Origin of the sequence: Actinacidiphila cocklensis, from assembly GCF_907177275.1 — a bacterium.
Taxonomy (GTDB): domain Bacteria; phylum Actinomycetota; class Actinomycetes; order Streptomycetales; family Streptomycetaceae; genus Actinacidiphila; species Actinacidiphila cocklensis.
The window spans coordinates 1-46,537 of record NZ_CAJSLV010000070.1; the positions used below are offsets into that span (position 1 = coordinate 1).

Sequence of the window (46,537 nt, forward strand, 5' to 3'; positions counted from 1 at the left end):
CCGCGGCACCGGTCACGCCCGCCGGGCCGTGCAGCAGCCGCGGCCTGGCCCGCGACCCGTGCCGCGCACCGCTCCGCCGTGGGGGGCGTGGGTGCGCAGCGGTGCGCGGGCTTTGGGTGGGGGGTCCGGGGGCGGCGGGTGCGGCATGGGCGAACGCGGCCGGGGCCTGCGCGGCGAACGGGCCGCCGAGGCCGACCGGCACCGGCAGCAGCGGCAGCCCGCTGAGCAGCCGGTCCATCGGCAGCAGCGCACCGCCGCGCCGGGTGCAGTCGGCGCAGCCGCGGATGTGCCGGGCGAAGCGCTTGCGCCACAGCGGGCTCGGCACCCCGTCCCAGCCGCCGGTCAGATGGCGCAGCCCGTCGCACCCGGCGCCGCCGCCGAGCGCGCGGACCACCGCCCGCGAGGTCTCCAGCTGCTCCTTCATCCGCTGCACCTTGACCGCCGCGTGCTGCCGGGTCAGGCCCAGCGCGTCGGCCAGCTCCGAGCGGCCGAGGTCGCCGGTCTCCTCCAGCCACCACAGCGCCAGCAGCGTACGGTCGTCGCCGTCCAGCCAGCGGGTGGCCTCGGCGATGTCGCGGCGCTGGTCGGTCAGGCCGAGCCGCAGGATGGTGACGGCGGCGAAGTCGGAGGCGGGGTCGGGTATCAGCTCGGCCGCGTCCAGGGCGGTCTGGTGGTGCCAGGACGCCTTGCGGGCCTGCTCGCGGTCGCGGACCTGGCGTACCGCGATGGCGACCAGCCAGGACCTGAACGCCGCCGGGTCGCGCAGGTCGGCCAGCCCCCGCACCACCCGCAGCAGGGTCTCCTGCACCACGTCGTCCACGTCGTCGTGGCCGTCCAGCGCCCGGCCCACGATGTTGTAGACCAGCGGCAGGCACTGCGCGACCAGCTGGTCGAGCGCCCGCTGATCGCCCGCACGCGCGGCGGTCACCAGCGCGGGGTCGGGTCCGACACGGTCGCCTGCGCGCATGCTGCTCCACTCTCCGTCCGTCACTGCTCCTCGGACAGGAGACGGTGCCACGCCCGGCGGATAACGGAAACCCGCCGGACGTGGCATCCCGGTCCGCGGACGGGGCGCGGTGCCGGGACTACGGGTTGGGCACGGTGTCGGTGAAGGCGGTGCCCGCCGCCCGGTAGCCGGCGACCTTCGCGCTCACCTGTGCCGGGGTGAGGACCTGGTCCTTGACGAAGACGACGTAGTCGACCTGCTCGTCGTACGACCGCGTGGTGTTGCTGGTCTGGCCCGCGAGGTCGATCAGCCAGTGGTTGAAGTCGATCCACTGCGGCGTCTCGGGCAGGTACGGCTCACCGTGGGTCGCCACGACCTGGCCGTCGATGTAGTACGTGATGCTGCTGTTGTCGATGGTGATCTGCAGGTCGTGCCAGCCGTCCAGGCTGCCGTACTGCTGGCCGTGGGTGTTGACGGCGTTCCACGGGTCGGGGTTGTAGGTCTCCCACGACGTCTCGTACATGATGTTCTGGGTCTCGCCCCAGCCGCCGTTGGGCAGGTACTCGAAGTCCTGCTCGCTGTAGTTCGGGTCCATCGGCGCGTTGAGCGGGGTGAAGGTGAAGAAGGTCTGGTTGACGTGGTCGCCGTCGGGGCCGCCGGTCGGTGTGTCGTCGAAGCGGACCCGGGCGGCGTAGGTGCCGTTCTTGAACTTGCGTGCGCTGGTCTGGAGTTCGGTCTCCTTGGTGCCGGACGCGGTGCCGTCGGTGGTGAGCCGCAGGTTCATCACCTTGTTGGAGCCGTCGGCGACGAAGGTGACGTCGCCCGGCGACCAGGTCGCACCGGCCACACCGGGGCCGCCCTGCCCGGACTTCACCGTCCAGCCGTGCTGCTGGACGGCCGGGTCGGAGCTGGTGGTGTAGGAGAAGTCGTCGAAGAGCGAGGGGGCGCTCGGGTCGCCGCTGCCGCCGGGCGAGGTCGGCGGGGTGGTCGGCGGAGTGGTGGGCGGCGTCGGGTCGTTGCCCGCGGGCGCGGTGCCGTAGACGACCGAGCCGGCGTCCTGCACGGTGAGCTTCGGCCAGTTCGCGTACGCGGTCTGGGCGCCGTTGAAGGAGTAGTCGTCGGACTGGGTGAGGGTCTGCCAGTCCGCCCGGTAGAAGCGCAGCTGCAGGTCGCCGGTGTTCTGCCCGGGTGCGAGCGAGCCGGCGCCCGCGGTGAAGCCGACCTCCAGGTAGCGGTCGGCGGTCGCGGTGGGGTTGGCCAGGGTGCCGAAGGTGCCGGTGACGTTGGCGCAGCCCTTGACCGCCCAGGAGCAGGCGAAGCGGTAGCTGACGCCGGCGCCGTCGGAGTGGAAGTAGTAGCGGACCGTGACCCGGCTGAGCGGCACGGTGGTCGACCCGGTGTTGGTGACTTCGAGCCAGGGCTCGACCTGGTCGGCGGTGGCACCGCTCGCGCTGGTGCGGTACTGCGCGGTCAGCGAGTCCTGCGCCGCCGCCGCGGGCAGCGCGGTGAGTGCGGCGCAGCCGAGGCCGGCCACTGCGCACACCGCCATCGCGGTGCGCATCCGGGCGGTGATCCGCGGCTTTCGGTCGCGCGAACTGCTTGGTGCTGTGTTTCCTGACACGGGTGATCCCTTTCCAGTGGGGTGGTGGCTGGGTCAGTGCAGGGTGGGCGTGGGAGCGGCGGGACCGCGGCGCGGGATGCGCAGCGCGTCGAGGCGGGCCTCGTGCAGCCGCAGGGCGGGGCGGAAGTCGGTGGCCCAGTCGCTCGCCGGGTTCCAGGCCCGGTCGGCGAGCGCGGCCAGCCGCGGGAAGGTGAGGTATTCGGCGTGCGCGGCGGTGCTGACGTACTCCGTCCACAGCTGCGCCTGGGTGCCGAGCACCCGGGCGGCGGCGGCCGGTTCCCAGTCGGCGGGCGCCGGTTCGTTGTCGTGGACCGCGCGCAGGTCCACCACTCCGCCGGACTGGCCGGGCGGCTCCGCCGGGTCGTCGGACTGCGGGTAGTCCAGGTACGTGGAGCGGTAGGGGGCCATCACCACGTCGTGGCCGCGCCGGGCGGCGGCGAGGCCGTGGGCGGCGTCGCGCCAGGGCATCACGGTGAAGTCGGCGGGCAGCGCCCCCGAGTCCTCCGCCCAGCACACCGGGCGCCGCCCCTGCGCCAGCAGGAAGTCGCCGATCTGCCCGAGGAACCAGCCGTGCAGCTCCTTGGGCGACCCCAGGCCCACCGACGCGGCCCGCTGCTGCGCGGCCGCACTGGTCTCCCACTCGGTGACCGGGCACTCGTCGCCGCCGACGTGCACGTACGGAGAGGGGAAGACGTCCAGCACCTCGCCGAGCACGGTCCTGCAGAAGTCCAGCACCTCGTCGTGGACGCCGAGCACGGTGTCGCACACACCCCACTCGGTCCACACCTCCAGGGCACGCGCCGGGTTGTTGCCGAGGTGCGGGTACGCCGCCAGGGCCGCGCGCGCATGTCCCGGCATCTCGATCTCGGGGACGACGGTGACCCCGCGCTCGGCGGCGTAGGCGACCAGGCCGCGCAGTTCCGCGGCGGTGTACGCGCCCGAGTGCGGCAGCGCGCCGCCGCGCACCCCGCCGATCTCGGTCAGCCGGGGGTAGGCGTCGACCGGCATCCGCCAGCCCTGGTCGTCGGTCAGGTGCAGGTGCAGCACGTTGAGCTTGTGGAAGGCCAGCAGGTCGGTGAACCGCTTGAGGAAGGACACCGGCTGGAAGTGCCGGGCCACATCCAGCATCGCGCCCCGCCAGCCGAACCGCGGCACGTCGGTGATCTGCACCCCCGGTATCTGCCACGGCACATCGGCCACCGGATGCGCCGACAGGGCCTGCGGGGGCAGCAGTTGGCGGATGGTCTGCACGCCCCGCAGCAGCCCCGCCGGGCGGGCCGCGCGCAGCAGCACCGCGTCGGGGCCGACGGTCAGGCCGTATCCCTCCTCGCCGAGCCCGCCGAGCATCGGGTCGACCATCATCACGACCGTGCCGGTGGAGGACGGCCGCAGCGGCAGCCCGGTGGCGGGGGCGAGCAGCGTGCGCAGCAGCCGGGCCGCGCCGAGCGCGTCGCCCGACGCCCGGACGGTGGTGGACTCGTCGAAGGTGAAGTGGCCGGGGATACGGGCGATATGGGTGGGGTGCGGAATGATCACAGCGGTGGCTCTCCAGGTCTCCCTGGCCCCCGGCGGGGGGCGGGAATGGGGCGGCGCGGGGCAGCACGGGGCGCGCGCTCGGCAGGAGCGCGGATCGGCGGTGGGTGTTCTGTGCGGTCAGCCCTTGACGGCGCCCGCGGTCATTCCGGACGTGACACGGTTCTGCAGCACCAGGAAGACCACCAGCACCGGCAGCATGAACAGCGACGAGGCGGCCATCGTGGCGCCCCAGTCGGTGCCGAAGACGTTGCTGAAGGACGACAGCCAGACCGGCAGGGTGCGGGCGTCCTGGTTCTTGATGATCAGCGTGTTGGCGAAGGCGAACTCGTTCCACGCGGTGATGAACCCGAACAGCGAGGTGGACAGCAGCCCCGGTGCCAGCAGCGGGAAGGTGACCCGGCGGAAGGCCTGCGCCCGGGTGCAGCCGTCGACCTGCGCCGCCTCCTCAAGCTCCACCGGGATCGCGGCCAGGAAGCCGCGCAGCGTCACGATGGTGAAGGGCAGGGTGGTCATGAAGTAGACCAGCGTCAGCATCGACAGCTTGTCCAGCATGTCGGTGTCGCGCGCGATGACGTACATCGGGATCAGCAGCGCCTCCCAGGGCGCCATCTGCGCGATGAAGACCATCAGGATGAACGCGCGCCGGCCGTGCCATCGCATCCGTCCGACGGCGAACGCCGCGAGCAGCGCCACCACCAGCGACATCAGGACCGCGCTCAGCGTCACCGTCAGGCTGTTGCGCCAGAAGGTGCCGAAGCCGGGGGAGTGCACGGCGGTGCCGAAATGCGCCATGGTCGGGTGCAGCGGAAGGAACGACGGGGTGTCCGACTGGATGTCCGCGGCCGGCTTGAAGGCCGTCACCACCATCCAGTAGACGGGGAAGACCGACACCGCCAGGGTGAACAGCGCGGCCAGGTTCAGCGGCAGCCGGCCCCACCGCAGCCGGCGCCGCGGCACCGCGTATGGCGCCTTACCAGTGGTCAGAGCGGTCACAGCGTGCCCTCCTGGCGGAACATCCGCCGCAGGTTGAACACCAGCGCGGCGAGCAGGATCAGTACGGTCAGGGTGGAGACGGCCGCGCCGAGGTCGTACTTGTGCAGCGACTGGGCGATCTGGAAGGCGTAGATCGGCAGCGTCGTCGTGGCGCCGTTCGGGCCGCCCTCGCTGATCACCCAGATCTGGGTGAACGCCTTGAAGCACCAGATCACTTCGAGCGAGGTGATCAGCGCGAACAGCGGGCGCAGCATCGGGAAGGTGACCAGCCGGAAGGACTGCCAGGCGCCGGCGCCGTCGATCCTGGCCGCCTCGTACAGCTCGACCGGGATGGTGGTGAGGCCGCCGTAGAGGGTCAGCGCGGCGAACGGCACCGACTGCCACACCACCAGCAGGACCAGGATGGCGAAGGTGGAGCCGCCGTGAGCGAACCACGAGAAGTCGCGGTAGGAGTCGAAGCCCAGCTTGACCAGTAGCCAGTTGACCACCCCGAAACGGGACTGGAACAGCCACTGGAAGATCGTGGTGGCGGCGATGACCGGGGTCGCCCAGGTCAGCACCAGCCCGCTCATCACCGCCAACCGCATCCGCCGGCCGAGTTTCACCAGCATCAGCGCGACCAGGGTGCCGAGCACCATGATCAGCACGACGTTGATCCCGGTCCACCACAGGGTGCGCCGCACCACCGTCCAGAACTCCGGATCGTCCAGCACCGTGCGGTAGTTGGCGAACCCCACCCACGTCGCCCCGCCCCGGATCAGCTCACCGAGCCCGAAGTGCTGGAAGGACATCACGGTGTTTCTGACCAGTGGATAGACCAGCAGGAACGCGGCACCGAGCACGGTGGGCGCGACCAGCAGGTACGGCCAGACCGCGCCGAGGCGGCGCCGTCGCGGCCGTGACACGGCCGGCGGCGGCTCCACGACGGCCGGCCGCGGGGCGGCGGAACGGGCGGTGAGCACGGATTCCCTCCGGGGTGGGGTGGTGGTGGGTGACGGGACCGGGCGGGTCAGGAAGCGGTGTTGAGGGCCTTGGTGATCGCCTCGGAGGCGGTCTTGCCCGCCGCGTCGGGGTCGGCGCCGGTCAGCACCTGCGTCATGTACTGCTTGATCGGGTTGTTCGCCTCGACCGCAGCCCAGTTCGGGGAGTTGGGGGTCGCGTGGCCGTTCGCCGCGCCCGCCGCCATCACCGAGGCACCCGGGTTGCCGTCGAGCACCGAGGCGAGCGAGGTGCGGTTGGGCACGTAGCTCATCTCCTTGGCCATGTCGGTCTGGAAGGCCGTGCCGGCCAGCGCCTTGACCACCTCGTAGGCGAGCGCCTGGTGCTGCGAGGCCTCGGGGATCACCAGGTCGGAGCCGCCGGTGAAGACCGCGCCCGGCTTGTCGGCGGTCTTGCCGGGGATCGGGAAGAAGCCGATCTTGTCCTTCATCGCCGGGTTGGACTTGGTGATGATCGAGGCGCCGCCCGGCACCGAGATGATCTGCGCGGTCTTGCCCTTGGCGAAGACGTCCGCCTGCAGCGGCTTGGCCTCGTCGGAGTCCTTAGGCCCCTTCCCGAGGGCCTGCAGTTGCCGGTAGAAGGCCATCCCCGCCTTGGCCTGCGGGGTGTCCAGGGTGCCCTTCCACTGGTCGCCGTCCTTGACCGCGAGGTCGCCGCCCTCGTCCCAGACGAAGCCGGCCAGCGCGTACCAGGTCTGGCCCGGCAGGTAGATCCCCTCGTTGCCACCGGAGTTGAGCTTGGTGGTGTCCTGGATCCACTCGTCGCGGGTCTTGGGCGGCGTGGTGATGCCCGCCTTCGCGAAGAGGTCCTTGTTGTAGATCACCACGCGGTTGGCGGCGTACCACGGGACGCCGTACTGCTTGCCGTCGATCTTCCCCGGGTCGGCGAGACCGGGGATCCAGTCGGAGCCCTGCAGGTCGGAGACCTTGTCCGTGAGGTCCTTCACGCCGCCGCTGGCCGCGTACTGCGCGACCTGGGTGTTGCCGACCTCCATCACGTCCGGCGCGTCCTTGCTGGCCAGCGCGCTGGTGATCTTCTGGCCTATGCCGTCCCACGGCTGGATCTGGATGTCCAGGGTGGTTCCCTTGTGCGCGGCCTCGAAGCCGGTCTTGAAGCGGCTCAGCACTCCGTCGGACATGCTGTCCTGCATGATCCACACGGTCAGCTTCGCCGGGGCCGGGGTGCTGCCCGCGGAGTCCGAGGAGGAGTCGGAGGAGTCGGACGAGCCGCAGGCGGTGAGGCCGGCGACGGCCGCCAGGGCGAGCGCGGCGGCGGCGGGGAGGAGTCTGGATCTCACGGTGATGTCACCTCGGGAAGTGCGGGCGGAATTTACCACTTGCCAACTGGTCTGGTGCTGCTCGCAGAAGGTGGCATAGACCACTGGTGACGTCAAGGCCCTACGCAATCATGGGATTCAGGTCGTATACCGTGGTGGACTGCGACGCCGTCGCCCGCAGTGGCTGGCGTGCTGGTCAACATCTGGATAACCTCAGCTGGACAACCCGCCGCAGGAAAGGACCCCCGCCATGGTCAGCGAGCCGTCGCGCTCCGCGGTGAAACGCGAACGGGTCCGCGACTACCTCATGGAACTGGTCGAGTCCTGCGCCCCCGGCGACCCGATCCCCTCCGAGCGCACCCTCTGCGAGCAACTCGGCGTTTCCCGGCCCACGCTGCGCTCCGCGGTGGACGAACTGGTCACCACCGGGCTGCTGGTGCGCGAGCACGGGCGCGGCATGTTCGTCGCCCGCGCCAAGATCACCCAGGAACTCGCCCCGGGCCCCGACGCGTACCGGCTGCCGCAGGCGTCGGGCAGCTGGGCCAGCAAGGTGCTGGAGTTCACCACGGTCCAGGCCGGCGCCAGGGTCGGCCGCCGGCTGCACATCTCGCCGGCCGCGGAGATCACGTACATCGCGCGGCTGCGGCTCGTCGACGACGAGCCGATGGCCATCGAGTACCTCCACGTGCCCGCGGCGCTCGTGCCGGGGCTGCGGCCCGAGGACATGGAGTCGGGCGACTTCTACGACTTCCTGCGGGAGCGGCACGGGGTCCGCGTGCGGGAGGCCGTGCAGTCCATCGAGCCGACCGTCACCAACGAGGAGGAGGCCCGGCTGATCGGGGTGCCCGTCCTGTCACCCGCGCTGCTCTTCGAGCGCCTGACGAAGGACTCCACCGGGCGGCCGGTGGAGTACGTCCACTCCGTCTACCGCGGTGACCGCTACCGCATCGTCTCCCGGCTGGCCCTGGGCGACACCGTCCCGGCCACCCCCCTCTCCGCGGCCCAGCACCACCCGGGCATCCCCCCGGGCGACCTGGCGTCCCGCCGCGAGGTTCTCACCACGGGGGACGTCCAGCCAGGATCTTGACCCGGGCTGGGTCCTGCCCGGGATCTTGACCCGGGCGGGGTCCTGCCCGCACCACGGTGCCGGTGAGCGGGGGCGGAACTGCTCGCCCAGCCACTGTGCAGCGGAAGGTGCGAGCCCGCGGCAAGGGGCAATCACCCAGGTGTGCGGGGAAGGTCCCGGCTGAACAGGAGGGGGTCCACCGTGACGGCGGTGGTACCGAGGGGCTCCGCGAGACGGCGGAGGGCGGATTCGGACAACCGAATCCACCCGTGGCAGGGCCCCAGCGCGGCCCGCAGCCGCTGGTCGGTGGTGAAGGCCACCGCTGTCCGCGTGCCCACGGGAGTGCGCCACAGGCGGACGACGAGCCCCGCCGGGCCGTTGCGTACCGGCACGTAGAGCGGCCGGAGCCCGGCCGCGGGCTGGGCGTTGGCGTCCATGGCAACCACCGTAACCCGCCGCGCCACGAGCGCCTTCTCGTCGGCAGCCGGATTCGGCCGGTTCGCACACCAGCCGGGAGCACGGCGGCGCAACGCGGGAGTGCGCCGGGAGCGCGGCGGCGCGTGCAGGGCCGCCATCGGGGTGAACGGGTCCGGGGCCGGCAGCCTGCCGCAACCGGGCCGGCCGCCGTCCTGGCCGGCGTCCGGACGCGGCGCCCGGGGATCCCCTTACGATCACCGGGTTGAGCTGCGCCAGCTGAGGTATTTCGTCACCGTCGCCGAGGAGTTGCACTTCGGCAGGGCGGCCGAGCGGCTGCACATCGTGCAGTCGGCGGTGAGCCAGCAGGTGCGCCGGCTGGAGCGCGACCTCGGCGCCGACCTCCTCGACCGGTCGCCGCGGCACGTGCGGCTGACGCCGGCCGGCGCGGCGTTCCTGCCGGCCGCGCGGGCCGTGCTCGCCGCCGAGGAGCAGGCCAGGGCCGCCGTCGCGGACTTCACCGCGGCCCGCGCCGCCACCCTGCGGCTGGGCACCAGCAGCGGCCTGGGAAGCCACCTGGACCGGGTGCTCGGCGCCCTCGCGGAGCTTGCCCCCGACCTCGCCGTGGACCTGGTGTCGGCTCCGGCGGGCGACCGGCTCGGCCGGGTCGCGGCCGGGGACCTGGACGCCGCCTTCCTGCGCGGCCGGCCGCCGGAGGCCGTACCTGAGGGCGTGGAGGTCGTACCGCTGTGGCCCGACCCGCTGGTGGCCGTACTGCCCGCGCGGCACCGGCTCGCCGCCGGAGCGGACGTTGTGCTGGGTGAGCTGGCGGACCTGCCGCTGCGGCTGGTGCCGCGGCGGGAGAACCCGGCGCTGGTGGACCTGGTGCTCACCGCGTGCGGGGACGCCGGGTTCGAGCCGGTGCCGGGCGGCGGGTCGGGTGGTTCGCTGCAGGACACGCTCGCCGCGATCGGGGCCGGGGGCGACCGCTGGACGGTCGTCTACGCCTCGCAGGCGGCCCGGCTGCATGCGCCCCGGGTGGCCTTCCTGCCCTTCCGCGGTACCGGCCTCGCGCTGACCACCGCCCTTGCCGTCCCCGCGGGGCGGCCGTCCGCGGCGGTGCGTCTGCTGCTGCGGGCCTGCGCGCCGGAGGAGGCGCCGGGCGGCGATCTCGATACGTGATCGCTGTGCTCGCCGACTGCTCCTTGGTCCTGCCGCCGCCCCGCGGTGCACTGGAAGCACGCAGAAAGGGCGCCGGGGAAAGCCCCGAAGACCGCCCCTCACCAGGGAGTTCAGCCATGCCGATCGTCACCGTGCAGCAGGGTCCGCGTACCGTCGAGCTCAAGCGGGACCTCGTACGCAAGATCACCGACGCCTTCGTGGACGCCTACCAGATCCCCGCCGAGACCGTGCAGGTGTGGATCCACGAGGTGCCCACCGACAGCTGGGGCGCGGCGGGCACGCTCACCGCGGACAAGTAGCGCGCAGCAGGCCGCCCCGCCGGAAGTCGCGTACGGGGGTCGCGATTTCCGGCGGGGCGGCGGTGTGCGGGGGGCCGGCGGTACCGGGTGTCCCGTCCCCACGATGACCCGGTGACCGGCCCCCGGACCCGGCGCCGTCCGCTCAGTCGGCGACGGGTGCTGAGGGGGCGTTGCGCTTACATGTGCACGGCGGCCGGGGCGCCCTGCTCGCTCGGCGCGGGGCGGCCGCTGCGGTACATGAACAGCGACAGCACACCGCCGAAGGCGAGCAGCGCGGCCGACCACCAGTACGCGGTCGAGTAGCTGTGCAGTGCCGCGTTCGGCAGCGCCGCCTTGCCCGTGTGGTGGGCCAGGTAGGACGTCGCGGCGCTCGCCGCCAGCGTGTTCAGCAGCGCGGTGCCGATCGAACCGCCCACCTGCTGCATCGTGTTGACCGCGGCCGAGGCCACGCCCGCGTCCTGCTCGCCGACCCGCTCGGTCGCCACGCTCATCGCGGCCGGTATCACCAGGCCGAGGCCGAAGCCGATCACCAGCAGCGGGGGCAGGATGTTCGCCGCGTAGGTGCTGCTGAGGTCGAGGGTGGTCAGCCAGGCCATGCCCGCCGCACCCATCACCATGCCCAGCGGCACGATCGCCCGCGGGCCGAGCTTCGGCAGCAGCGTGTTGGTGGCCAGCTGGGCCGCCACCATCAGGGCGCCGATCATCGGCAGGAAGCCGAGGCCGGTGCTGACCGGGGAGTAGTTCAGCGACTGCTGGAGGTAGTACGTCAGGAAGAGGAAGACACCGAACATTCCGGCGCCGGAGACCGCGAGGACCGTGAAGGACGCGCCGCGGTTGCGGTCCAGCAGCACGCGCATCGGCAGCAGCGGGTGCTCCGCGCGGGTCTGCCACCAGCTGAAGGCTCCCACCAGCACGGCGCCCACCACCAGGAAGCCCCAGGTCATCGGGGAGCCCCAGTGGTGCTTCTCGGCGTTCGAGAAGCCGAAGACGACGAGGAACAGGCCGACGGTGACCAGCAGGGTGCCCGGCAGGTCGAGCTTGGGCCGGTTGGCGGGGGCGCCCTTGCGCAGGAAGGCCATGCCGCCGAGGAAGGCGACGACGGCGAAGATCAGGTTCACGTACAGCGTCCAGCGCCAGCTCAGGTGCTCGGTGAGCACGCCGCCGAGCAGCAGGCCCACGCCGCCGCCCGCACCGGCGATGGCGCCGTAGATGCCGAAGGCCTTCGCGCGCTCCTTGGCGTCGGTGAAGGTCGTGTTGAGCAGCGACAGCGCCGCGGGGGCGAGCAGGGCGCCGAACAGGCCCTGGAGGGCGCGGCCGGTGACCAGGATCTCGAAGTTCTGCGCGGCGCCGGCCAGTGCGGAGGCGGCGGCGAATCCGACGACGCCGACCTGGAAGACGATCTTCCGGCCGACCAGGTCGGCCAGCCGGCCGCCGAGCAGCAGCAACGAGCCGAAGGAGAGGGAGTATGCGGTGACGATCCACTGCCGGTTGCCGTCGGAGAAGTCGAGCGCCTTCTGCGCGGAGGGCAGCGCGATGTTCACGACGGTGGCGTCGAGGACCACCATCAGCTGGGCGACGGCGATGACGGCCAGCACCCACCAGCGGTGGTTGGCCTTCTCGGTGGGCGGGCCAGGAGGGCTGTCCTGTGCGGAGGACTTGGTGAGCCGGTCGACGGGGACGTCGGCGGCGGAAGGGGAGGACATCAGGCAACGCTCCTGAGGTGGGACGAGGAGTAGGCTGTTACCGCAGGAAAGAACGAAACGGTTTCGTACTCCACTGACCGTACGTCCGCCACTATCGAAACGCAAACGTTTCGCTCCTGCCCCGCGTGTGCGCCTGATCACACGGCCCGCGGCCCGCTGTCCTACGTGTCGGCGCGGCCCGTCACCGCGACCGCCACACCCAGTCCGATCATCGCGAGCCCGCCGGTCCCGCCGACCGCCGCCATCCGCCGCGGCGAGCTGGCGAACCAGTTGCGGGCGGCCGAAGCGGTCAGCGCCCAGAGGCTGTCGCAGAGCAGCGCGATGGCGGTGAACACCAGGCCGAGCAGCAGCATCTGCTCGTGTACGCGGCCGGCGTCGCGGTTCACGAACTGCGGCAGGACGGCCGCGAAGAACACCATCGTCTTGGGGTTGGTGACCCCGACGACGAAGCCCTCCCAGAGGGTGCGCAGGTCGCCCCTGCGGGGCGGCGCCGCGCCCTTCTCGTCCTCGTCCCGCAGCGCCGCGGACAGTGCGCCGCGGTGGTGGAACGCCTTCACGCCCAGGAAGACCAGGTAGGCCGCGCCGGCCAGCTTGAGCGCCACGAAGAGCGCGACCGAGCGCGACACGATCTCGCCGAGGCCCAGCGAGACCAGGGCGATCAGGGCGTAGGCCCCGATCGCGTTGCCGACCACGCTGCCGAGGGCCGTACGCCGGCCGTGCGCGAGGGCGCGGCCCAGTACGAACAGCACGCTGGGGCCGGGGATCAGCACCAGCACCAATGACATCGCGGCGAAGCCGCCCACCCGATCGATCGTCACCCTCGGCACGCTACTCCGCCCCCTGCGCCGCCGCGCCCGGTTTTCCCGGGGCGGGACCTTGCGGACCCGCCCTACGGGAGCAGGCCCGCGCGGCGGGCGGTGGTGACGGCTTCGAGGCGGGTATGGGCGCCCAGCTTGCGCATGGCCGAGCGCAGGTAGGACTTGACGGTCTCCGGGCGGAGGCGGAGGCGGACCGCCGCGGCGGAGTTGGTCGCGCCCGAGGCGACGCTCGCGAGCACGTCCAGCTCGCGCGGGGTCAGCTGGACGACGGGCCCGGCGGGGGAGGAAGCCGGCGCCGCGGCCGAGGCCAGGCGCGCGCACGCGGTCAGCAGCTCCTGGCGGAGCCGCTGGTCGGGGATGCGCACCGCCAGCGCCCGCAGTTCGGCGTGCGCCTCGCGCACCTCCTCCCAGGCCCGCGGGTCCGCCGCGACCGGCCCCTGGCAGGACGCCAGCAGCCGCCGGGCCTCGTCCCGTACCGCGAGTGCCTGCTCCAGGTCGCGCGCCGCGTCGATCGCGGCGGCCAGCGGCCGGTCACCGAGGGCGTACGGCTGGCGCAGCGCCCCGTAGAGCACCCCGCGCACCTGCCGGTGCACCACGACCGGCACGGCGAGCACCGACCGCAGCCCCTCCCCGGCGACGGCGGCGTCGTACTCGTGGCTGATCGCGCGCGAGGAGCCGTAGTCGGTCACCGCGTAGGGCCGCCCCAGGGCGAGGGTCTTGCCGCCGAGCCCGTTCCCGGTGCGCACCGCCAGGCCGCGCAGCGAGTCCGTGTCGGCCCCCGCGAGCTCGCTGATCCGGAACTGCTGCGCGCCGGCGCTCGACACCAGCCCGCCGAAGGCCACCGGAAGCAGCCCTGACCTGCGCATCCGCAGCAGGGCAGCCCGCATGTCCATGGCCTCGCCACGACTGCCGTCCACCGCGCCACCTCCTCACCCCCGTCCGGGGGTAGTGAGACCCACGTCACTACCGCACGATGCTACCGAGGGGACATCCACGAGGAGGACACATGGCGGCATCGGACGCGACCGGGGCATTCCGGGCCGCCCGGGACTTCCTGCTGCGGCACCGCGAGGACTATACGGCGGCCCGCGACGGCTTCCGCTGGCCGACCCCGGAGCACTTCAACTGGGCACTGGACTGGTTCGACGTGATCGCCGCGGGCAACGAACGCCCGGCCCTGTGGATCGTCGAGGAGGACGGCACCGAGTCGCTGATCTCCTTCCGCGAGATGTCCGACCGCTCCGACCGGGTCGCGTCCTGGCTGCGGGCGCGCGGGGTGCGCGCCGGCGACCGGGTGCTGCTGATGCTGGGCAACCAGATCGAGCAGTGGGAGTCCGCGCTGGCGCTGATGAAGCTGCGGGCGGTGGTCATCCCGGCGACCCCGCTGCTCGGCCCCGCCGACCTGCGGGACCGTATCGGCCGCGGGCAGGCGCGGCACGCGATCGTGCGGGCCGCGGACACCGCGAAGTTCGACGAGGTCCCCGGCGACTACACCCGGATCGCGGTCGGCGGCGACGCACCGGTGCCCTGGGCGGCGTACGAGGAGGCGTACGCGACCCCGCCGGGCTTCAGCCCCGACGGGCCGACCGCCGGGTCCGACCCCCTGATGCTCTACTTCACCTCCGGTACCACCGCGCAGCCCAAGCTGGTCGAGCACACCCACATCTCGTATCCGATCGGGCACCTGGCCACGATGTACTGGATCGGGCTGCGCCCGGGCGACGTGCATCTGAACATCTCGTCACCCGGCTGGGCCAAGCACGCCTGGTCGAGTCTGTTCGCGCCGTGGAACGCCGAGGCGACGGTCTTCGTGCACAACTACACGCGGTTCGACCCGGTACGCCTGATGGCCGAGATGGACCGCTGCGGGGTGACCAGCTTCTGCGCGCCGCCCACGGTGTGGCGGATGCTGATCCAGGCCGACCTGAGCGCGCTGTCCAGCCCGCCGCGGGAGGCGGTCGCGGCCGGCGAGCCGCTCAACCCCGAGGTGATCGAGCACGTACGGCGGCTGTGGGGCGTCCTGATCAGGGACGGCTTCGGGCAGACCGAGACCGCGGTGCAGGTCGCCAACACCCCGGGGCAGCTGGTCAAGGCCGGCTCGATGGGGCGCCCGACGCCCGGCTACACGGTGACCCTGCTCGACCCGGTGACCGGCGTGCCGGCGAACGAGGGCGAGATCTGCCTCGACCTGAGCAGCCGCCCGGTCGGCCTGATGACCGGCTACGCGGGCGACCCGGAGCGCACCGAGGAGGCGATGGGCGGCGGCTACTACCGCACCGGCGACATCGGCAGCCGGGACGCCGACGGCTACATCACCTACGTCGGCCGCGCGGACGACGTCTTCAAGTCCAGCGACTACAAGATCAGCCCGTTCGAGCTGGAGAGCGCGCTGCTGGAGCACGAGGCGGTCGCCGAGGCCGCCGTGGTGCCCGCGCCCGACGACCTGCGGCTGGCGGTCCCGAAGGCGTACGTGGTGCTCGCCGAGGGCTGGGCGCCGGACGGCGGGACCGCCAAGGCGATCTTCGCGCACTCGCGCTCCGTGCTCGCGCCGTACAAGCGCATCAGGCGGCTGGAGTTCGCACCGCTGCCCAAGACCGTCTCGGGCAAGATCCGCCGGATCGAGCTGCGCGAGGCGACGATGCACGACGGCAGTGCCGAATTCCACGAGGAGGACCACCGGTGACCGCCGAGCCCTCGTACTCACACGGAACCGGGAGTACTCCATTGCTCGGCGACACGATCGGCCGCAATCTCGACCGGGCCATCACCGCCCACCCCGACCGCGAGGTGCTGGTCGACGTGCCCAGCGGCCGCCGCTGGACGTACGCCGAGTTCGGCCGCGCGGTCGACGACGTGGCCCGCGGACTGGCCGCGGGCGGAGTGCTCAAGGGCGACCGGGTCGGCATCTGGGCGGTCAACTGCCCGGAGTGGGTGCTGGTGCAGTACGCCACCGCCCGGCTCGGCGCGATCATGGTGAACATCAACCCGGCCTACCGCCTGCACGAACTGGCCTACGCCCTGCGGCAGTCCGGCGTCTCGGTGCTGATCGCCTCCACCGAGCACCGGGGCAGCGACTACCGCGTGATGTCCGCCGAGGTCCGCGTCAACTGCCCGGACCTGCGCGAGGTCGTGCACATCGGCGACCCGTCGTGGGACGCCATGGCGGCCGCGGGCGAGAGTCTCGACCAGGGCTATCTGGCCGACGTCGAGGCGACGTTGAGCTGCGACGACCCGGTCAACATCCAGTACACCTCGGGCACCACCGGCTTCCCCAAGGGCGCCACCCTCTCGCACCACAACATCCTCAACAACGGCTACTTCGTGGGCGACACGGTCGGCTACTGCGAGCAGGACCGGATCTGCCTGCCGGTGCCCTTCTACCACTGCTTCGGCATGGTGATGGGCAACCTCGGCGCCACCTCGCACGCCGCCTGCATCGTCATCCCCGCCCCGTCCTTCGACGCGGCCGCCACCCTGCGCGCGGTCCAGCAGGAGCGCTGCACCTCGCTCTACGGCGTCCCCACGATGTTCATCGCCGAGCTGGCCCTGCCGGCCTTCGCCGAATACGACCTCAGCTCGCTGCGCACCGGCATCATGGCCGGGTCGCCGTGCCCGGTCGAGGTGATGAAGCGGGTGATGGCCGAGATGCACATGGCCGAGGTGTCCATCTGCTACGGGATGACCGAGACCTCCCCGGTGTCCACCCAGACCCGGCGCGACGACACGCTGGAGCACCGCACCGCCACCGTCGGCAGGGCGCTGCCGCACATCGAGGTCAAGGTGGTGGACCCCTCGTCGGGGGTCACACTGCCGCGCGGCACTGCCGGTGAGCTGTGCACGCGCGGCTATTCGGTGATGCTGGGCTACTGGGACGAGCCGGACCGTACGGCCGAGGCGGTGGACGGCGGGCGGTGGATGCACACCGGCGACCTCGCGGTGATGCGCGACGACGGCTACGTGGCGATCGTCGGCCGTATCAAGGACATGATCATCAGGGGCGGCGAGAACGTCTATCCGCGGGAGGTCGAGGAGTTCCTCTACGGCCATCCCAAGGTCGCCGACGTGCAGGTGGTCGGGGTGCCCGACGACACCTTCGGCGAGGAGATCCTTGCCTGCGTCATCCCCCGGGACCCTGCCGACCCGCCGAGCCTCGGCGAGATCACCGCCTACTGCGAGGGCCGGCTCGCCCACTTCAAGGTCCCCCGCCACCTGCGGGTGCTGGACGCCTTCCCGATGACGGTCAGCGGCAAGGTCAGGAAGGTGGAGCTGCGGGCGGACTTCACGCACGGGGACGGCGGCGACCTGGGGGACGCCGGGGTCACACCAGGGGCATGACGGCGGTCGGGGCGTGCCCCGGCTCGGTCGCGGAAGTCGATGCCCAGGCCGAGCTGCGCCTGCCGGAGCAGGCCCAGGTAGGCGTTGTTGACCAGCACGTGCATGTACGGGATGCGGTGCTGTGCGCCGACGGCCAGCTCCTCGATCATGAACGGGAAGTCGTAGTCGCCCGACAACGCGACCACCTGCGCGTCCGGTTCGGCCGTCGCGCAGCCAAGCGCGGCCGGCACCCGGCGAGCCGAGCGGCCCCGCCTGCCCGCAGTTGATCCAGTGCCGCGGCCGGTAGACGTGCAGCAGCTGGGCGCCGGCGATCTGCGACAGGCCGATCGTGGAGACGTAGCGGGTCCCGGGTCCGAGGGCCCGGTTCATCTCCGGGGTGCCCTCCGCGCGGAGGGTGGGCGTTTTTCAGGGGCGCTGGGGGTACCCCGAGGCGAAGCTCTGGAGGCGGAACTGCGCGCTCAGCCCCTGCCGGGGCGCGGGTCGTCTCCGTCCGAAGGGGGCTGTCCGTTCCGTGCCGGGCCACCGGCTGGTGGGTGGCTGGTCGCGCAGTTCCCCGCGCCCCGACGGGGCGCTCCGCTCAGGAGGCGCGCGGGCCGGAGCGGATGAGGGCGTCGGCCGGGTCGTTGACCGGCTGCGGCGTACCCGTGAGGTCCATGACGAAGAGCGGCACACCCAACTGGTCCGCGCGCCCGCGCGCATCGTGGGCGTACCCCGCGAGCGAGAAGAACGCCCCCACGGCGTCCTCGTTGACGCAGTTGAGCCACAGGCACTCGACGTCCCGTACGGGAGTCGGCTGGGTGCTCGGGTCGACCTGGGCGACCATGCCCTGGCCGCGCAGGTCGATGCCGTTGGCCGTACGGTCGCCGGCCAGGCGCACATCGGCGAAGCCGAGCCACTTCAGGTACTGGGCCGCCGCGGTCAGGGCGTCCCGCCCGGTGCGGATGGTGACCGGGCGGAACGGCGGCCGGTCCGTCGGCGGCGGCGGCACGTCCCCGCTCGGCGCGGGCGCGGTACCGCCCGCGTGCGGTACGGGCATCAGCCCCGGCTCGCCCGCCGCCTCGTCGTCGACCGGCAGCCGGATCAGCGCGCCGCAGGTGCAGCCGAACTCCGGCCGCGGCCAGTGGTCGGTGCGCCCGCAGTCGGGGCAGCGCAGCCGTACCCAGGAGTCGTCCCACGAGCGGTGCCTGATCTCGACCGGCAGCCCGCCGCGCAGCACCGGCAGGCAGAGCGGCGCCCCGCACGCGCAGGGGTACGTCGGCGCGGTGTACCTGTGGTCACGGCGGCAGGCCGGACAGCGCACCAGCACGCTCTCTGCCATGGGTCACAACTCCCGGTCGGTCTCGTGCCCCCATAGTGCAGGAAGTTGCGGCCGGCTGTAACCGGCGGCCGACAGCCCGTCACGTGCGCCCGCCCGGCGGTGCGTTCGGCGCGACAGGACAGTCACGCACCGCCGGACGGGGTCCTGGAGGGCGGTCAGCCGCCGGCCGGCAGCCCCGGCGGCTCCGGCAGCCGTTCGACGCCGCGCAGCAGCGCCGAGTGGTCGAGCCCGCCGTCGCCCTGCGCCCGCAGCGAGGCGACCAGGCCGGCCACCACGCAGCCCACCGGCAGCGCCGCCCCGACGGCGCGGGCCGCGTCGGTGACGATGCCCATGTCCTTGTGGTGCAGGTCGACACGGAAGCCGGGGGCGAAGGCGCGGTCAAGGAAGTTGGCCTTCTTGCGGGCCAGCACGGTGGAGCCGGCGAGCCCGCCGCCGAGCACGTCGAGGGCTGCGGACAGGTCCACGCCGGACTTCCGGAGGAAGACGACGGCCTCTGCGCATGCCTGGATGTTCACCGCGACGATCAGCTGGTTCGCCGCCTTGACCGTCTGGCCCGCGCCGTGCGGGCCGCAGCGCACGACGGCCGTGCCGAGCACGTCCAGCAGGGGGCGGGCGTCCTCGAAGTCCTCGGGGTCGCCGCCGACCATGATCGAGAGCACCGCCTCGACGGCTCCTTCCTCGCCGCCGGACACCGGTGCGTCCAGGACCGGATGCCCTTGGCCGCGGCGGCCCGGGCCGGGTCGATGGAGGTCTGCGGGGTGATCGAGGAGGTGTCGATGAGCAGCGCGCCGGCCCGCGCGTGCGCCAGGACCCCGTCCTCGCCGTATACGACCGCCTCCACCTGCGGTGAGGCCGGCACCATCGTGCAGATGACGTCGGCGTCCTCGACCGCCTCGGCGACCGAGGACGCCGCGGTGCCGCCCCTCGCCGCCAACCGGGCGAGTCCCGCCGCCTCCAGCGTGTACCCGGTGACGTCGTAACCTGCGGCGATCAGGTTCTCCGCCATCGGCGACCCCATGATCCCCAGCCCTATCCAGGCCACTTTCTGCTTCTGCCTCTGCATGTGCATCTCCTTGGACGTCGTCGGCGGCGGCACGGCGGGGTGCCTGAGGGCTACCTCGACCAGCCGAGGCCGGCCGCGCTCCCGTCAGGGGACGGCTTGTGTTCGAGTCCCACGAACCCCTCGTAACCGGCGGCGTCGAGCAGGTCGGTCAGCCGCAGCGCTCCGGTTCCCCGCGCGCCCCGGCCGGGGAAGTCGGCGATCTGCACGTGGCCGACGCGGCCGATGTGGCGGTCGATCACCGCCGCGAGGTCCGCCCCGCCCGCGGCCAGGTGGTAGAGGTCGAGCAGGAACCGGGCGTTCCCGATCCCGCTCGCCTCGTTGACCCGCCGCACCGCGGCGACGGCGGCCTCCGCGTCGACGAGCGGATACCGCGGTGACTCGGCGGCGTTGAGCGCCTCGATCAGCAGCGTCGCCCCGGCGCGGTGCGCGGCGGCCGCGGCCCGTACCAGGTTGTCGAGCGCGAGGGCGTCCTGGTCGGCGGGGTCCACCCCGTCGATGCGGTTGCCGTAGAGGGCGTTGAGCGCCGTGCAGCCCACGGATGCCGCGAAGTCCGCGGCGACCTCGATGTTGGCGCGGAAGCGCTCGGACTCGGCGCCCGGTACGGACGCCGCGCCGCGGTCGGGTCCCGGCAGTTGCCCGGCGTAGAAGTTCAGGCCGACCAGCCGGGTGCCTGCGCTCTCCAGAGCGGTCCGCAGGTCGTCGAGCGCGGTCGCGGCGGGGGTGGGGTCGTCGGGCCAGGGCCACCACAGCTCGACCGCCTCGAAACCCGCCGCGGCGGCGGCCGCCGGGCGCTCCAGCAACGGGAGTTCGGTGAAGAGCATGGAGAGGTTCACGTCGAAGCGCGCGGCGGTGAAGCTCACGAGCATCCTTTCCGCATGATGGAAATCATCTTCTGTCTTGTGGAAGCGTGAATCCGCTCCGGCATGGCTGTCAAGGGATCCCGGGTGCCGCCGTCCACCCGCTCCTGCCGCCCCGCGGAACGGACCGTCCGGTTCCGCCGCAGCTCAGCGGCCCGCCGTCGCCACCGGTGAATGCCGGCCGCCTATTCGCTCCGATCTGCACGCCGCCTAAAGCGCGGTCGACGTGCGGATGGCCCGCGTAAGGCCATCGGGTAATGGGTAGAGTTAACGTCGCTTTACATGCCGGCAATTTCTGCGGGATATGTCCGTTTACCCGCTTCCGTGGCGCTGGTGCCCTCGGTCCGGTGTGTCCAGGTTGTGCGGATCAATTCGGCTTTGCGGTGACGTTTGACATCCGGACGAAATAACTGTCTGCGGCGGCAGGATTCTCTGGACAAGGTAAAGAGGCCTGCCGTACTGTCCTCGGTGACCGCAACCAGCCAGACCGACTGGGATTTCGGCCGGGACCCGGCGTACTCCTGCCGGGTGGCGGCGGCGGTCGTGGCAGGCTTACGGGGATGGTGGGTTGGTGGTCTTGTCCAACGCGCTCGAAAACAGCTCCGGCTTATCGCCGGGAAATACCGCACCGCATCTGCACACGACGGACCATACGCGCTTCACGGTACTGGGAATGCTGGCCGTCACCGACGGCAGCGAATCAGTGGTGCTTCAGCCCTCGCGACCTGCGGCGTTGCTCGCGGCATTGCTGCTGAATGCCAACTCGGTCGTTTCCGTGGATTTCCTGCAGCGCGTCATCTGGGGTGAGGAAACCCCCGCTCAGGGCAAGTCCGCACTGCACAGCTGCGTTCTGCGGCTGCGTCGGCTGTTCGGCAAGTACGGCATCGCCGGCAATATGATCGAGGCGGTGCCCGGCGGATACCGGCTGACCGCGGACGCCGCCAGCCTCGACCTGGTCCGCTTCCGCGAACTGCTCGGCGCCGGCTATGCCACCGGGGAGCCGGAGGCCGAACTGCGGCTGCTGCGCGAGGCGCTCGCGCTGTGGCGGCCGCCGCTGCTGGCGAACGTGCCCTCCGACCTGCTGCACCGCGACGAGCTGCCGAAACTCCAGGAGGAGTGGCTGCGCGCCATCGAGCGGGTATTCGATCTCGAACTGGAGTGCGGCAGGCATCGCGAGGCGCTGGCCGACATCTGGTCCACCGCCCGTGCCTACCCGCTGCACGAGCGTTTCACCGAACAGTTGATGGAGGCGCTGGAGCGGGCAGGCCGTCGGGCGGAGGCACTTGCCGAGTACCGGCGGCTCAAGTCGTATCTCGCGCAGGCGCTCGGCGTCGACCCCGGGTCCGCGCTGCAACGGCTCGAACTCGCCATCCTGCGCGGCGAGTCGTCCGGCGGCCAGGAGGCGCCGCCGCCGCGCCGCCCGCCCCCGCCGCCGCCCGCCGCGGATCCGGCGGCCACGGATCCGGCGGGTGCCGATCCGGCGCACGGCGAACCCGTGGACGGCGGCCGCGTCCTGGACAGCCTGGTCGGCGCGGGCCTGCTCGAAGAGGGGCCGCGCGGGCTGTACCGGGTGCACGAGCTGCTGCGGGTGTTCACCCGTGCCGCGGCCGCCCGCGGCGACGGCGGCTCCGCCCCCGAGCCGTCGGCTCCCCCCATACCCCCGTCCGCGTCGGCCCGTACCGGACACCCCACCACAGAACCGCAGCGGCCCGGTGCCGCAGGACTGCACCCCACGGAGGCGTGACTGACATGGTGTCCACCTACGACGAACTCGCCGGCACCCGGCCGCGTATCCGCCGGGACGTGCTCTACACCCAGACGCCCACCGGCGTGCACTTCCACAACGCACGCGGCGGATTCAGCGTCGTCATGCCGTCCGCCTACCGCTTCGCGACGCTCATGGTCCCGCACCTGACCGGCGACCACACGGTGGCCGCGCTCTGCGAGGGCCTCGGCGACAAGCAGCGCGAGATGGTGGTCCGACTGGTCGGTACGCTCTACGCGCGTGGTTTCGCCCGGGACGCCGTCCCCGCGGACGCCGGCGCGGAGCCGCTCGACCCGGCCGTCGCCGAGCGCTTCGCCGCGCAGGTCGACTACATCGACCACTACACCGACGGGTCCCTGGCCCGCTTCCGGCGCTTCCGGCAGACCCGGGTCGCCGTCGTCGGCGACGACGCGGTCGCCCGCTGGGCCGCACTGAGCCTGATCCGCAACGGCTGCGCCGCCGTCGCCGTACCGCGCTCCATCGACCGCCCGGGCAACGGCTTCGCCGACGTCACCGCCGAGGCGGCGGCGCTGCGGGACGCCGGCTGCGCCGCCGAGGTCGCCCTGCTGGACGCCACGGCCGGCGCTGACCCCGCCGCCTACGGCTGGCCGGACCTCGACGGCTACGACATGGTGCTGGTCACCGGCGCCGACGCGCCCCGGCGGCTCGCCGCCCTCCTCGACGCCGGCATACCGGCCGGCCGGCTGCTGCTGCCCGCCTGGCCCTTCGGCGACTCCGTGGTGATCGGCCCGCTCATGTCCCGCGGCGCCGCGGGCTGCTGGACGTGCGCGGCGCTCCGCCTCGGCACGAACGGCGAGCAGGGCGCCGCCGCGGACCTGTGGAGCGCGATGGCCCCCGGCGGCCCGCGCGACGCGGCCGCCCCCGCGGTCGGCGGCCCGCTCGCCGCGATGATCGGCAACCTCCTCGGCTACGAGGTCTTCCGCCGCACGACGGGCGTCCTGCCCGCCGAGACCGAGAACCAGCTGCTCGTCCAGCACACCGACTCCCTCGACACGACCGCGCAGCCCCTGCTGCCGCACCCCCGCTGCCCGTACTGCTCCGCCGCCCCCGAGAGCCCGCAGGAGCCGGCCCTGCTGGCCGAACTGCTCCCGGCGGAACCGGCGGAAGGGGAGGTGCCGGCGCAGGACGCCGGGGCGGTGTCGCCGCTCGGCGGACCCGTCGGGGACGGGGCCGCCGAGGAGGACGCCGCGCAGGCGGCGCTCGCGGAGATCTCCGGGCGGGCGGTCCTGGTGCAGTCCATGACCGGGGTCTTCGCCGCGTACGCCGACGAGGACTGGGCGCAGACGCCGCTGAAGGTCAGCACGGTGGTGCTCGGCGTCGGGCACCGGGTGCGGCGCGAGGTGACCGCCTTCGACATCCACCACGTGGCCGGCGCGCGGCTTCGCGCGCTGCAACGCGCCGCCGAGGTCTACGCCGAGCACGTGGTGCCGGACCAGCAGGCGCTGTCCGGCGCGGAGTTGGAGGCCGCACGCGGCAAGTGGCGGGCGGTCGAGCCGTCCCGGCTGAGCATCGCGTCGGGCCTGGGCACCCCCGCGGAGCTGATCGCCCGCTGGTCTCCCGCGACCTCGCTGCTGAGCGGCGAGACGCTGCTGGTGCCCGCCGCCGCACTGCGGCCGTTCGGCGCCGACAACCAGGCCAGGGTCGTCGAGCCGACCTCCGCGGGGACCGGCGCGGGCGTGAGCCCCGCCGCCGCGGTGGCCCGCGGCCTGCGGACCGCGCTCGCCCACGACGCGCTGCGCCGGGCGCTGGGCGGCACGCTCGGCGTCGGCCTGGTCGCCCCGGACGCGCTGGACCCCGACGACGCCGAGATCACCTTCCTGCTCAGGTCCGCCGAGGGCCTCGACGCGGACCTGGAGATCCTGGAGCTGGGCGGCGGCCCGGGGGAGTGCGCCCTGCCGGTCGTGCTGGCCAGGGCCGCGGACCCCGCAACGGGCGCCCCGCACTGGGCGGTTGCCGCGGGCCTGCGCCGCCGCGACGCCGTCCTGGCCGCGGTGCGCGACCTGCTCGGCGCGGTGCAGACCGGTGCCACGCCCGACCTCGGCGACCCGCTGCTCGCCGACCTGGACCCGGCCGCCCTCGTCCCGAACGGCGAGCCGCCCGCCCCCGCCGCGGCCACCGACTGGCCGGCGGTCGCGACCGCCCTGCGTGCCGCCGGCCGCGACGTCCTGGCCGTCCCGGCGCACACGCCCGACCTGGCCGCAGGCCGCCTCCACGCCGCCCGCATCCTGCTGACCACCCCCGAGGCCCACCGGTGACCCCACCCACCCCCGGCGCCACGGTCGTGGCCGGCCCCACCGCCCGCGCCGGGTACGGCGGGCCGCTCGCCGAGGACTGCGGGCGGCTCGCGCACGACCTCGCCGCGGGGCTGCGGCAGTGGGGCGGCGGCGACGTCGTCGTCACGGCGCTCGGGGTGCGGGACGAGTTGGGGGTGGCGGGCGGCGAGGACCCCGCGGGCGCGGAGGTCGGGGTGCACCGCTACGGGCACCACCTCCTCGTCGGGCCTTTCGCGCCCGACGGCACCGCGGGCTGCCCGCGATGTCTGGCCCGGCGCTGGCAGGGCGTGCGCTCGCGGGCGTTGCGCGAGGCGCTGGAGACCGGCGCGGGGACCCGGCCCGCGGGGCAGCGCGCGGGCGACCCGGCCTTCGGCGTGGACGCCGTCGCCGCACTGATCGCAGCTCACCGGGAGCGGCCCGGCGGCGACGGCCGGCTGCCGTACGCCTTCCTCGTGGACGCCGAGACGCTCCGCGTCACCCGCTTCGGCTTCGTGCCCGACGCGGAGTGCCCGCGCTGCGGCGTACGTCCCGCGGACACGGCGGAGGCCGCGCGGATCACCTTCGCGGCGGCGCCCAAACCCGCGCCCGACGTCTTCCGGGCGCGGCCCGCGGACGACTACGACATCCCCTTCGAGGCGTTCGTCAACCCGGCGGCCGGCATGCTCGGGCCTTCCGTGGTGCCGGACCTGATCTCCGCGTCCACCTCCTCGACCGTCGGGTCGTTCCTGCTGCGCTCGGGCGACTACCTGCGCGAGTGCTTCTGGGGCGGCCACACCCCCCGCTACCGGTCCAGCGAACGGGTGGGCCTGCTCGAAGGACTTGAGCGCTTCGCCGGTATGCGGGCGCGCGGCAAGCGCACCTCGGTGTTCGCCTCGTACGACGAACTCGTGGCCGTGGAGGCCGTCTTGGACCCGCGCGCCTGCGGGCTGTACTCCGACGACTTCCACCGCGCGGAACCAGGCGTCCGCCCCTTCGACCCCGGCCTGCCGATCCCCTGGGTGTGGGGGTGGTCGCTGCGCGACCAGCAGCCGCTGCTCGTTCCGGAGATCCTGGCCTATTACCACGCACCCGGCGGCCTGGAGCACCGGTTCGTCCAGGAGAGCTCCAACGGCTGTGCGTCCGGCGGCAGTCTGGCCGAGGCCGTCTACTACGGCCTGATGGAGGTCGTCGAGCGCGACGCGTTCCTGCTGGCCTGGTACGGCAGGGCGCCGCTGCCGGAGATCGACATCGCCGGGACCAGCAGCGCGCACACCCGCGCGATGATCGACCGGCTCGCGATGTACGGCTACCGCGCCCGCTTCTTCGACACCCGCGTCAGCTTCCCGATCCCGGTGGTCACCGCCGTGGCCGAGCGGGTCGACGGCGGCCTCGGCCGGCTGTGCTTCGGTGCCGGCGCCGGACTCGACCCGGAGGCGGCGCTCGCGGCCGGGCTGTGCGAGATCGCCACCGACGCGGTCAACCTGCGCCGCAGGACCGCCCGCGACGAGGCCCGGCTGCGCTCCCTGGCCGCCGACTTCGACCAGGTGCTGGTGCTGCACGACCACCCGCTGCTGTACGGCCTGCCCGAGATGGCCGGCTACGCCGACTTCCTGCTGCGCGCCGATCGCCCGCGGGTCGCCCTCGCCGACCTCCCCGCGACGGGACCCGGCACCCTGCCGCCCGGCGACGACCTCGGCGACGACGTCGGAAGTTGCGTCGCGGCGGTAGCGAAGGCCGGCTTCGACGTCGTCGTGGTCGACCAGACCATGCCCGAGCAGCGCGAACTCGGCTTCCACACCGCCGGGGTGATCGTGCCGGGCCTGCTGCCCATCGACTTCGGCTGGCGCCGGCAGCGCGCCCGCCACCTGCCGAGAACCCGCACCGCGCTGCGCGAAGCGGGCCTGCACGACCGCGACCTGACAGCGGACGATCTCAACCAGGCCCCGCACCCATTCCCCTGAGCCGAGCCCCGGCGAGACCGCACAGAAAGGACGCACCCGTGGGATTCGCCCATGAGTACGCGACCGCCATCGTCCGGCGCGGCAGGTACCCCATGGAGCCGGCCGACTTCGTGCCCGACTGGGCCGACCGGCCGCGCAAGGGCAAGCACTTCCCCGGCGCCGGCGCCTTCCCGCTGCCGCAGGCGGCCGACCTGCCGGGCACCGGGCAGGCGACCGTGCAGCGCGGCCTGTTCGGGCCGCGCGGCACCGGCGCCTTCACGCTGCCGCTGCTCGCCGGGATGCTCCAGGAGTCCTACGGCCTGGTCGGCCGCAGGCTCGCCGTGCAGGCCAACTCCGACCTGGGCACCCTGCCGATGTACACCCAGGCCAACTGGTCGCGCGGCAGCGCGTCGGGCGGCGGCCTCTACCCGGTCGGCGTGCACTGGGTGGCGGGTCCCTCCGGCCCCCTGACGCCCGGCGTGTACTACTACTCCACGCCCCACCACGACCTGCGGCGGCTGCTGGCGGGCGACGCCACGGCCGAGGTCCGCGCGGCGGGCGGCGAGGCCCTGGCGGCGTACGACCAGTTCCTGGTCCTGGGGGTGCGCTTCTGGCAGAACGCCTTCAAGTACAACAGCTTCAGCTACCACGTCGTCACGATGGACACCGGCGCCCTGCTGCAGACCTGGCGGATCTGGGCCAGGGCGCGCGGCCTGCACATCGGCCCCGCCCTGTGGTTCGACGAGGCCAGGCTCGGCCGGCTGCTCGGCCTCGACGAGGACGAGGAGGGCGTCTTCGCGGTGGTGCCGCTCCGCTGGGAGCGCGACTCGGTGACCTCGGCTCCCGCGGCCGAGGCGCCCCGCGTGCGGTACGCCGACCAGGAGCGGTCCCGGACGACCATGACCTTCGAGACGGTGCGCCGCATGCACGCCGCGACCCTGGACGGCGCCGCCGAGCGGCCGCCCGCGGGGGTGCTGGACGGGGCGCTGGCCCTGCCGGTGCCCGCCGGCGGTGAGCGGACCGCGCTGCCCGCGCCGCGGGAGCTGGACACCCCCGTCGGCACCGCGCTGCGGGCCAGGCGCAGCAGCTTCGGCCGCTTCCAGGCGACGGCGCCGCTGCCGGCCGACGCGCTGTCGACCGTGCTGGCCGCGGTCGACGCGGCGGGCACCCTCGACAGCGACGCGGAGACCCCGGGCGGCGGACCGCTCAGCCGGGCCTACGTCTTCGTCAACCACGTGGCGGGCGTCGACCCCGGCAGCTACCTCTACGACCGCGCCGACGGCTCGCTGCGGCTGGTCGCGGCAGGGGCGCCGGGGGAGTTCCTGCAGCGCAACTACTTCCTGGCCAACTACAACCTGGAGCAGGCGGCCGCCGTCATCGTGCCCACCGCCAGGACCACCGCCGTCCTCGACGCCGTGGGCGACCGCGGGTACCGCCTGGTCAACGCGGTGATCGGCGGGATCTCGCAGGCCGTCTACACCGCCTCGGCCGCCGCCGGCCTGTCCTGCGGGGTGGCCCTGGGCTTCGACGCGATCTCCTTCACCGAGGAGCTGGCGCTCGACGCGACCGGCGAGGTGCCGCTGCTGATCATGATGATCGGCCACGAGCGCCCCCGCCCCGCCGACTTCCGCTACGACCTCGCCTGAGGGCTCAGCCCCACGGCACGGACCCAAGGACAGAAAGGAGCGGCATGAGCGTCGACGCCGCCGCGCAGGACACGGGGGACGCCCCGCACAGCTGGCTGCTGCACCGCCGCTTCATGCTGCGGGTGGCGGGTCTGCCGGTGGCGGCCGTGCACCGGCTGCGCAGCCCGGGCGCCCGGGCCTGGGCCGACCAGGTGCTGGCCGCCGAGCAGCAACTCGCCTCGATCGCAGTGGAGTTGAACGACCCGCTGACCGTGCTGGTCAAGGAGACGGAGGACGGCGCGGAGCGCAGGGCCGTCCTCGCCCTGCGCCGCCAGGTCTTCAACGACCGGCTGCCCCGCGACCCCGGAGCCGTACGCCGGCTGGCCGCCGGGCTCGGCGGCGGCACCGGGGACCTGCTCGCCGGCTGGCTCGACGCCCGGCTGCGGCTGGAGGAACTGCGGGGCGCCGGCGGTCCGTTGCTGGCCGGCGAACTCGCCGCGAGCCGGGCGGAACTGCGCGGGCTCGCGGCCGAGGACCGGCTGCGGCTGGCCCTCGCGCTGGCCTCGCCGACCCTCGACGGGCAGCTCGACGCCTTCATCGCCGACAGCGCGCCCGTACCGGACAAGCGGACCAGGAAGAAGGAGCGCTCGCTGCTGGCGTACCTCTACAGGACCGCCTGCAAGACCAGCCCGTTCAGCACCTTCACCGCGGTCGCCGAGGGCACCTTCGGCGACCCGGGCACCGAGGTCCGCACCGGCGGCGCCTGGACCAGCCACCCCCGGCTCAACGTGGTGGTGCTGGCCAGGCTCGCGGAACTGATCGCGGCCGACAGCGCCCGGCGCGACGACCTGCCGGTCACCCTGTCGGCGGGCTGGGAGCTGGACGACGACCGCATCCGCTACGTCCGCCGCTCGGTGACCGCCGGCGACGACAGCGCCGCCGTCAGCTTCGACGCCGCCCACGACCGGCTGTTCTTCCTGCGCAACAGCGGCACCCTGGAACGGCTGACCGCGCTCTTCCGCGACCGGCCGCAGCTGCGCTACGCGGAGCTGACGAGCTGGCTGACCGCCGAGACCGGGGCGACCGGCGACCAGGCCGCGCACTACGCCGCGACCCTGCTCGACCTGGAGATCCTGCAGATGACGGGGCTCGCGACCGACGTGCACACCGCGGACCCGCTGCACTCCTTCCGCGGCGCCCTGCGCGCGCTGGACCGCGGCTGGGCCGACGGCATCGCCGACCGCCTCGACGGCCCCGCCGGCTGCGTCGACGGGTTCAGGTACGCCGACGTCGCCACCCGCCGCGCGCTGCTGGACCGGTTGCGGCGCGAACTGCTCGCGCTGCAGGCCGACCTGGGCGCCGCGTCGCCGTCGCTGCCGCAGACGCTGCTCTACGAGGACGTACGCGAGGAGCAGGTCGCAGCCGACCTGGCCGAGTGGACGGAGCTGGCCGCGGCCCCGCTGCACGCGCTCACCGGGATGATGCCCGCCTTCGACGTGGCGCTGCCCCAACGGCTCACCCTCAAGGGCTTCTTCCTGGCCCGCTACGGCCGCGGCGGTCGCTGCGACGACCTGCTGCGGCTCGTGCACGACTTCCACGAGGACATCTTCACGCAGTACCTGCAGTTCACCTCGCTCAAGTCGCCCTGGGCGGCGGACGGCGGCCACGCCCCCGAGGAGAACTGGCTCGGCATGCCGGAGGTCGCCGCGCTGGACAAGGCCCGCACGGAGTTCACCGGCCGGATGCGCGACCTGTGGGCCGCCCACCCGGAGGGCGCCGCGGAACTGCGGCTCGGCGAGGACCTGGTGGCCGCGGTGAGCGGTGAACTGGCGCCGCTGGGCGACTCGTTCGCCCCGCACAGCCACTTCCTGCAGCTCGCCCGCCGCCCCGGCGACCCGCTGGTGGTGCTCAACAACTCTTACGGCGGCCTGTCCTTCCCCTTCACCCGCTTCACCCACTGCTTCGACGACATCGCCACGGCCGCAGGCCCGGACGGCGACGGCGGCCTGACCGGGCGGCTGCGCGAGACGCTGCGCGAGTGGCAGCCGCCCGGCGCGGTCTTCGCCGAGATCACCGCGGGCTCCGCCACCACCAACCTCAACCTGCACGGTCGGCTCACCGACTACGAGATCGTCTGCCCGGGGGAGAGCAGCACCGCACCCGCCGAGTCCAGGATCGACCTGGACGACCTCTACGCCGAGCACGACCAGGACGCCGACCGGCTGGTGCTGCGCTCCCGCCGGCTCGGCAGCGAGGTGATACCGCTCTACCTCGGCTACCTGGTGCCGATGGTGCTGCCCGAGGTGCCGCGCACCCTGCTGCTGCTCTCGCCGACCTCCCGCGCGTCCTTCGACGTGTGGCGCGGGGTGCCCGAGCCGCCCGGGCGCGACGGGGTCACCGCACGGCCCCGGGTCCGCTACCGCAGCGTGGTGCTGCACCGCAGGTCCTGGACGGCCGCGCCCGGCGCCCTGCCGGAACGCGAACCGGGCATGGACGACGCCGCGTTCTACCTGCGCTGGCAGCGCTGGCGTCGCGACCACGGGCTGCCGGACCGGGTGTTCGCCACCCTGCACGAGCAACGCGAGGGTGACGCGGGCGGTTTCGGTGCCGCCTTCGGCGGATCCAAGCCGCAGTACGTCGACTTCGACAGCCCGCTGTCGCTGATCGCCCTGGACGCGCTGACCGGCGGCGGCCGGACCAGGGCGGTCTTCGAGGAGATGCTGCCGGGCGAGGACGAGCTGCACGTCCGCTCCCCGCGCGGCCACCACGTCGCCGAACTGGCCGTGGAAATCGTCCCCCGCGCGGCGGCCACCGCCGCAGCGGCCCGGCCAGGAAGGCAGGACAGCGCCGTATGACCACACCAGAGGCAGCCACCGCCCCGGCCCAGGCAGCCGCCGCTCCCGCCGCCCCCGACACCGGGGGGACCCGCGGCGACTGGCAGGCCTTCCACGTCTTCTACGCCGCCAGCCCCCGCCCCTTCCTGCTGCGCTGCGTCCGCCCGCTCGTCGCGGAACTGACCGGCGAGGGCCTGCTGAGCGGCTGGTTCTTCATCAACTACTGGCTGGAGGGACCGCACATCAGGCTGCGGCTGCGCCCCTCGTCGCCGGCCGCCGCCCCCGAGGTCGCCGCCCGCGCGAGCAGCGCGATCGCGGCCTTCCTCAGGGAGCGCCCCGCGCTCTACGAGGTCAAGGGCGGCTTCCTCGCCGACCTCTACAACACCCTCTTCGAGCTGGAGTTCCCCGGCGGCGAGCGGGGCGGCCTGGTCGACGAGGACGGCCACATGAAGCTGCGGCCCAACAACACCTTCAGCCCCGAGCCCTACGAGCCCGAGTACGGCAAGTACGGCGGCCCGGCCGGGATCGAGCTGGCCGAATGGCACTTCCAGCGGTCGAGCGAGCTGGTCTCCGGGGCGCAGGGCACGATGAACCTGCACCTGCGGACCGTCCTGCTGGGCGTGGCCGCGCAGTTGATGATGACCATGTCGGGCTGCCTGTTGCGGGACGATGCGGCACTGCTGGAATTCCTGGACCGCTACCACGAGTTCTGGAACTCCGCCTTCGCCACCACCAACTACACCGCCCAGGACGGCTACGACCGCGCCTACGGCACCATGGAGGCGCTGCCCGCCCGCTTCCAGCAGATCCGCGCCGCCGTCGCCGAGCCCGCCCCCGAGCGGCTGCCCAGCTTCCTCGGCGGCTGGGCCGAGCACTGCCTCGACCTGCGCGAACGGGTCGTGGCGCTGGCCCGCGGCGGCGACCTGGTCTTCCGGTCCTGGGACGGCACGCGCGACCTGCCGGTCACCGACCCCGACCAGGCGCTGCCGATGCTGCTGTCGCCGTACATGCACATGACCAACAACCGGCTGTCAGTCACCGTCCGCGACGAGGCGTTCCTGTCGTACGTGCTGGCCCGCGCGCTGCGCGAGCCCCGGCCCACGGCGGCGCCATGACCACCGGCGGCCTGCTCGACCTGCGGCCCGCACTGCGGCCCGGCATCCTCGTCGGCCCCGCACTGACCCGCGGCCCGGCCGTGGTCCACCTGCTCAAGGACCCGGTCACCGGGGTGCGGATGGAGGTCGGCGCCAAGGAGCACTTCATCATCACCCGGCTGGACGGCAGCCGTTCGCTCGCCGAGATCGGCACCGAGTACGCCGCCAGCTTCGGCGCCCGGCTCGGCGACGCGCAGTGGCAGCAGATGCTGCGGCTGCTGTCCACCCGCCAACTCCTCGACGGCGGCCGCCCGGTGGCCGTCCCGCCTGCCGCCCCCGCCGACGTGCGGCGCAGGCCCGCCGGCTCGGGGCTGCTGAGCGGCAGCACCCGGATGGTCGCCGACGCGCCCGCCCTGATGGACCGGCTGCACGGCGCCACCGCCTTCGCCCGCAGGCCCGCCGTCCTGGTCCCGCTGCTGGTGCTGGCCGCCGCGGTGCCGGTCGCCGTCGCCGTCCGGTTCGGGGAACTGGCCGACCAGACCGGGCGGTTGTACCACCAGCCGGTCACCCTGGCCGCCGTCGGCTGCGTGCTGTGGGTCAGCCTCGGCCTGCACGAGCTGGCCCACGGCCTGGTCGCCAGGGCGTACGGGCTGCGGGTCGGCGAGATCGGCCTGCGCCGGGTGTGGGGCGTGATGACGTACCTCTACTGCGAGGTCGAGGACGTGCAGTTCCTCGACCGGCGCGGCCGGCAGGTGGCGGTCGCCGTCGCGGGCGCGGTGATGAACCTGCTCTTCCTGCTGCCCTTCTGGCCGGTGTGGGCACTGCTCCCGGACTCGGCGCAGGCGCTGCCCGCACTCGGCGGCCTGCTGCTGCTCGGCACCGCGATGGCCCTGCTCAACCTGGTGCCGCTGCCGCCGCTCGACGGCTACAAGATCCTCGGCTACGCGCTCGGCACCCTGCGGCTGGCCACCGAGAGCCGCACCTTCCTGGCCGTTGCGGCCGGTTCGCTGCGCCCGGCAAAGGGCAGCGCCCCCACCCGCGGACAGGGCGACGCTCGCGCGCGGCTGCGCCGCTACCCCGGCCGACTCCGGCTCGTCTACGGCGTCTTCGCGCTCTGCTGCGCCCTGCTGGCGCTCGCGGTGCTGGCCGGGGCGTGCCTGCTGTGCCGGGCCGCGCTGCCCGGCCGCTGGGACGCGTGGACCTGCTACCTCCCCCTCGCCCTGATCGCCGCGGCGCTGCCGCTGCGGCTGCTCGGCCTGCGCTTCGCGGCCCGCAGGGCGGCGTCGAAGCCTGCCCAGGACCCGCCGGCGCCCGAGCAGCAGGCACCACAGACCACCCCGCCCGCGCCGCAGCCGGGCACCCCACCACAGCAGCGGGAGAAAGGCGACATGAAACCACAGCCCCGTCCGGCGGGGACCGCCATCGTGCTCGACGGCGTCAGCAAGCACTACGGCGAGGTGCACGCGCTCGACGATGTGTCGCTGACCGTCGGGCAGGGCGAGTTCTTCGGTGTGCTCGGCCCCAACGGGGCAGGGAAGACCACCCTCGTGGAGATCGTCGAGGGCATGCGCAGGGCCGACTCCGGCACGGTCAGCGTGTTCGGACTGAGCCCGTGGCCGCGCAACACCGCGCTGCTGCGCAGGATCGGCGTGCAGACCCAGACCTCGGCCTTCTTCACCCGGCTCACCGCGTGGGAGCACCTGGAGACCGTCGCCGCGCTGCAGGGCGCGGACCGCACCGCGGCCCGCCACGCGCTGGACCTGGTCGGCCTCGCGGGCAAGGAGCGCAGCCGGGTGGACGACCTGTCCGGCGGCCAGCGGCAGCGGCTCGCGCTGGCGACCGCGCTGGTCCACCAGCCCGACCTGATCTTCCTCGACGAGCCGACCGCCGCACTCGACCCGGAGGCCCGCAGGTCGCTGTGGACGGTGCTGCGCGACCTGCGCGGCGAGGGCCGCACCATCGTCTACACCACCCACTACCTCGACGAGGCCGAGGCGCTGTGCGACCGGGTCGCCATCATCGCGGGCGGCCGGGTGGTGGCCCTGGACAGCCCCGGCGCGCTGATCAGGTCGATGGCCGCGCCCGCCAGGCTGCTGGTGCCCGCCGACCGGATCACCGTCGAGCAGGCCCGCGCCGTCGAGGGCGCGGAAAGGGTCCTGCTGGAGGGCGGCGAGGTCGTCATCGAGACCCGGCACGCCAACAGGGTGCTCATCGAACTGGGTGCGCTGGTCGACATGGACGCGATCCAGACCAGGACCGCGACCCTGGAGGACGCCTACCTGCGGCTCACCGCGTCCCCACCGCCCCGAGCGGCAGGCGCCGTAGCCCCCGCGGTCGGAACGGAGCGCAGCCGATGACCACGACGACCCCGCGGCCGACCGCTGTCCCCAGCGCGTACGCCACCCTTACCAGGGCCACCTTCCTGGCGTCGGTGCGCGACCGCACCACCGTCTTCTTCACGTTCGCCTTCCCGCTGGTCTTCCTGGTGGTCTTCGGGCTGCTCTTCCGCGGCCAGTCCGTCGACGGCGGCCTGCCGTACATCAACTACGTGGCGCCCGGCGTGCTGTCGTGGGGCGTCGGCAACGCGGCGCTCTTCGGCCCGGCCTTCGCGCTGATGCACTGGCGCCGCGACGACATCCTGCGGTTGATCTGGCGCACCCCCACCCCCCTTCCCACCGTGCTCGGTTCTCGTTTCCTGGTGGCCGTCGTGGTGGGCCTGTCGCAGGCGGTGCTCTTCACCGCGGTCGCGCTGCTGCCCTTCTTCGGCCTGCACCTGGACGGCAGTTGGCCGCTGGCGCTGCCGCTGCTGGTCTTCGGGGTGGCCGCCTTCCTGTCGATGGGCCTGGTCGTCGGCAGCCTCGCCGACACCCCGGAGGCGGTCGCCGCCATCGCCAACTGCGTAATGGTGCCGATGGCGTTCCTGTCCGGCTCCTTCTACCCGGCCGACCTGCTGCCGGGCTGGATACGGACCGCGTCGTGGGTGCTGCCGCTGCGCTATCTCGACGACGGCCTGACCGACGTGCTGGCCGGGCGGGCGTCGTTCGGCTCGCTGGCCCTGGACTGCGGCGGCCTGGCCGCCTTCACCGTCGTCTTCGGGCTGATCGCCGCCCGCATCTTCCGCTGGAGCAACCGGACATGACGACCGAGACCGCCGTACGCCCCGGGTCCGCACCCGGCCCGGGCGCCGCCGCACCGCTGCCGCTGGAGGCCGCGGGCCTCGACCTCGAACGCCGGCTCGCCGCGCGGGCCGCACGCGAGCGCGCTGCCGTACCCCGGGTCGCCGTCATCGGCGCGGCCGACGTGCTGCGCCGGGAGGAGCCGCAGACCGCGGCCGCCCGTGCCGCGGCCACCGTCCACCTCACCGCGGACGCCGTGCTGGTCGGCCCCTGGGGCGGCTCCGCAGACACCGCGGCCTGCGGCTGCTGCCTGGCCGTCCGCTGGCAGCGGCTGCGCACCCGTACCGAGCGCGACGCCCTGGAGACCGGCCTGTCCCGCTCCGCCGCGGGCGACTGGCCGGTGCTGCCCGAGTACACCGCGGACGCGGTGTGGTCGCTGTGCCGCCTGACGGCGGACGCCGCCGGGGGCGCGCTGCCGCAGGTCACCCGCCTCGACCTGGAGACCGGGCAGGTCAGCACGGTGCCGCTGCTCGCGGAACCGCTGTGCCCGCACGCGCCGCACACCCCGCAGGCGCAGGTCACGGTGGAGGCCGAGGGCTTCCCCGCCTCGCGGGAGAAGCCCGCCGCCGACCGCTACCGGCTGCGAACGGCCGGCGGCTACGACCTGCCGGCCGCCGCGCTGGCCAACCCGGTGTGCGGGGTCCTCGGCGCGGGCACCTGGAGCGACGTCACGTCACCGACCACCGCGCCGGTCGCGGGCAGCGTGTTCATGCGCGGCTACGCGGGCCTGACCGACGTCACCTGGAGCGGGCAGTCCCACTCCTTCGCCGCCAGCCGCGACCTGGCCTTCCTCGAAGGCCTCGAACGCTACGCGGGCACCCACCGCAGGGACCGCGGCGGCATCGTCACCGACTCCTACGACAACCTCGGCGACGCCGCCCTCGACCCGCGCGACTGCGGGCTCTACGCCCCCGAGACCTACCGCGACGACCCGATGATCGCGCCCTTCGACCCGTCGCGCCCGATCCCGTGGGTGCGGGGCTGGTCGCTGCGCGACGACCGCCCGGTGCTGGTGCCCGCCCGGCTCGTCTACTACAGCGCGGGCACGGCGGCCGACCACTTCGTCTTCGAGTGCTCCAACGGCTGCGCGACCGGCAGCTGCCTGGAGGAGGCGGTGCTCTTCGGCCTGCTGGAACTGATCGAGCGGGACGCGTTCCTGCTCGCCTGGTACGGCAACGCCCGGCTCACCGAGATCGACCTCGGCGCCTGCCGCAGCCCGGTGCTGCGCGCCATGACCGACAGGGCCGCGCTGTGCGGCTACGACGTGCACGCCTTCGACAACCGCGTCGACCTGGCCGTCCCCGTCGTCACCGGCCTCGCCGTCCGCAGGGACGGCGGCCCCGGCACGCTCGCCTTCGCCGCGGGCGCCGCCTTCGACCCGGAGACGGCGGTGGAGGCGGCGGTCTCGGAGATCCTGACCTACCTGCCGCACCTGCCGCGCCAGGTGACCGAGCGGCCCGCCGAACTCGACGCGATGGCCGAGGACTTCGGCCTGGTACGCAGGCTGCCCGACCACGCGGCGCTCTTCGGCCTGCCCAGGATGGCGCGGTACGTCGGCAGCTACCTGGAGCCGACGGCGGTCAGGCCGCCCGCGGAGGTCTACGCCGAGTGGGAGGACCGCCGCCCGCGCGGCCTCGACCTGCGCGACGACGTCCTGTGGTGCACGCAGGAGCTGGCGCGGGCGGGCTGCGACGTGATCGTGGTCGACCAGACCGCGCCCGAGCAGCGCAGGATGGGCCTGCGGACGGTGTGCACGATCGCGCCGGGACTGCTGCCGATCGACTTCGGGTGGGCGCGGCAGCGGGCGCTGACCATGCCGCGGCTGCGCACCGCGCAGCGCAGGGCCGGGATGCGCCCCGACGACCTGCGCGAGTCCGAGGTGCGCCGGGTGCCGCACCCCTTCCCGTGACCGGTGCGGGCAGGACGTCGGGCACCGCACCCGGCCCTCGGCACGACCGCTCCGCGGCCCGCACGCAGCGGGCCGCGGAGCGGCGGACGGCGGGGGAGCCGTCAGGCGGTGCAGCTGGTGGTGCTCGTCGTGCTGGAGCAGGTGCTGGTGCTGGAGCAGCTGGTCGAGGAGCCGAGCATGACCTCGCTGGCGTCCGAGTAGTCGGTGATCTCGAAGGTCTCGGACTCCAGCTCCAGGATCTCCTGGGCCAGCGACGCGAGCGGCGTGTCCTGCTTGGTGATCGCCATGGTGACTCCCTCTTGTCGGCAGGGGACGCGGCCCGGAACGGGCCGGCCGACTCTGTTCTACGCGCGTCCACTGACCGATCGCCCGTCCTCCCGCTGTCACTCCGCTGGCACGCCGACAGGAGCGCCCGATGACCCCGCAGGCCGTACCGGAAGCCGCGCCCGCACCCGTGCCCGTAACCCGCGGCGTCCTGGCCGGGGCCGCCGAGCTGTACGCAGCGGTGCACCGCGACCCCGAGCTGTCGGGCGCCGAGCAGCGCACCGCGGCCCGGCTCGCCGCCGCCCTGCGGGCCGCGGGACTGGACGTCACCACCGGCGTCGGCGGCCACGGCGTGGTCGGCGTCCTGCGCAACGGACCCGGACCGGTGGTGATGGTCCGCGCCGAACTCGACGCGCTCCCGGTGCGCGAGGACACCGGCCTGCCGTACGCCAGCACGGTCACCGCGCCGGGTCCCGACGGGACGCAGGTGCCCGTGATGCACGCCTGCGGCCATGACGCGCACCTGGCCGCGTTGTCCGGTGCCGCCGCCGCGCTCGCCGGTTCCGCGGACGGCTGGCGCGGCACCCTGGTGGCCGTCGGGCAGCCCGCGGAGGAGACGCTGAGCGGGGCCGCCGCGATGCTCGCCGACGGTCTCTACACCCGCTTCCCCGTGCCCTCGCACGTCCTGGCCCAGCACGTGGTGCCGCTGCCCGCGGGCATGGTCGCGCACGGCGAGGGGCCGCTGCTGGCGGGCAGCGCGACCCTCGAAGTGGTGCTGCACGGCCGCGGCGGGCACGCGGCGGCCCCGCACCTGGCCGCCGACCCGGTGATCACGGCGGCCGCGGTCGTCCTGCGGCTGCAGACCGTGGTGTCCCGCGAGACGGGACCGGGCGAGCCGCTGGTGGTCACGGTCGGCTCGGTCAGGGCGGGCACGCCCGGCGGCGGCAACGTCATCGCCGACCGGGCGACGCTCGAAGTGACGGTGCGCTCCTTCACCGACGCGGGCCTGGACCGCGCGGTCGCGGCCGTGCACCGCATCGTGCGCGCGGAAGCGGCCGCGGGACCCGAGCCCGCGCCGCCCGGGCCCGCCGTGCGGGTGCTGTCGCGGTCCCGGCCCACGGTGCCGGACCCGGCGGCGACCGCCGCCGTCCGCGGCGCCCACCTGGCCGCCTTCGGGCCGCACCGGGTGGCCCGCTGGCAGCCGTCGATGGCCACCGAGGACTTCGCGCTGTACGGCGACGCCGGCCGCGACCTGCACGGTGTGCCCGGCGTCCGGACCGCGTACTGGATGCTCGGCGGCACCGGGCCGCGGCAGTGGGCCGCCGCCGGCGGCCCCGCCGCGGACGCCGCGGCGCGGCTCGCGGCGCTCCCGGCGAACCACTCGCCGCTGTTCGCCCCGCACCCCAGGCTGACCCTGGAGACCGGCATCGCGGCGCTGGCGGCCGGGGTGCGGGCCGCCCTGACGATGCCGCCCGGGGTCGCATAAGGTCGGCGTCGACGCCGCGGGCAGCAGGCCGGGCACGTACCGCAGCCGCCGAAGGGTGACCTGGTGAGACTGAGGCTGGAATTCACGACCGAGCCGTTCGACCTGGACGTGCCGCCCCGCCACGCGGTGGTGGCCCGGGAGGTCGTCGAGGGCGGCACGCTCGACGCGGTCGACGTGGGGCCGTTCGGCAACACCGCCGAGGGCACCGCGGACGACGTCGTCGCGGCCGTCGCCGAGCTGCTGCGGCGCACCCTGGCCGCCGGTGCCACCCGGGTCTCGCTTCAGGTCAGCGCGCTGGGGGAGGACGGGGAGTGAGCGCAGCCGACGCGGTGCCGCACCCCTTCGCCGACGCCGTCAAGCCGCTGGTGGACGCGATGGGCGGCGAGATGGTCGCGCCCGCGCAGGCGCGCGGCGACGACGTGGTGCTCCGCTGGGAGGGCGAGCCCGTCGTCGCGGTACGGCTGCCGCACCTGGCCGACTCGCTCGACCACCTGCTGGCCGACCTGCAGCGCAGGCACGGGCCGCTGCCGGCGCTCGGCCGCAAGGAGAAGCAGCAGGTGGTGCGCATCCTGGAGGAGCGCGGCGCCTTCTCGGTGCGGCACGGCGTGGAGACCGTCGCCTCCGCGCTCGGGGTCAGCCGCTTCACCGTCTACAACTACCTGAACAGGGAGAACGCCGCCCGCGAAGGGCAGTGACCGCAACGCCCGGCGCGCCGGTTAACCAGAAGTTTTCAACAAACTGTTGACGTTGACGGGCGGCGGCTCCTAGCGTGCGACTGTGACTTCCAGCGCATCGCCGGGACTCTCCCGGCTCAACGCGGCCGCCCCGTCCGCCGCTGCCGCCCTGCTGCACGAGGTGTGCAGCAGCACGGCATGGGGTGCCGCGGTGGCCGCGCGGCGGCCCTACGGCCAGGTCGACGACCTGCTCGCGGCGAGCGACCGGGCCATGGCGGCGCTGACCCCCGCCGACCTGCGCGAGGCGATGGCCGGGCACCCGCCGATCGGCCGGCCGAAACCCGGCGACCCCGCCTCCGCCCGCGAGCAGGGCGGCGTCGAGGAGGCCGAACGCGCCGAACTGCTCACGCTGGGCCTCGCCTACCAGGACCGGCACGGCCACGTCTTCCTGATCTGCGCCACCGGCGCGACCGGCGCGCAGATCAAGGCCGCCCTCCAGGCCCGGCTCGGCAACGATGAGGACACCGAACGCGAGATCGTCCGCACCGAACTGGGAAAGATCAACCGCATCAGGCTCGGCAGGCTCGCGGCGACCGCGCAGGAGGACCCGTCATGACGTCCGTGTCCACCCACATCCTCGACACCAGCGCCGGCCGCCCGGCCGGGGGAGTCGCCGTGTCGCTGGAGGTCCGCGCGGGGACGGCCCAGCCCTGGACGCCGCACGGCGGCTCCACGACCGACACCGACGGCCGCTGCCGGGACCTGCCCGCGCTGCCGGCGGACACCACCCACGTGCGGCTGCGGTTCGACGTGGCGCCGTACCTCGCACCCCGCGCCCGCCATCCGGCCGAGGCCCAGCAGGACGCCCCCCGCACGGACCACGGTCCAAGGGACAGCGGAGCCTTCTTCCCCGAGGTCGCGGTGGTCTTCGCCGTCACCCCGGGCGAGCACTTCCACGTACCGCTGCTGCTCAACCCGTTCGGCTACTCCGTATACCGAGGGAGCTAGCGAGATGACCACGATGCTCGGCCAGAACCAGTACGGCAAGGCGGAGAACCGCGTCGTCCGGGTCACCCGCGACGGCGGCACCCACCACGTCAAGGACCTGAACGTCTCGGTCGCGCTGTCCGGCGACATGGACGACGTCCACCTGTCCGGGTCGAACGCCAACGTGCTGCCCACCGACACCACCAAGAACACCGTCTTCGCCTTCGCCAAGGAGTACGGCATCGACTCCGCCGAGGCCTTCGGCATCCACCTGGCCCGGCACTTCGTGACCAGCCAGCAGCCGATCCACCGGGCGCGGATACGGATCGAGGAGTACGCCTGGGAACGCATCCCGGTCACCGACCAGGACCGCGCCGGGCACTCCTTCGTCCGCAGGGGCCAGGAGACCCGCACCGCCGAGGTCTCCTACGACGGCGAGCACTGGCAGGTCGTCTCCGGGCTGGCCGGCCTCGTGGTGCTCAACTCCACCGACTCCGAGTTCCACGGCTTCGTCAAGGACGCCTACACCACCTTGCAGGAGACCCGCGACCGGATACTCGCCACCGAGGTCAACGCCCGCTGGCGGTTCGCCTGGACCGGCGGCGCCGGGCAGGAGCCACCGCGCTGGGAGGAGTCGTACACGGCCGTACGCGGCGACCTGCTGGGCGCGTTCGCCGAGACGTACTCGCTCTCGCTCCAGCAGAGCCTGTTCGCGATGGGTTCGCGGGTCATCGACGGCAGCGCGGCGGCCGGCGCCATAGACGAGGTGCGGCTCTCGCTGCCGAACAAGCACCACTTCCTCGCGGACCTGGCGCCCTTCGGCCTGAAGAACGACAACGAGGTCTACCTGGCCGCCGACCGCCCCTACGGGCTGATCGAGGGCACGGTGCTGCGCGACGGCGCCGAGGCCCTTATCCCGGTGACGGACTGAGAGGGAGGGGAACCGCCATGACCGAGCGCATCGTCATCGAGAACTGCGCCGTCGCCACCGTGGACGCGGCGGGCACCGAGTACGACTCGGGGCACGTCGTCGTCGCGGGCAACGTCATCGAGTCCGTCGGCGCGGGACCCGCCCCCGCCGAACTGGCGGACGTGGCCCGGCGGATCGACGGCACCGGGCACCTGGCCACCCCGGGACTGGTCAACACACACCACCACTTCTACCAGTGGCTCACCCGGGGACTGGCGCAGGACAGCAACCTCTTCGACTGGCTCGTCGAGCTGTACCCGGTGTGGGCGCGGATCGACGAGGACATCGTCCACGCGGCCGCCTCCGGGTCGCTGGCGATGATGGCCCGCGGCGGTGTCACCACCGCCATGGACCACCACTACGTCTTCCCGCGCGGCACCGGCGACCTGCTCGGCGCGGAGATCAGGGCCGCGTCCCGGGTCGGGGTGCGGTTCACCGCCGCCCGCGGCTCGATGGACCGCGGCAGGAGCGACGGCGGGCTGCCGCCGGACTTCGCCGTGGAGACCACCGAGGCCGCGCTGCTGGCGACCGAGGCCGCCATCGACGCCCACCACGACGCCTCGTTCGGCTCGATGCTGCACATCGCGGCCGCGCCCTGCTCGCCCTTCTCGGTGTCCACCGAACTGCTGCGCGAGGCCGCGGTGCTGGCCCGCGGCAAGGGCGTACGGCTGCACACCCACGGCAGCGAGACGGTGGAGGAGGAGAAGTTCTGCCACGAGCTGTTCGGCATGGGGCCCACCGACTACTTCGAGTCCACCGGCTGGCTCGGCGACGACGTGTGGATGGCGCACTGCGTCCACATGAACGACTCCGACATCGCCGCCTTCGCCCGCACCGGCACGGGCGTGGCCCACTGCCCGTCCTCCAACGCCCGGCTCGCCGCCGGAATCGCCCGGGTGCCCGACATGCTCGCCGCGGGGGTGCCGGTCGGCCTCGGCGTGGACGGCACCGCGTCCAACGAATCCGGTGAGCTGCACACCGAGTTGCGCAACGCCCTGCTCATCAACCGCCTCGGCGGCGGCGAGAAGGCGATGTCCGCCCGGCAGGCGCTGCGCCTGGGCACCTACGGCGGCGCTCAAGTCCTGGGCAGGGCCGACGAGATCGGCTCCCTGGAGCCGGGCAAGCTCGCCGACCTGGTGCTGTGGAAGCTGGACGGCCTCGGCCACGCCTCGATCGCCGACCCGGTCGCCGCTCTGGTGCTGGGCGCGGCAGCGCCGGTCACCCTGTCGCTGGTCAACGGCCGGCCGGTGGTCGAGCAGGGGCGGTTGACCGGTGTCGACGAGGACGAGATCGCCCGCCTCACCCGCACCGAGGCGCGCCGGCTGGCCGCGCTCGCGGGCCTGGCCTGACCGTTGCCCGCCGGACGGCCGGCCGGGGAGGGACGGCCCCCGGCCGGTGGCCGTACCAGGCCCCCGCACACCCCGGGACCCGGGCACGGCGCCACCGCCCCGGACCGTGCACCACGGTCCGGGGCGGTGTGGCGGCCGGCTCAGTCCGCCAGCTGCTCGTAGGCGGGCAGCGTCAGGAAGTCCACGTACTCGGCGTCCAGCGCGGTCCGCAGCAGCAGGTCGTACGCCTGACTCCACCGGCCGGCCGCGAAGGCCTCCTCGCCGACCTCGGCGCGGATCGCGGCGATCTCGTCGGCCGCGACCCGGCGCACCAGTTCCGGGGTGGCCTTCTCGCCGTTGTCGAAGACGACACCGGTGTTGGTCCACTGCCAGATCTGCGAGCGGGAGATCTCCGCGGTGGCCGCGTCCTCCATCAGGTTGAAGATCGCGACCGCGCCCGTGCCGCGCAGCCACGCCTCGATGTAGCGGACGCCGACCTGCACGGCGTTGCGCAGCCCCTCGTACGTCGGGCGGGCGTCCAGCGAGGCGATGTCGATCAGCTCCGCCGCGGTCACGTGGACGTCCTCGCGCAGCCGGTCCTTCTGGTGCGGGCGGTCGCCGAGCACCGCGTCGAAGGAGGCCCGGGCGATCGGCACCAGGTCGGGGTGCGCGACCCAGGAGCCGTCGAAGCCGTCGGACGCCTCGCGGTCCTTGTCCGCCTTGACCTTCTCGAAGGCGACCCGGTTGACCTCGGCGTCCCTGCGGGACGGGATGAAGGCCGCCATGCCGCCGATGGCGTGCGCACCGCGCTTGTGGCAGGTGCGGACCAGCAGTTCGGTGTACGCGCGCATGAACGGCGCGGTCATCGTGACCGCGTTGCGGTCCGGCAGCACGAAACGCGCCCCGCCGTCACGGAAGTTCTTCACGATCGAGAAGAGGTAGTCCCAGCGGCCCGCGTTGAGCCCCGAGGCGTGGTCGCGCAACTCGTAGAGGATCTCCTCCATCTCGTACGCGGCGGTGATCGTCTCGATCAGCACCGTCGCCCGCACCGTGCCCTGCGGGATGCGGAGCCGGTCCTGCGCGAAGACGAACACCTCGTTCCACAGTCGGGCTTCGAGGTGGGACTCGGTCTTGGGCAGGTAGAAGTACGGACCCTTGCCGAGGTCGATCAGCCGCTGCGCGTTGTGGAAGAAGTACAGCCCGAAGTCGACCAGGCCGCCGGGCACCTGCTCGCCGTCCACCGTCAGGTGCCGCTCGTTCAGGTGCCAGCCGCGCGGCCGCATCACCACGGTCGCCAGCTCGCCGGCCGGGCCGAGCGCGTAGCTCTTGCCCTCGGGGGAGGTGAAGTCGATCCGCCGCTCGTAGGCGTCGATCAGGTTCAACTGGCCGCCGATGACGTTCTCCCAGGTGGGGGCGGAGGCGTCCTCGAAGTCGGCGAGCCAGATCCGGGCGCCCGAATTCAGCGCGTTGATCGTCATCTTGCGGTCGGTGGGGCCGGTGATCTCCACCCGGCGGTCGTCCAACGCGGCCGGGGCCGGGGCCACCCGCCAGCTGTCGTCGGCGCGGATGTGCGCGGTCTCGGGGCGGAAGTCGAGGGTCGCGGTGCGGGCGATCTCCGCGCGGCGCTCGGTGCGCAGCGCCAGCAGTTCGGCGCGTCGGGGCGCGAAGCGGTGGTGCAGCTCGGCGAGGAAGTCCAGTGCCCCGGGGGTCAGCACCTCCTCCTCGCGCGGCACGTGGTGCCCGGCCGTCCCGGTGACGACTGCGGTGGACGAAGGGGTCGGTGCGGACATGCGGTCATTCCTCCAGAGCGGGTCGGCGTCCGTCGGTGCGTCGTGCGCGCCGGGCTCGCCGTCGAGCGTGCGGCCACCCGGGTCCACGGTGCGGCACGCGGTGCCCGGCCGTCGCGAGCTACGGGCGCTTCTGCAAGGTGGAGCATAGTTTTCGCAGTGCGGAAGTTCAACGTTTTGTGGCACGCGGTGCAGCCGGCGGCAGAAGCCGCAGGTCGGCCGGGGTGTCGATATCCGCCGGGTCGGCGACGTCCGAGCAGTCCACCAGGAGCGTCTGCTCCGCGTGCTCCCGCAGATACGTCCGCGCGCCCCGGTCCTCGCCCGCGCTGCCCGCGACCCCCGCCCAGCGGGCGGCGCCGATCACCACCGGGTGCCCGCGGCGCTCGCCGTACGCGGCCGACACCAGCGCCGACAGCAGGTCGTCCGAGGCCCTGGCCGCCGTCACCACCCGCGCGACCGCCGCCGCGCCCACGCCCGGCTGGTCGACCAGCGCGATCACCACCGCGGCCGGGCGCACCGCCGCGGCGGCCAGCGACGCCAGGCCCGCGCGCAGCGACGAGCCCATGCCGTCCGGCCAGTGCGGGTTGTCGACCAGGACGCAGCCGGGCAGCTCCGCGGTGGCCCGCACCTCGTCCGCCGCCGCGCCCAGCACCACGTGCACCGGGCCGCAGCCGCCCTCCCGCAGCGCGCGCGCCGCGTGCTCCACCAGCGGGCGGCCGCCGTACGGCAGCAGCGCCTTCGGCCGCCCGCCGAGCCGCCGCCCCCCGCCCGCCGCCAGCAGCAGCCCGGCCACCTCGCCCTTTGTGTCCATGCCTCCTGCTTACCGTGTGCGCGCCCGCAGCGGAACAGGCCGCGGACGGGTCGGCGTGTTCCGGTATCGTCTGGCCAGGGGGCGGGAACGGGGTGACGAGGGTGTGCCCGCGCATTCCTTCCTCCCCCGGCCGACCCGGGCAACGTGCCCGCACGGCGCGTCGGCGGGCTCGACCGCGTAGGCCCGAGGAACGGGGACTGATGGGCGCTCAGCACACCGGCGGCGAGGTCCACCCCGGGTACGCGGGGCAGGCCGGGCACCCCGGGCCGCTCTATCAGCCGCCCGCGCCCGACGACCCCGCGGTCGTCGGCGGGCACCGCATCGCGGCCAGGCTCGGCGTCGGCGCCCTCGGCCCGGTGTACCTCGCCTACGCGCCCGACGGCAGGCCCGTCGCCCTGACCGCGGTACGGCCGGAGCTGGCCGCCCGCTCGGGCTTCGCGGCCGCGTTCGAACACGACGTCCAGGCCGTACGCCGGGTGCACGGGCCGTACACCGTGCCCGTGCTCGGCAGCGGCCACGACGGCTCCCGCTACTGGCTCGCCGCGGGTTACGTACCCGCGCTCACGCTGCACGCGGCCGTCTCCGACACCGGGCGGCCGCTGCCCGTCCCCGTCGTGCTGCGCCTGGTCGCCGGCGTCGCGGAGGCGCTGCGCGCCGTGCACCACGCCGGGGTCGTCCACGCCGGGCTCGGCCCTGGCACGGTCCTGCTCGCCGCGGACGGGCCGCGCGTCACCGGTTACGGCGTCACCCGCGCCGCCGCCGACGCGCCCGGCATCCCGGCGTTCTCCTCGCCGGAGCAGGCCGCCGACCGGCCGCCGGTCCCCGCGACCGACGTCTTCGCCCTCGGGCAGCTCGCCGCCTACGCGGCCATCGGAGTGCCGCCCTTCGGCGTGCGCCCGCTGAACGAGGAGCCCGACCTTTCCGAACTGCCGGGTGAGCTGCGGGAGATCGTCACCCGCTGCCTGATCAAGGACCCGGCCCTGCGGCCGTCCCCCTCCCAGGTCATCGCGATGGTCACGCAGGCCACCCACCATCGCCCCCCCACTCCCTGGCTCCCCACCCCCCTCCAAACCCTCCTGACCCTCCCCCCACCCCTCCCCCCACTCCCCACCACCTGGCCCCAACCCACCCCGCTCATGCCTCCGGCGGTGGGCGGGGTACCGGCTGCGCCGGTGGTGGCTCCGGCAA

The 46,537-nt window shown here is 73.7% G+C and carries 37 protein-coding genes and 2 pseudogenes; 22 read left to right on the forward strand and 17 right to left on the reverse strand.

Annotation, left to right across the window (positions count from 1 at the left end):
- From NFU81_RS25085 to NFU81_RS25110, 6 genes are all read right to left on the reverse strand, one after another.
- The coding region (locus tag NFU81_RS25085) for an RNA polymerase sigma factor (RefSeq protein ID WP_422665282.1) at positions 1-991 on the reverse strand (991 nt) is incomplete at its 3' end.
- Positions 992-1,085: 94 nt separating this feature from the next.
- Positions 1,086-2,507 (reverse strand): cellulose binding domain-containing protein, encoded by a 1,422-nt coding sequence (locus NFU81_RS25090; RefSeq protein ID WP_251493919.1) that lies wholly within the window; start codon positions 2,505-2,507, stop codon positions 1,086-1,088.
- A 93-nt stretch (positions 2,508-2,600) separates the two neighbouring features.
- Entirely contained in the window at positions 2,601-4,103 is a 1,503-nt protein-coding gene (locus NFU81_RS25095; RefSeq protein WP_422665283.1) for a beta-N-acetylhexosaminidase, read from the reverse strand.
- A 117-nt stretch (positions 4,104-4,220) separates the two neighbouring features.
- Complete coding sequence (locus NFU81_RS25100; RefSeq protein WP_251494483.1) at positions 4,221-4,970, reverse strand: carbohydrate ABC transporter permease; 750 nt, start codon at positions 4,968-4,970, stop codon at positions 4,221-4,223.
- Between the two features lie 122 nt (positions 4,971-5,092).
- Positions 5,093-6,058, reverse strand: coding sequence for a carbohydrate ABC transporter permease (locus tag NFU81_RS25105; protein ID WP_422665284.1), 966 nt, complete (start codon positions 6,056-6,058; stop codon positions 5,093-5,095).
- Between the two features lie 47 nt (positions 6,059-6,105).
- The gene (locus NFU81_RS25110; protein WP_251493923.1) at positions 6,106-7,392 is read right to left on the reverse strand and encodes a sugar ABC transporter substrate-binding protein; all 1,287 of its coding nucleotides are present in this window, start codon (positions 7,390-7,392) and stop codon (positions 6,106-6,108) included.
- Positions 7,393-7,621: 229 nt separating this feature from the next.
- On the opposite strand from NFU81_RS25110, the gene NFU81_RS25115 reads away from it, so the two are divergent.
- Positions 7,622-8,458, forward strand: a complete 837-nt coding sequence (locus tag NFU81_RS25115) for a GntR family transcriptional regulator (RefSeq protein WP_251493924.1) — start codon at positions 7,622-7,624, stop codon at positions 8,456-8,458.
- Between the two features lie 131 nt (positions 8,459-8,589).
- Here the strand turns inward: NFU81_RS25115 and NFU81_RS25120 are convergent, their stop codons facing one another.
- Positions 8,590-8,874 (reverse strand): SAV_915 family protein, encoded by a 285-nt coding sequence (locus tag NFU81_RS25120; protein WP_251493926.1) that lies wholly within the window; start codon positions 8,872-8,874, stop codon positions 8,590-8,592.
- Positions 8,875-9,121: 247 nt separating this feature from the next.
- Between NFU81_RS25120 and NFU81_RS25125 the strand changes: the two genes are divergently transcribed.
- The gene (locus NFU81_RS25125; protein ID WP_251494490.1) at positions 9,122-10,033 is read left to right on the forward strand and encodes a LysR family transcriptional regulator; all 912 of its coding nucleotides are present in this window, start codon (positions 9,122-9,124) and stop codon (positions 10,031-10,033) included.
- Between the two features lie 116 nt (positions 10,034-10,149).
- A complete protein-coding gene (gene dmpI, locus NFU81_RS25130; protein ID WP_251493928.1) occupies positions 10,150-10,332 on the forward strand; it encodes a 4-oxalocrotonate tautomerase DmpI in 183 nt (60 codons plus the stop codon).
- A 176-nt stretch (positions 10,333-10,508) separates the two neighbouring features.
- Here the strand turns inward: dmpI and NFU81_RS25135 are convergent, their stop codons facing one another.
- The 3 genes from NFU81_RS25135 to NFU81_RS25145 form a co-directional block, all read right to left on the reverse strand.
- Positions 10,509-12,035, reverse strand: a complete 1,527-nt coding sequence (locus tag NFU81_RS25135) for an MFS transporter (RefSeq protein WP_251493931.1) — start codon at positions 12,033-12,035, stop codon at positions 10,509-10,511.
- A 161-nt stretch (positions 12,036-12,196) separates the two neighbouring features.
- Positions 12,197-12,820 carry a LysE family translocator gene (locus tag NFU81_RS25140; RefSeq protein ID WP_251494493.1) on the reverse strand — a complete coding sequence of 208 codons (624 nt, stop codon included), beginning with the start codon at positions 12,818-12,820 and terminating at the stop codon, positions 12,197-12,199.
- A 104-nt stretch (positions 12,821-12,924) separates the two neighbouring features.
- Entirely contained in the window at positions 12,925-13,746 is an 822-nt protein-coding gene (locus tag NFU81_RS25145) for a LuxR C-terminal-related transcriptional regulator (RefSeq protein ID WP_251494496.1), read from the reverse strand.
- 113 nt (positions 13,747-13,859) lie between these two features.
- On the opposite strand from NFU81_RS25145, the gene NFU81_RS25150 reads away from it, so the two are divergent.
- The gene (locus NFU81_RS25150) at positions 13,860-15,536 is read left to right on the forward strand and encodes an AMP-binding protein (protein ID WP_251493934.1); all 1,677 of its coding nucleotides are present in this window, start codon (positions 13,860-13,862) and stop codon (positions 15,534-15,536) included.
- Entirely contained in the window at positions 15,533-17,188 is a 1,656-nt protein-coding gene (locus NFU81_RS25155) for an AMP-binding protein (protein ID WP_251493937.1), read from the forward strand. The genes NFU81_RS25150 and NFU81_RS25155 overlap by 4 nt, the downstream gene beginning before the upstream one ends.
- Positions 17,189-17,217: 29 nt before the next feature.
- On the opposite strand, the pseudogene NFU81_RS25160 reads toward NFU81_RS25155, so the two are convergent.
- The 4 genes and pseudogenes from NFU81_RS25160 to NFU81_RS25175 form a co-directional block, all read right to left on the reverse strand.
- Positions 17,218-17,560: pseudogene (locus tag NFU81_RS25160) on the reverse strand (thiamine pyrophosphate-dependent enzyme); the annotation flags it as partial.
- Positions 17,561-17,765: 205 nt separating this feature from the next.
- The gene (locus NFU81_RS25165) at positions 17,766-18,506 is read right to left on the reverse strand and encodes a hypothetical protein (RefSeq protein WP_251493940.1); all 741 of its coding nucleotides are present in this window, start codon (positions 18,504-18,506) and stop codon (positions 17,766-17,768) included.
- Between the two features lie 155 nt (positions 18,507-18,661).
- Positions 18,662-19,569: pseudogene (locus NFU81_RS25170) on the reverse strand (2-hydroxy-3-oxopropionate reductase).
- 50 nt (positions 19,570-19,619) lie between these two features.
- The gene (locus tag NFU81_RS25175; RefSeq protein ID WP_251494499.1) at positions 19,620-20,390 is read right to left on the reverse strand and encodes a TIM barrel protein; all 771 of its coding nucleotides are present in this window, start codon (positions 20,388-20,390) and stop codon (positions 19,620-19,622) included.
- A 709-nt stretch (positions 20,391-21,099) separates the two neighbouring features.
- Between NFU81_RS25175 and NFU81_RS25180 the strand changes: the two genes are divergently transcribed.
- The 9 genes from NFU81_RS25180 (at position 21,100) to NFU81_RS25220 (ending at position 37,042) form a co-directional block, all read left to right on the forward strand.
- A complete protein-coding gene (locus tag NFU81_RS25180) occupies positions 21,100-22,170 on the forward strand; it encodes an AfsR/SARP family transcriptional regulator (RefSeq protein WP_422665285.1) in 1,071 nt (356 codons plus the stop codon).
- Between the two features lie 5 nt (positions 22,171-22,175).
- Positions 22,176-24,467 (forward strand): TOMM precursor leader peptide-binding protein, encoded by a 2,292-nt coding sequence (locus NFU81_RS25185; protein ID WP_251494501.1) that lies wholly within the window; start codon positions 22,176-22,178, stop codon positions 24,465-24,467.
- Positions 24,464-26,425, forward strand: a complete 1,962-nt coding sequence (locus NFU81_RS25190) for a TOMM precursor leader peptide-binding protein (RefSeq protein ID WP_422665286.1) — start codon at positions 24,464-24,466, stop codon at positions 26,423-26,425. The genes NFU81_RS25185 and NFU81_RS25190 overlap by 4 nt, the downstream gene beginning before the upstream one ends.
- A 38-nt stretch (positions 26,426-26,463) precedes the next feature.
- Positions 26,464-28,050: a nitroreductase family protein gene (locus NFU81_RS25195; protein ID WP_251493943.1), complete on the forward strand. Its 1,587-nt coding sequence runs from the start codon at positions 26,464-26,466 to the stop codon at positions 28,048-28,050.
- Between the two features lie 44 nt (positions 28,051-28,094).
- Positions 28,095-30,884: a lantibiotic dehydratase gene (locus NFU81_RS25200; RefSeq protein ID WP_251493947.1), complete on the forward strand. Its 2,790-nt coding sequence runs from the start codon at positions 28,095-28,097 to the stop codon at positions 30,882-30,884.
- Positions 30,881-31,978: a lantibiotic dehydratase C-terminal domain-containing protein gene (locus NFU81_RS25205; RefSeq protein WP_251493950.1), complete on the forward strand. Its 1,098-nt coding sequence runs from the start codon at positions 30,881-30,883 to the stop codon at positions 31,976-31,978. Before NFU81_RS25200 ends, NFU81_RS25205 begins: the two co-directional genes overlap by 4 nt.
- Before the next feature lie 1,367 nt (positions 31,979-33,345).
- Entirely contained in the window at positions 33,346-34,314 is a 969-nt protein-coding gene (locus NFU81_RS25210) for an ABC transporter ATP-binding protein (RefSeq protein ID WP_251494506.1), read from the forward strand.
- Positions 34,311-35,096: an ABC transporter permease gene (locus tag NFU81_RS25215; RefSeq protein ID WP_251493952.1), complete on the forward strand. Its 786-nt coding sequence runs from the start codon at positions 34,311-34,313 to the stop codon at positions 35,094-35,096. The genes NFU81_RS25210 and NFU81_RS25215 overlap by 4 nt, the downstream gene beginning before the upstream one ends.
- A complete protein-coding gene (locus NFU81_RS25220) occupies positions 35,093-37,042 on the forward strand; it encodes a TOMM precursor leader peptide-binding protein (protein WP_251493955.1) in 1,950 nt (649 codons plus the stop codon). Before NFU81_RS25215 ends, NFU81_RS25220 begins: the two co-directional genes overlap by 4 nt.
- A gap of 101 nt (positions 37,043-37,143) precedes the next feature.
- Here NFU81_RS25220 and NFU81_RS25225 read toward each other — a convergent pair whose 3' ends face one another.
- Positions 37,144-37,329 (reverse strand): thiazolylpeptide-type bacteriocin, encoded by a 186-nt coding sequence (locus tag NFU81_RS25225; RefSeq protein WP_033175763.1) that lies wholly within the window; start codon positions 37,327-37,329, stop codon positions 37,144-37,146.
- Positions 37,330-37,457: 128 nt separating this feature from the next.
- Between NFU81_RS25225 and NFU81_RS25230 the strand changes: the two genes are divergently transcribed.
- The 7 genes from NFU81_RS25230 to NFU81_RS25260 all read left to right on the forward strand — a co-directional run bounded on the left by NFU81_RS25230 (position 37,458) and on the right by NFU81_RS25260 (position 42,772).
- Positions 37,458-38,792, forward strand: coding sequence for an amidohydrolase (locus tag NFU81_RS25230; RefSeq protein ID WP_251493958.1), 1,335 nt, complete (start codon positions 37,458-37,460; stop codon positions 38,790-38,792).
- Between the two features lie 63 nt (positions 38,793-38,855).
- On the forward strand, positions 38,856-39,107 hold the full coding sequence (locus tag NFU81_RS25235; RefSeq protein WP_251493960.1) for a hypothetical protein: 252 nt from the start codon (positions 38,856-38,858) through the stop codon (positions 39,105-39,107).
- Positions 39,108-39,166: 59 nt separating this feature from the next.
- On the forward strand, positions 39,167-39,487 hold the full coding sequence (locus tag NFU81_RS25240) for a helix-turn-helix domain-containing protein (RefSeq protein WP_251494511.1): 321 nt from the start codon (positions 39,167-39,169) through the stop codon (positions 39,485-39,487).
- Between the two features lie 82 nt (positions 39,488-39,569).
- Positions 39,570-40,082: a 2-oxo-4-hydroxy-4-carboxy-5-ureidoimidazoline decarboxylase gene (gene uraD, locus NFU81_RS25245; RefSeq protein ID WP_251493963.1), complete on the forward strand. Its 513-nt coding sequence runs from the start codon at positions 39,570-39,572 to the stop codon at positions 40,080-40,082.
- Positions 40,079-40,474, forward strand: a complete 396-nt coding sequence (gene uraH, locus NFU81_RS25250; RefSeq protein WP_251493966.1) for a hydroxyisourate hydrolase — start codon at positions 40,079-40,081, stop codon at positions 40,472-40,474. Before uraD ends, uraH begins: the two co-directional genes overlap by 4 nt.
- A 4-nt stretch (positions 40,475-40,478) precedes the next feature.
- Positions 40,479-41,384 (forward strand): factor-independent urate hydroxylase, encoded by a 906-nt coding sequence (gene pucL, locus NFU81_RS25255; protein WP_251493969.1) that lies wholly within the window; start codon positions 40,479-40,481, stop codon positions 41,382-41,384.
- A 17-nt stretch (positions 41,385-41,401) separates the two neighbouring features.
- A complete protein-coding gene (locus NFU81_RS25260) occupies positions 41,402-42,772 on the forward strand; it encodes an 8-oxoguanine deaminase (protein ID WP_251493972.1) in 1,371 nt (456 codons plus the stop codon).
- 140 nt (positions 42,773-42,912) lie between these two features.
- On the opposite strand, the gene aceB is transcribed toward NFU81_RS25260, so the two are convergent.
- On the reverse strand, positions 42,913-44,541 hold the full coding sequence (gene aceB, locus NFU81_RS25265) for a malate synthase A (protein WP_251493975.1): 1,629 nt from the start codon (positions 44,539-44,541) through the stop codon (positions 42,913-42,915).
- 166 nt (positions 44,542-44,707) lie between these two features.
- Positions 44,708-45,349 (reverse strand): nucleotidyltransferase family protein, encoded by a 642-nt coding sequence (locus NFU81_RS25270; RefSeq protein WP_251493978.1) that lies wholly within the window; start codon positions 45,347-45,349, stop codon positions 44,708-44,710.
- A gap of 200 nt (positions 45,350-45,549) precedes the next feature.
- Here NFU81_RS25270 and NFU81_RS25275 point away from each other — a divergent pair.
- Positions 45,550-46,537, forward strand: a 988-nt coding sequence (locus NFU81_RS25275; RefSeq protein WP_251493981.1) for a serine/threonine-protein kinase, incomplete at its 3' end; no start/stop codon positions are given.

Coding starts and splice junctions, on each gene's coding strand:
- uraH (WP_251493966.1), top strand. CDS start 40,079: ATGACGTCCGTGTCCACCCACATCCTCGACACCAGCGCCGGCCGCCCG.
- NFU81_RS25175 (WP_251494499.1), bottom strand. CDS start 20,390: ATGCTCTTCACCGAACTCCCGTTGCTGGAGCGCCCGGCGGCCGCCGCC.
- NFU81_RS25225 (WP_033175763.1), bottom strand. CDS start 37,329: ATGGCGATCACCAAGCAGGACACGCCGCTCGCGTCGCTGGCCCAGGAG.
- NFU81_RS25100 (WP_251494483.1), bottom strand. CDS start 4,970: ATGGTGGTGACGGCCTTCAAGCCGGCCGCGGACATCCAGTCGGACACC.
- aceB (WP_251493975.1), bottom strand. CDS start 44,541: ATGTCCGCACCGACCCCTTCGTCCACCGCAGTCGTCACCGGGACGGCC.
- NFU81_RS25200 (WP_251493947.1), top strand. CDS start 28,095: ATGAGCGTCGACGCCGCCGCGCAGGACACGGGGGACGCCCCGCACAGC.
- NFU81_RS25185 (WP_251494501.1), top strand. CDS start 22,176: ATGGTGTCCACCTACGACGAACTCGCCGGCACCCGGCCGCGTATCCGC.
- NFU81_RS25270 (WP_251493978.1), bottom strand. CDS start 45,349: ATGGACACAAAGGGCGAGGTGGCCGGGCTGCTGCTGGCGGCGGGCGGG.
- NFU81_RS25260 (WP_251493972.1), top strand. CDS start 41,402: ATGACCGAGCGCATCGTCATCGAGAACTGCGCCGTCGCCACCGTGGAC.
- NFU81_RS25090 (WP_251493919.1), bottom strand. CDS start 2,507: ATGCGCACCGCGATGGCGGTGTGCGCAGTGGCCGGCCTCGGCTGCGCC.
- NFU81_RS25165 (WP_251493940.1), bottom strand. CDS start 18,506: ATGGCAGAGAGCGTGCTGGTGCGCTGTCCGGCCTGCCGCCGTGACCAC.
- NFU81_RS25115 (WP_251493924.1), top strand. CDS start 7,622: ATGGTCAGCGAGCCGTCGCGCTCCGCGGTGAAACGCGAACGGGTCCGC.
- NFU81_RS25150 (WP_251493934.1), top strand. CDS start 13,860: ATGGCGGCATCGGACGCGACCGGGGCATTCCGGGCCGCCCGGGACTTC.
- NFU81_RS25205 (WP_251493950.1), top strand. CDS start 30,881: ATGACCACACCAGAGGCAGCCACCGCCCCGGCCCAGGCAGCCGCCGCT.
- NFU81_RS25180 (WP_422665285.1), top strand. CDS start 21,100: ATGCTGGCCGTCACCGACGGCAGCGAATCAGTGGTGCTTCAGCCCTCG.
- NFU81_RS25240 (WP_251494511.1), top strand. CDS start 39,167: ATGGGCGGCGAGATGGTCGCGCCCGCGCAGGCGCGCGGCGACGACGTG.
- NFU81_RS25145 (WP_251494496.1), bottom strand. CDS start 13,746: ATGGACATGCGGGCTGCCCTGCTGCGGATGCGCAGGTCAGGGCTGCTT.
- NFU81_RS25220 (WP_251493955.1), top strand. CDS start 35,093: ATGACGACCGAGACCGCCGTACGCCCCGGGTCCGCACCCGGCCCGGGC.
- NFU81_RS25135 (WP_251493931.1), bottom strand. CDS start 12,035: ATGTCCTCCCCTTCCGCCGCCGACGTCCCCGTCGACCGGCTCACCAAG.
- dmpI (WP_251493928.1), top strand. CDS start 10,150: ATGCCGATCGTCACCGTGCAGCAGGGTCCGCGTACCGTCGAGCTCAAG.
- pucL (WP_251493969.1), top strand. CDS start 40,479: ATGACCACGATGCTCGGCCAGAACCAGTACGGCAAGGCGGAGAACCGC.
- NFU81_RS25230 (WP_251493958.1), top strand. CDS start 37,458: ATGACCCCGCAGGCCGTACCGGAAGCCGCGCCCGCACCCGTGCCCGTA.
- NFU81_RS25140 (WP_251494493.1), bottom strand. CDS start 12,820: ATGTCATTGGTGCTGGTGCTGATCCCCGGCCCCAGCGTGCTGTTCGTA.
- NFU81_RS25120 (WP_251493926.1), bottom strand. CDS start 8,874: ATGGACGCCAACGCCCAGCCCGCGGCCGGGCTCCGGCCGCTCTACGTG.
- NFU81_RS25210 (WP_251494506.1), top strand. CDS start 33,346: ATGAAACCACAGCCCCGTCCGGCGGGGACCGCCATCGTGCTCGACGGC.
- NFU81_RS25215 (WP_251493952.1), top strand. CDS start 34,311: ATGACCACGACGACCCCGCGGCCGACCGCTGTCCCCAGCGCGTACGCC.